52 protein-coding genes and 1 tRNA gene (2 of these 53 cut by a window edge) are annotated in these 54,952 nt (G+C 66.8%); 23 read left to right on the top strand and 30 right to left on the bottom strand.

The genetic code is table 11. From position 1 onward, the window contains the following. Positions 1-418 carry the 5' portion of an Hsp20 family protein gene (locus tag PGP17_RS04450; protein WP_135945263.1) on the bottom strand. Its footprint begins 59 nt before the window's first position, so only the first 418 of its 477 coding nucleotides appear in the window; its start codon is at positions 416-418; its stop codon lies off the left edge, out of view. 191 nt (positions 419-609) lie between these two features. Here PGP17_RS04450 and PGP17_RS04445 point away from each other — a divergent pair, with 191 nt between their 5' ends. Further along, a complete protein-coding gene (locus PGP17_RS04445) occupies positions 610-1,662 on the top strand; it encodes a class I SAM-dependent methyltransferase (protein ID WP_270374390.1) in 1,053 nt (350 codons plus the stop codon). 22 nt (positions 1,663-1,684) lie between these two features. Here PGP17_RS04445 and hisN read toward each other — a convergent pair whose 3' ends face one another. The 3 genes from hisN to PGP17_RS04430 all read right to left on the bottom strand — a co-directional run bounded on the left by hisN (position 1,685) and on the right by PGP17_RS04430 (position 3,973). Further along, a complete protein-coding gene (gene hisN / locus PGP17_RS04440) occupies positions 1,685-2,497 on the bottom strand; it encodes a histidinol-phosphatase (RefSeq protein WP_135945264.1) in 813 nt (270 codons plus the stop codon). 45 nt (positions 2,498-2,542) lie between these two features. Continuing rightward, on the bottom strand, positions 2,543-2,941 hold the full coding sequence (locus tag PGP17_RS04435; protein ID WP_135945265.1) for a helix-turn-helix domain-containing protein: 399 nt from the start codon (positions 2,939-2,941) through the stop codon (positions 2,543-2,545). 162 nt (positions 2,942-3,103) lie between these two features. Next, positions 3,104-3,973: an N-formylglutamate amidohydrolase gene (locus tag PGP17_RS04430; protein WP_270374389.1), complete on the bottom strand. Its 870-nt coding sequence runs from the start codon at positions 3,971-3,973 to the stop codon at positions 3,104-3,106. Between the two features lie 141 nt (positions 3,974-4,114). Here PGP17_RS04430 and cpdR point away from each other — a divergent pair, with 141 nt between their 5' ends. Further along, on the top strand, positions 4,115-4,483 hold the full coding sequence (cpdR, locus tag PGP17_RS04425) for a cell cycle two-component system response regulator CpdR (RefSeq protein WP_135945267.1): 369 nt from the start codon (positions 4,115-4,117) through the stop codon (positions 4,481-4,483). 124 nt (positions 4,484-4,607) lie between these two features. Beyond that, a tRNA-Val gene (locus PGP17_RS04420) sits at positions 4,608-4,684 on the top strand. Between the two features lie 145 nt (positions 4,685-4,829). Here the strand turns inward: PGP17_RS04420 and acs are convergent. After that, positions 4,830-6,806, bottom strand: coding sequence for an acetate--CoA ligase (gene acs / locus PGP17_RS04415; protein ID WP_270374388.1), 1,977 nt, complete (start codon positions 6,804-6,806; stop codon positions 4,830-4,832). Between the two features lie 21 nt (positions 6,807-6,827). Continuing rightward, positions 6,828-8,186 (bottom strand): DcaP family trimeric outer membrane transporter, encoded by a 1,359-nt coding sequence (locus PGP17_RS04410; RefSeq protein ID WP_270374387.1) that lies wholly within the window; start codon positions 8,184-8,186, stop codon positions 6,828-6,830. Positions 8,187-8,365: 179 nt separating this feature from the next. Between PGP17_RS04410 and PGP17_RS04405 the strand changes: the two genes are divergently transcribed. Further along, entirely contained in the window at positions 8,366-8,998 is a 633-nt protein-coding gene (locus PGP17_RS04405) for a LuxR C-terminal-related transcriptional regulator (protein WP_135945270.1), read from the top strand. A 4-nt stretch (positions 8,999-9,002) separates the two neighbouring features. Here PGP17_RS04405 and PGP17_RS04400 read toward each other — a convergent pair whose 3' ends face one another. The 4 genes from PGP17_RS04400 to PGP17_RS04385 form a co-directional block, all read right to left on the bottom strand. Beyond that, a complete protein-coding gene (locus tag PGP17_RS04400; RefSeq protein WP_270374386.1) occupies positions 9,003-12,434 on the bottom strand; it encodes an ATP-binding protein in 3,432 nt (1,143 codons plus the stop codon). Positions 12,435-12,545: 111 nt separating this feature from the next. Further along, a complete protein-coding gene (locus tag PGP17_RS04395; protein ID WP_135945272.1) occupies positions 12,546-14,495 on the bottom strand; it encodes a sodium:solute symporter family protein in 1,950 nt (649 codons plus the stop codon). Positions 14,496-14,506: 11 nt separating this feature from the next. After that, entirely contained in the window at positions 14,507-14,770 is a 264-nt protein-coding gene (locus PGP17_RS04390; protein ID WP_135945694.1) for a DUF4212 domain-containing protein, read from the bottom strand. 178 nt (positions 14,771-14,948) lie between these two features. Next, positions 14,949-15,707: a zinc-ribbon domain-containing protein gene (locus tag PGP17_RS04385; RefSeq protein WP_270374385.1), complete on the bottom strand. Its 759-nt coding sequence runs from the start codon at positions 15,705-15,707 to the stop codon at positions 14,949-14,951. A gap of 78 nt (positions 15,708-15,785) precedes the next feature. Here PGP17_RS04385 and ftsE point away from each other — a divergent pair, with 78 nt between their 5' ends. From ftsE to PGP17_RS04360, 5 genes are all read left to right on the top strand, one after another. Beyond that, a complete protein-coding gene (gene ftsE / locus PGP17_RS04380; protein WP_270374384.1) occupies positions 15,786-16,511 on the top strand; it encodes a cell division ATP-binding protein FtsE in 726 nt (241 codons plus the stop codon). Further along, positions 16,508-17,401: a cell division protein FtsX gene (locus tag PGP17_RS04375; RefSeq protein ID WP_270374383.1), complete on the top strand. Its 894-nt coding sequence runs from the start codon at positions 16,508-16,510 to the stop codon at positions 17,399-17,401. The genes ftsE and PGP17_RS04375 overlap by 4 nt, the downstream gene beginning before the upstream one ends. Before the next feature lie 99 nt (positions 17,402-17,500). Then, positions 17,501-18,070: a YdcF family protein gene (locus tag PGP17_RS04370; protein ID WP_270374382.1), complete on the top strand. Its 570-nt coding sequence runs from the start codon at positions 17,501-17,503 to the stop codon at positions 18,068-18,070. Positions 18,071-18,092: 22 nt separating this feature from the next. Continuing rightward, a complete protein-coding gene (locus PGP17_RS04365; RefSeq protein ID WP_270374381.1) occupies positions 18,093-18,809 on the top strand; it encodes a lysophospholipid acyltransferase family protein in 717 nt (238 codons plus the stop codon). Continuing rightward, positions 18,806-19,855, top strand: coding sequence for a DUF2125 domain-containing protein (locus tag PGP17_RS04360; RefSeq protein ID WP_270374380.1), 1,050 nt, complete (start codon positions 18,806-18,808; stop codon positions 19,853-19,855). The genes PGP17_RS04365 and PGP17_RS04360 overlap by 4 nt, the downstream gene beginning before the upstream one ends. A gap of 10 nt (positions 19,856-19,865) precedes the next feature. Here PGP17_RS04360 and hisC read toward each other — a convergent pair whose 3' ends face one another. Next, entirely contained in the window at positions 19,866-20,951 is a 1,086-nt protein-coding gene (gene hisC, locus PGP17_RS04355; protein ID WP_270374379.1) for a histidinol-phosphate transaminase, read from the bottom strand. Next, positions 20,948-21,739 (bottom strand): class I SAM-dependent methyltransferase, encoded by a 792-nt coding sequence (locus PGP17_RS04350; protein WP_270374378.1) that lies wholly within the window; start codon positions 21,737-21,739, stop codon positions 20,948-20,950. Before PGP17_RS04350 ends, hisC begins: the two co-directional genes overlap by 4 nt. A 108-nt stretch (positions 21,740-21,847) precedes the next feature. On the opposite strand from PGP17_RS04350, the gene gloB reads away from it, so the two are divergent. Beyond that, entirely contained in the window at positions 21,848-22,615 is a 768-nt protein-coding gene (gene gloB, locus PGP17_RS04345) for a hydroxyacylglutathione hydrolase (RefSeq protein ID WP_270374377.1), read from the top strand. Next, positions 22,615-23,058, top strand: a complete 444-nt coding sequence (locus PGP17_RS04340) for a cupin domain-containing protein (protein ID WP_270374376.1) — start codon at positions 22,615-22,617, stop codon at positions 23,056-23,058. Before gloB ends, PGP17_RS04340 begins: the two co-directional genes overlap by 1 nt. A 169-nt stretch (positions 23,059-23,227) precedes the next feature. Here the strand turns inward: PGP17_RS04340 and PGP17_RS04335 are convergent, their stop codons facing one another. After that, positions 23,228-23,956, bottom strand: coding sequence for a DUF4908 domain-containing protein (locus tag PGP17_RS04335; protein ID WP_270374375.1), 729 nt, complete (start codon positions 23,954-23,956; stop codon positions 23,228-23,230). 66 nt (positions 23,957-24,022) lie between these two features. Then, positions 24,023-24,745 (bottom strand): acetoacetyl-CoA reductase, encoded by a 723-nt coding sequence (gene phbB / locus PGP17_RS04330; RefSeq protein WP_270374374.1) that lies wholly within the window; start codon positions 24,743-24,745, stop codon positions 24,023-24,025. A gap of 204 nt (positions 24,746-24,949) precedes the next feature. On the opposite strand from phbB, the gene phaR reads away from it, so the two are divergent. Both phaR and PGP17_RS04320 read left to right on the top strand, forming a co-directional pair. After that, positions 24,950-25,540 carry a polyhydroxyalkanoate synthesis repressor PhaR gene (phaR, locus tag PGP17_RS04325; RefSeq protein ID WP_270374373.1) on the top strand — a complete coding sequence of 197 codons (591 nt, stop codon included), beginning with the start codon at positions 24,950-24,952 and terminating at the stop codon, positions 25,538-25,540. A 116-nt stretch (positions 25,541-25,656) separates the two neighbouring features. Beyond that, positions 25,657-26,007 (top strand): hypothetical protein, encoded by a 351-nt coding sequence (locus tag PGP17_RS04320; RefSeq protein ID WP_270374372.1) that lies wholly within the window; start codon positions 25,657-25,659, stop codon positions 26,005-26,007. 186 nt (positions 26,008-26,193) lie between these two features. Here the strand turns inward: PGP17_RS04320 and PGP17_RS04315 are convergent, their stop codons facing one another. Then, on the bottom strand, positions 26,194-26,694 hold the full coding sequence (locus PGP17_RS04315; RefSeq protein WP_135945287.1) for a hypothetical protein: 501 nt from the start codon (positions 26,692-26,694) through the stop codon (positions 26,194-26,196). A 156-nt stretch (positions 26,695-26,850) separates the two neighbouring features. Next, positions 26,851-27,579 (bottom strand): glycosyltransferase, encoded by a 729-nt coding sequence (locus tag PGP17_RS04310; protein WP_270374371.1) that lies wholly within the window; start codon positions 27,577-27,579, stop codon positions 26,851-26,853. A 100-nt stretch (positions 27,580-27,679) separates the two neighbouring features. Between PGP17_RS04310 and PGP17_RS04305 the strand changes: the two genes are divergently transcribed. The 4 genes from PGP17_RS04305 (at position 27,680) to PGP17_RS04290 (ending at position 32,795) form a co-directional block, all read left to right on the top strand. Further along, positions 27,680-29,377: an ArnT family glycosyltransferase gene (locus PGP17_RS04305; protein WP_270374370.1), complete on the top strand. Its 1,698-nt coding sequence runs from the start codon at positions 27,680-27,682 to the stop codon at positions 29,375-29,377. Continuing rightward, positions 29,374-30,282 (top strand): hydroxymethylglutaryl-CoA lyase, encoded by a 909-nt coding sequence (locus PGP17_RS04300; protein ID WP_270374369.1) that lies wholly within the window; start codon positions 29,374-29,376, stop codon positions 30,280-30,282. The genes PGP17_RS04305 and PGP17_RS04300 overlap by 4 nt, the downstream gene beginning before the upstream one ends. A gap of 327 nt (positions 30,283-30,609) precedes the next feature. Next, positions 30,610-31,428 (top strand): hypothetical protein, encoded by an 819-nt coding sequence (locus PGP17_RS04295; protein ID WP_270374368.1) that lies wholly within the window; start codon positions 30,610-30,612, stop codon positions 31,426-31,428. Between the two features lie 92 nt (positions 31,429-31,520). Next, the gene (locus PGP17_RS04290) at positions 31,521-32,795 is read left to right on the top strand and encodes an MFS transporter (protein WP_270374367.1); all 1,275 of its coding nucleotides are present in this window, start codon (positions 31,521-31,523) and stop codon (positions 32,793-32,795) included. A 57-nt stretch (positions 32,796-32,852) separates the two neighbouring features. Here PGP17_RS04290 and PGP17_RS04285 read toward each other — a convergent pair whose 3' ends face one another. Together PGP17_RS04285 and thiD are read right to left on the bottom strand one after the other, a co-directional pair. Next, complete coding sequence (locus PGP17_RS04285; protein WP_270374366.1) at positions 32,853-34,925, bottom strand: amidohydrolase family protein; 2,073 nt, start codon at positions 34,923-34,925, stop codon at positions 32,853-32,855. 83 nt (positions 34,926-35,008) lie between these two features. Beyond that, on the bottom strand, positions 35,009-35,869 hold the full coding sequence (gene thiD / locus PGP17_RS04280) for a bifunctional hydroxymethylpyrimidine kinase/phosphomethylpyrimidine kinase (protein ID WP_270374365.1): 861 nt from the start codon (positions 35,867-35,869) through the stop codon (positions 35,009-35,011). Positions 35,870-35,931: 62 nt separating this feature from the next. Here thiD and PGP17_RS04275 point away from each other — a divergent pair, with 62 nt between their 5' ends. The 3 genes from PGP17_RS04275 (at position 35,932) to PGP17_RS04265 (ending at position 40,935) form a co-directional block, all read left to right on the top strand. Then, positions 35,932-37,392, top strand: coding sequence for a M20/M25/M40 family metallo-hydrolase (locus PGP17_RS04275; RefSeq protein ID WP_270374364.1), 1,461 nt, complete (start codon positions 35,932-35,934; stop codon positions 37,390-37,392). Positions 37,393-37,415: 23 nt separating this feature from the next. Further along, the gene (gene nhaC, locus PGP17_RS04270; RefSeq protein WP_270374363.1) at positions 37,416-38,870 is read left to right on the top strand and encodes a Na+/H+ antiporter NhaC; all 1,455 of its coding nucleotides are present in this window, start codon (positions 37,416-37,418) and stop codon (positions 38,868-38,870) included. Between the two features lie 271 nt (positions 38,871-39,141). Then, entirely contained in the window at positions 39,142-40,935 is a 1,794-nt protein-coding gene (locus PGP17_RS04265) for an ABC transporter ATP-binding protein (protein WP_270374362.1), read from the top strand. On the opposite strand, the gene PGP17_RS04260 is transcribed toward PGP17_RS04265, so the two are convergent. After that, positions 40,919-41,368: a hypothetical protein gene (locus PGP17_RS04260; protein WP_270374361.1), complete on the bottom strand. Its 450-nt coding sequence runs from the start codon at positions 41,366-41,368 to the stop codon at positions 40,919-40,921. The genes PGP17_RS04265 and PGP17_RS04260 overlap by 17 nt on opposite strands. A gap of 340 nt (positions 41,369-41,708) precedes the next feature. Then, complete coding sequence (folP, locus tag PGP17_RS04255) at positions 41,709-42,551, bottom strand: dihydropteroate synthase (RefSeq protein WP_270374360.1); 843 nt, start codon at positions 42,549-42,551, stop codon at positions 41,709-41,711. Positions 42,552-42,638: 87 nt separating this feature from the next. Here folP and PGP17_RS04250 point away from each other — a divergent pair, with 87 nt between their 5' ends. Both PGP17_RS04250 and PGP17_RS04245 read left to right on the top strand, forming a co-directional pair. Then, positions 42,639-43,457 (top strand): helix-turn-helix domain-containing protein, encoded by an 819-nt coding sequence (locus PGP17_RS04250; protein WP_270374359.1) that lies wholly within the window; start codon positions 42,639-42,641, stop codon positions 43,455-43,457. Positions 43,458-43,516: 59 nt separating this feature from the next. Further along, on the top strand, positions 43,517-44,563 hold the full coding sequence (locus PGP17_RS04245; protein ID WP_270374358.1) for a family 16 glycoside hydrolase: 1,047 nt from the start codon (positions 43,517-43,519) through the stop codon (positions 44,561-44,563). Here PGP17_RS04245 and PGP17_RS04240 read toward each other — a convergent pair. The 10 genes from PGP17_RS04240 to PGP17_RS04195 form a co-directional block, all read right to left on the bottom strand. Next, entirely contained in the window at positions 44,560-44,877 is a 318-nt protein-coding gene (locus PGP17_RS04240; protein ID WP_270374357.1) for a DUF167 domain-containing protein, read from the bottom strand. The two genes, PGP17_RS04245 and PGP17_RS04240, sit on opposite strands and share 4 nt — an antisense overlap. Next, positions 44,870-45,931 carry an NAD-dependent epimerase/dehydratase family protein gene (locus PGP17_RS04235; RefSeq protein WP_270374356.1) on the bottom strand — a complete coding sequence of 354 codons (1,062 nt, stop codon included), beginning with the start codon at positions 45,929-45,931 and terminating at the stop codon, positions 44,870-44,872. Before PGP17_RS04235 ends, PGP17_RS04240 begins: the two co-directional genes overlap by 8 nt. A 119-nt stretch (positions 45,932-46,050) precedes the next feature. After that, positions 46,051-48,000 carry an ATP-dependent zinc metalloprotease FtsH gene (ftsH, locus tag PGP17_RS04230; RefSeq protein ID WP_135945303.1) on the bottom strand — a complete coding sequence of 650 codons (1,950 nt, stop codon included), beginning with the start codon at positions 47,998-48,000 and terminating at the stop codon, positions 46,051-46,053. A 115-nt stretch (positions 48,001-48,115) separates the two neighbouring features. After that, a complete protein-coding gene (gene tilS, locus PGP17_RS04225; RefSeq protein ID WP_270375005.1) occupies positions 48,116-49,330 on the bottom strand; it encodes a tRNA lysidine(34) synthetase TilS in 1,215 nt (404 codons plus the stop codon). Positions 49,331-49,392: 62 nt separating this feature from the next. Then, positions 49,393-50,328 (bottom strand): tol-pal system protein YbgF, encoded by a 936-nt coding sequence (gene ybgF / locus PGP17_RS04220; protein ID WP_158291286.1) that lies wholly within the window; start codon positions 50,326-50,328, stop codon positions 49,393-49,395. A 191-nt stretch (positions 50,329-50,519) separates the two neighbouring features. Further along, positions 50,520-51,035 carry a peptidoglycan-associated lipoprotein Pal gene (gene pal / locus PGP17_RS04215; RefSeq protein ID WP_135945306.1) on the bottom strand — a complete coding sequence of 172 codons (516 nt, stop codon included), beginning with the start codon at positions 51,033-51,035 and terminating at the stop codon, positions 50,520-50,522. Between the two features lie 123 nt (positions 51,036-51,158). Beyond that, positions 51,159-52,502, bottom strand: coding sequence for a Tol-Pal system beta propeller repeat protein TolB (gene tolB / locus PGP17_RS04210; protein ID WP_135945307.1), 1,344 nt, complete (start codon positions 52,500-52,502; stop codon positions 51,159-51,161). A gap of 32 nt (positions 52,503-52,534) precedes the next feature. Next, entirely contained in the window at positions 52,535-53,368 is an 834-nt protein-coding gene (locus PGP17_RS04205; RefSeq protein WP_270374355.1) for a hypothetical protein, read from the bottom strand. 22 nt (positions 53,369-53,390) lie between these two features. Then, complete coding sequence (gene tolR, locus PGP17_RS04200) at positions 53,391-53,807, bottom strand: protein TolR (RefSeq protein WP_135945697.1); 417 nt, start codon at positions 53,805-53,807, stop codon at positions 53,391-53,393. Between the two features lie 21 nt (positions 53,808-53,828). Continuing rightward, positions 53,829-54,482, bottom strand: a complete 654-nt coding sequence (locus PGP17_RS04195; RefSeq protein ID WP_135945309.1) for a MotA/TolQ/ExbB proton channel family protein — start codon at positions 54,480-54,482, stop codon at positions 53,829-53,831. Between the two features lie 306 nt (positions 54,483-54,788). Between PGP17_RS04195 and PGP17_RS04190 the strand changes: the two genes are divergently transcribed. Then, positions 54,789-54,952, top strand: the 5' portion of a protein-coding gene (locus PGP17_RS04190; protein ID WP_270374354.1) for a YceI family protein. It continues 463 nt past the right edge of the window; only the first 164 of its 627 coding nucleotides appear in the window; its start codon is at positions 54,789-54,791; its stop codon lies beyond the right edge, outside the window.

Raw genomic sequence — 54,952 nt, 5'->3', positions numbered from 1 at the left:
TAATGGCAATCTGGCGCGGCTTCTTGGCTTCAGGGACCTCACGCTCAAGGCGCACGGTCAGCATGCCGTGCTTCAGCTCCGCATCGCGGACCTGAACATGGTCGGCGAGATGGAAGCGGCGTTCGAACCCGCGCTCGGCAATGCCGCGATGCAGGAAGGTGCGCGACGTGTCTTCGTCGGCGCGGTCGCGCTTTCCGGCCACGGTCAGCACGTTTTCCTGAACCTCAAGCTCGAGATCGTCTTCGGAGAAACCGGCGACAGCGAGTTCGATGCGGAACTCGTTCTCGTCGGTCTGCTCGATGTTATACGGGGGGTATCCGGACCCGCCTTCCAGCTTGGACGCGGTATCCATCATGTTGGCCAGACGGTCGAAACCGACAATCGTCCGGTAAAGCGGGGAAAAGTCCACAGTACGCATTCTAGATCCTCCAGTGAGCGATCAACGTTGATGTGAAGCCGGCCCGCATGAGGCGGCACCGGCCGGGTGGTAGGCGAAGACCCCATGAGGCGGTCTTCGCCAAAATATTTGGGTAACGATTTCCGCCTGTGCAAGAGGGCCGGGCAAAAACCGGTCAACACCCTTGATTTTTCAGGCAAGGACACGGCTTGATGCGGGTCTTGCTTTCCAGCTCTGGTATGGGATTTTCAATGCGCTATTCAGTTTGCACCCTCGCCCTCTGCACCCTGCTCGCTGCCTGCGGCGGCCAGGACGACACCATGCCCGAAACCTCGGACGAAGAGACGGCTGCGCCCGCCGAGGGTGCGGAAGGCGCCGCCAACGGCGAGGCCGGGGAGGAGACCGAAGCCGAGGCCGGCCTGCTGGAACAGGCCCCCTACGGCTCGCTCGCCTGGGCGGTCGAAGGCGACTGGCGCGGCGATCAGACAGAGCGCGACGAGTGGCGCAATCCTCAGGAAACAATCGAGTTTCTTGACATCGATCCGTCCGGCACCATCGTCGAGATCTGGCCGGGCGCCGGCTGGTACACCCAGGTGCTGGCCCCGTGGATCGCCGCGAACGAGGGACGCTACGTCGCCGCCTACTTCCCGACCGCCGGTGAGGAGCGCCTGATCGCCTTCCGCGACAATTATGTCGAGCGCTTCTCCGACCCGCGCTACGGCGAGGTCGAGATGACCGAGTTCGGCCCGGAAACCGGACCTATCCTGGCGCCCGGCAGCGCCGACGCCGTCCTCACCTTCCGCAACGTGCACAACTGGATGTCGCGGGGCTTTGCGGAGAAGGCCTTTGCCGATTTCTACGAGGTGCTGGCGCCCGGCGGCGTGCTGGGTGTGGTCGAGCACCGCCTGCCCGCGAGCCGCGAGCAGGATCCGCGTGCGGCCAGCGGCTATGTTCAGGAAGACTATGTCGTCGCGCTGGCGCAGGAGGCCGGCTTCGAACTGGTTGAAGCCAGCGAGATCAACGCCAACCCGGCCGATGCCGCCGACCACCCGTTCGGCGTCTGGACCCTGCCTCCGGTCTCGCGCATCGGCGAGGATGCAGGCGAGGATTTCGATCCAGACTATTACACGAGCATCGGGGAATCGGACCGCATGACGCTGCGCTTCGTGAAGCCGGCGGCCGGCGATGAGGCCGCGGACGGGTCGAGCGAGTCGGTCGAAGACGACAGCGACACCGGCGAAAACGGCGAAGACACCGAAGGCTGACGCCCGTGCCCGGCCCCGTCGCCTACCGGGCGGCGGGGCGCAGCACGTCCAGCGCTTCGCGGTGCAGCGCCGCGGTGGCCGCGGCAACGACCTGGCCGGTCTCGAACGTGTCGCGGCCGCGCCAGTCGGTCACGACGCCTCCGGCTCCGCGCACCACCGGCACCAGAGCCGCTATATCCCAGGGCTGCAACTCGCTCTCCACGACCAGGTCCAGACCGCCCGCAGCGATCATCGCATAGGCATAGGCATCCAGGCCGAAGCGCATCAGGCGCACCCGGCCGCGGACCGCCTCGAACGCGTCCGCTTCCGCGCCCTTGAACAGGTACGGATCGGTCGTCGCGGCCAGCGCGTCCTTGAGATGCTTTGTCGAGCGCGTGGTCAGTGCGCGGCGGCGCGCCTCGTGCACCAGCTCGGCCTGAAGATGGCCGTCATGGGCAATCGCGCAGAAACGCTCGCCAATATGGGGCTGGTCGATCACCGACAGCACCGGACCGTGGTCCTGCGTCGTCAGCGAGATCAGCACCGTCCAGGTCGGCACCCCGGCAATGAAGGCGCGCGTGCCATCGATCGGGTCGAGAACCCAGGTCCGCCCGCTCGTGCCTTGCGTGTGGCCGCCCTCCTCGCCCAGCACAGCGTCCATCGGGTAGCGGTTCTCGATCAGGGCCCGAAGCCGGGCCTCGATGGCCCGGTCCGCTTCGGTCACGGGATCGAAGCCGCCCGCATCCTTGTTGTCGGCCTGCAGGCCGGCACGAAAACGAGACCGCGCACAGTCGCGCGCGGCCTCGGCAAGATCTTCGGCAAAGACGAGATCGGCTTTAAGAGAATCCAGGGACATTCAGACCGGCTCTTGCGCGTCCCGGAGATCCGGGATGCGAAGGCCTCACGCCACGTCGCTGTCGGCCGAGCGTTCGCTCGGATCGAGCGAACGGGCCAGATCCAGCAGACGGCGGCGCGGACGCTCCTTGAGACGGTAATAGGCGCGCACCAGGTCGACCGTTTCCTTCTTCGACAGAATGTCAGGCTCCAGCGAGTCCTCCTGCGGCACTGCAGCAGGACCGCGCCCCTCGATGCCTTCATAGAAATACTGCACCGGCACGTCGAGCGCTTCAGCGAGTTCGAACAGGCGGCTGGCGCTGACGCGATTGGCGCCGCACTCGTATTTCTGCACTTGCTGGAATCTGATGCCCACCGCATCGGCAAGTTGGGACTGGGTAAGCCCCAGCAGGCGCCGGCGGCGGCGCAGGCGCTTGCCTACATGATGGTCGATCTCGTTGGTCATAGGCCGGTTTCCCTCACGATTAGACGACTGGCTCTAATTCTGTCTTCCCCCCGGTGCGACAGACGGTCATCAATTGACAATTTACATCAGACATACACGCCCTGCGCGTCTTTTGGAATTGAAATTCCACAGTACGCTGAATCGGAACTTCGTCATCGGCGCCTATTCCGCAGCGGCACGTGTCGCCTCGCCATAGCTCATAATGTCCTGCGCCCACTTGTCCAGCGCCGCGGCCAAACGGGGCCACTTCGCAGATCGCTCGACACGCGATTCGTCCAGATAGAGCGCGCGATTGATCTCGACCTGCAACACGTGAACGCCTGCGTCCGGCCGCCCGTAATATTCGGTCGTATACCCGCCGGCATAGGGCCGGTTTCGCACGACGCCGAGCCCGACCCGGCGGAAGGCCTGCTCGGCGTGTTCGACCAGGCCCGGCGCGCAGGAGACGCCAAACCGGTCTCCCAGCACAATATCGGCGCCGCGCGCACTGCCCGAGGGCATGGAATGGCAATCGATCACAACCGCCTCGCCGAACTGGTCGCGCACGATCGCGATCTCCTGCTTCAGCGCGGCGTGATAGGGATCGTAGTGCCGGCGTACGCGCTCCAGCGCCTCGTCAAGCGAGATACGGCCGGCATAGATGGCCCGCCCGTCCGCTGCCAGGCGAGGCACCACGCCGAGGCCCGCTGCGGCGCGCGCGGTGACAGGTCCGGCCTCGGAGGGCAGCCTGCGGTCGAACATTGCAGGATCGAGCTCCCATCGTGCCCGGTTGGGATCGACGAAGGCGCGCGGAAAGGTCGCGGCCACCAGCGAGGCGCCGTACCGGGGCACCGCCTCGAACAGCTGGTCGAGATAGGCGTCTTCCGAACGGCGCAGCAGGGAGACCGGCAGCGCGGCGCGCGCCAGGAAATCGGCCGTGTAATCGCGTCCCGAATGGGGGGAAGCAAACACGAAGCGCGAGCTGCGCACTCGGGGCCTGTCGATGCGGACCGGGTTGCTGGACGATGACGAAGGGCTGGACGAAGCGCTCATGGCGTTAACTTTCAAGACTCACCCCGCCGGGGTCAAACGATAGTTGAACCGGTTTCATCGGAACTAACAGCGCGTTCAGGGGAATTTTACCTCGCCGGTATATGTTTCCCTCCAAGCAACACGACGCCAAGAGGAACAGGCATGGCCCGCATTCTGCTCGCTGAAGACGACCACTCCATGCGCGACTTTCTGACCAAGGCGCTCAAGCGCGCCGGTCATGAGGTCGAGCCGGTTGGAGACGGGGAAGAAGGCCTCGAGGCCCTTGGCGACCGGGCCGGCGTCTTCGACCTGCTTCTGACCGACATCGTGATGCCCGGCGTGGACGGGATCGAACTGGCGCGCCGCGCCGCCGAAATCGACCCGGGGCTGAAGATCATGTTCATCACCGGCTTCGCCGCCGTGGCCCTCAATGCCGGCTCGAACGCGCCCAAGGATGCCAAGGTTCTGTCCAAACCCTTCCACCTGCGCGACCTGGTCGACGAGGTCGCCCGCGTGATGGAAGCGGCCTGAGCGGTCCCGAACCGTCTTGCCGGACCGGGCGGATGCAACCCGCCGGATGACACACGCCGGGGAAGTTCACATAGCGCCTTGTCAGGGCCAATTGGCCCCGTTATAGGAACGCTCCCTTCGGTTGGGGCGCGTAGCTCAGTTGGTTAGAGCACTACGTTGACATCGTAGGGGTCACAAGTTCGAATCTTGTCGCGCCCACCATCCGAAATTCCCGAAATAACCGGCGAGATGCCGCCCAGGCTGCGATACAGCGCCGTGCGGCGCTGCATGAACGTGTGCCATCGAAGCGGCCGCCCGGTGGCTGGCCCAGTGACTGACATCGCCGTTGCGCGGCTCGCAGGCGTGCTCAGTTCAGCGCGCTGCGCCCCTCGATGAGGCTCTCCACCACGTCGGCATCAGCCAGTGTCGAGGTATCGCCCAGCGTGTCCACCTCGCCCTCCGCGATCTTGCGCAGGATACGCCGCATGATCTTGCCGGACCGGGTCTTGGGCAGAGCGCGCGCGAACTGGATTACGTCCGGGCTCGCCACCGGGCCGATCTCGGTACGCACATGCGATTTAAGCTCGGCGGCGGTGTGGGACGTCGGCTCCAGTCCGGCATTCAGGGTGACATAGCAATACACGCCCTGCCCCTTGATCTCGTGGGGATAGCCGACGACCGCGGCCTCCGCGACGAGGGGGTGAGCCACCAGCGCGCTCTCGATCTCCGCGGTGCCCAGCCTGTGGCCGGACACGTTCAGCACGTCATCGACACGGCCGGTGATCCACCAGTAACCGTCCGCATCGCGGCGCGCGCCGTCGCCGGTGAAATAGAGCCCGCGATAGGCGGTAAAATAGGTTTCCGCGAAGCGTTCGTGATCGCCGTAGACGGTGCGCATCTGGCCGGGCCAGCTCGATTTCAGGACCAGATTGCCGGAAATGTCGCCCTCGCCCTCCACGAAATTACCGTCCGCATCGACCAGGGCCGGCTCGATCCCGAACATGGGAAAGCTCGCCGCGCCCGGCTTCAGATCGTGCGCGCCGGGCAGCGGCGTGATCAGGCAGCCTCCGGTCTCGGTCTGCCACCAGGTGTCGACGATCGGACAGCGCCCCTCGCCGACCACCTCGTGATACCAGCGCCAGGCCTCGGGATTGATCGGTTCGCCCACCGTGCCCAGAAGGCGCAGCGAGGAGCGGTCGTGTCTCTTCACCGGTTCGTCGCCTTCGCGCATCAGGGCGCGCAGCGCGGTCGGCGCGGTATAGAGCACGCTGACCTTGTGTTTCGCCACGATGCGCCAGAAGCGGTCCGGGCCCGGCCAGGTCGGGACGCCTTCGAACATCAGCGTCGTCGCGCCGTTGGCGAGCGGGCCGTAAGCAAGATAGGTGTGGCCGGTGACCCAGCCGATATCGGCGCTGCACCAGAACACCTCCCCGCGCTTCATCTCGAACACGGTATCGAAGGTCAGCGCGGCCCAAAGCAGATAGCCGCCAGTCGTGTGCAGCACGCCCTTGGGCTTTCCGGTCGAACCGGACGTGTAAAGAATGAAGAGCGGGTCTTCGGCCTTCATCGGCTCCGGGTCGCACCGCGCATCGACCTCAAGGGCCAGATCGTGATGCCAGTGATCGCGCCCCGTGACCCAGGGCACACCGGCCCCGGTATGGCGCACGCACAGCACGGCGCGCACCCCCGAAGCGATCTCCAGCGCCTTGTCGACGTTTTCCTTCAGCGCGATCGGCTTGCCCCCGCGCACGCCCTGGTCGGCCGTGACCACGAATTCGCTGCGGCAATCGGTGATCCGGCCGGCCAGCGCCTCGGGCGAGAAGCCGCCGAACACCACGGAGTGGACCGCGCCGATCCGCGTGCAGGCCAGCATGGCATAGAGCGCCTCGGGGATCATCGGCATGTAGAGCGTGACACGGTCGCCCTTGCGCACGCCGATCGCCTTGAGTTCGTTGGCAAACCGGCAGACATGGTTGTGCAGTTGGGCGTAGGTCAACGAATGGTGGAAGCCGGGATTGTCGCCCTCCCAGATCAGCGCGACATCGCTGCCCCGGCTCTCCAGATGCCGGTCAAGGCAGTTGTAGGAGACATTGAGGACACCGTCCTCGAACCATTTGATGGAGAGGCTGTCCGGGTCCCAGTCGACCTCGCTGATTGTCTGCGGCGTTCTGATCCAGTCCAGCCGGCCGAGCTCCTCGCGCCAGAACCCGTCCGGATCCTCGATCGAGCGCCGGTAGCGGGCTTCGTAGACCTCCCGCGTGACACGGGCGTGATCGCGCACATAGATGTCGGACACAGGCACCAGGGAGGGGGCACTGGCCGGCTTCGGACTGGACGCATCCATAAAGCCGCTCTCCTTTAAGAGCTAGAAACTGTATTTGGTCGAGAAGGTGAACCGGGACAGGGAGCCGGACTCGCCGCTCTCCAGCTCGCGTTCGCCGAACAGGACCTCGGCGCCCACCGTGACGCCCGGGGCCAGCGTGACCAGATAGGCGCCGAAGGCCGAATAGACCCGGCGGGTCGCCGACAGGCCGGTCAGCGTCACATCGTTGTCCGCTTCCAGGTGAGAATAGCCCAGCGATACGCGGCGGCCTTCGCCAAGGCTCTGGCGCCAGGCCACCAGCCCGCCATAGGACGGGATGGCGTCCAGCTCGTTGCTCGCCGTCACGACCGCGCCATTGACCGCATTCAGGCCGATATAGCGGCCCATCCCCTCGCCGCCGGCGAGGCTGAAGCGCAGGTCGGAGCCTTCGCCGAGTTCGATCCGGCCCTGGGCGGCCAGGCCCCAGCCGAACGTGTTGGCCTCGACCCCGGGCCCGTCGACCGCGAGGTCGCGTGCCAGGGCGGAAAGCGAGAGATTGCCCCAGTCGCCCCCATGATTGTAGCGCGCCACGAGGTCGGGCATCGCGCCCTGGCCGGCATCGATGCGGCCCCCGCCGCCGAACGGCGTGACGGTGGTATCCGGGTTCTCGACGGAGAACTGGAAATTGCCCGCCGTGTAGCGGATCTGCGCCTGGCGCACGAAGATCATGCCGTCCGAGGCCACGAGGAAGCTCGCGCTTTCGGGAATGGCGCTGGTGTTCTGGAAGGTCGACCAGTCCTGACCGATCCGCCAGTTGCCCACCTGCGCCCAAGCCACGCGCATGCGCGGATTGTAGGAGTTGGATACGCGCTCATCGCCGCCCGGCGAGCCCAGGAAGTCGAACTCGAGCCGGCTCGTGACCGGACCGAAATCGGTCGGCGTTTCGGTGGTGAAGAAGAAGCGCGAGCCCTGCGCGGTAAAATCGGTGAACGCATCGCCCGCATTGCCCGTGCCGACGGGAATCGCGCCGGGGATGTAGAAATCACGCGCAATCGAAGTCGGCGCGATCTGGCCGTCATTCAGATCGGTCGCATGCGCATCCAGATCGATGAAGCCGCCATAGCCCACGCGCGTATTGCCGGCCATGAAGCCGTTCGCGTCCGGACTGGCCGCCGCGGTCGTGGCCACCGGGGCAGTCTCGCGCCGTTCCAGCTCGATGACGCGGTCGCCGGTCTGCTCACTGGTTTCGCGCACTTCGGCAAGATCGTCGCGCAAGGCGCCGATCATGGCTTCGAGTTCTGCGATACGCGCTTCAAGCGCGTCGACATCCTGCGCGACGCCCGCGCCGGCCGAGACCAGACTCAAGGCCGCCGCGCCGGCGCCAGAGTACAAGACCCGCTTGAAAGTCGATCCAAAGGCCATGAGGCCGCCCTCCCTTTTGTGAACGCGCCGTTTTCGGCGTCGCCGCAGGAGTATCGGGAGCGGGAAGCGCGCCCGGTATTGGCCATTGGTATGAAACCGGCGCGGTCGGCCTTAGACTTTAGGCGTATGGCGACGCAGCCCGGTGCAGCGTAAACCTGTCTCTCTTGGAAGGGGCTTGCATGAGCGATCGCATCATTCTGGCCGACGACCACCCGCTGTTTCGCGCAGCCTTGGTTCAGGCGGTTCACCGCGTGCTGCCAGGGGCCGACATTGTGGAAGCGGGCAGCCTGGCCGAGGCGCGTGACGCGCTCGGCGACGGGGCCAGCTTGATCTGCCTCGACCTGCACATGTGCGATTCCACCGGCTTTATCGGCCTGACCGAGCTCCGCCAGGATTTTCCGGCCATCCCCGTCGTCGTGATCTCGGCCAGCGAAGCGCCCGGTATCGGGGCGCGCGCGCTTGAATTTGGCGCGTCCGGCTTCATTCCGAAGACGGCCGGGCTGGACACGCTGGTCGAAGCGCTCAGGGCCGTGCTCGCCGGAGACATCTGGGCGCTCGACGACGCGGACGAGCTCAGCGGGGAAGCCGCCGACGCAACGGCCCGGCTCGCCAGCCTGACCCCCGCCCAGATGCGCGTGCTTCAGGGCGTCGCTGCAGGAAAGCTGAACAAGCAGATCGCGTTCGAGATGGCGATCACCGAAGCCACGGTGAAAGCCCATATCACCGCGGTCTTCCGCAAGCTCGGGGTGATCAACCGGACCCAGGCCACCCTGGTCGCGCGCGCGCTCGATGTGGAGCCGCCTGCGGCCTGAGCGGTCAGGCTCCGCGTCCGGCCCGGCGCTTCATCGCTGCCAGGCTCGCGCGCAGGGCTGCCGGGGCCAGGGGCTTGGACAGCACGTCGAGCGCGCTGCGCGCCGCCGCATCGCGCACCGCAGCGCCGCGCTCTGCGGTCGCCAGCAGGCCGGGCGGGCGGACGCCCCACTGAAGGCAGAGCCGCTCATAGAGTTCCGGGCCGGTCTCGTCCTCCTCCAGCTGGTAGTCGAGCACGGCCACATCCGGCGCATTCCCGCCAAAGGCGTCCATCGCCTCTTTGCCGCCCGGCACGCCCTCCACCTCGCAACCCCAGCGCCGCATCGCGTCCACGCCCGCTTCCAGCACGCCCGGATCGTCCTCCACATAGAGCACCCGCAAGCCGTCCAGCGAGGCCCCGGCGCGGCGCGAGCCCGCGTTGGTGCGCGCGGCCCGCCCGCTGGCGCGGGGAATGACGACCTGGAAACACGTGCCGTGGCCGACTTCGGACTGGACCCGGATCGGGTGGCCGAGCCGCTTCACGATCCGGTCGACGATCGCCAGCCCGAGTCCAAGCCCACGATCCTCGCGCGTGCTGCGCGAGCCGCGCTCGAATTCGCGAAACACGCGCTCGCGCTCGTCCTCGCCAATGCCCGGTCCGGTGTCGTAGACACATAACGTCACCGCGTCCGCGCTGCGCCGCGCCCCGACCAGGACCCGCCCGGTCTCGGTGTAGCGCACCGCGTTCGACACCAGATTCTGCAGCACGCTCGTCATCAGGCCACGATCGGAATAGACGCTCAGCCGGTTGGCTACGCTCGTTAGCTCCACTCCCTTGGCCGCGGCCCGAGGCGCGAACTGGTTCGCGGTATCCTCGATCAGCAATCCAAGAGAGAAGACGCTCAGATTCGGCGTCACCCCGCCCGCATCCAGGCGCGAAATATCCAGAAGCGCGCGCAGCAGCTGGTCGGCATTCTCGATCGCCCGGTCGATCCGGCGCGCGAGATCGCGGGGCCGGTCGGCCGCAGCCTCCATCTCCTGCTCCAGCGCACTGGTCAGCAGGCGGGCGGCCGATAGAGGCTGCAACAAGTCATGGCTCGCCGCGGCCAGGAATCGGGTCTTCGACGCGGTGGCCGCTTCCGCCTCCCGGCGCGCAATCTCCAGGTCGCGCGCCAGTTCCAGCCGCGCCTGGCTTTCCGCGCGCAGCGCGGCGGTACGCGCCTCGACCTTCTCCTCCAGCGTCTCGTAGGCGCGCTTCAGGCCGATTTCGGCTTCCCGGCGCGCCGTCACGTCCTGGTAGACGCCATAGAAACCCAGCACCGTCCCGTTCTCGATGCGCGGCTGGTAGACCAGCTGCCAGATCCGGTCGCGTCCGCGCGCATCGGGATGCGTGACGTCGAATTCCTGACGCTGGCCTTGCAGCGCCGCATCCATGAAGCCCTTGCGCTGGTGAAATTCAGTCTCGCCAAGATAGGCGCTCATCGGCTGACCGATGGCGCTCCTGTCGATGGCGAAGAAGTCCAGATAAGCCTGGTTGGCAAACTGCAGGCGGTAGTCGCGATCGGCATAGGACAGGAGGGCGGGCACGTTGTCGGTGTAGAACCGGACGGAACGTTCGCTCTCTTCCAGCGCATCGCGCGAGGAGCGGATTTTCTCCCCCGTCTCGTCGAGCAGGGCGACGACCTCGTCCGGGCTGATGCGTGCGCCCTGGACCACGCGGGTCATCAGGACCCGGGCCGAGGCCGCGCCGACCGAGCGCGCCAGGCGCGCCTCGGCCAGTCCGGCGAGGGCCGGAGTCAGCGTGTCGCCCGATTTCAACTCACGGCCCAGCGCACTTTCGAAACTGTCCAGGGAGGCGCGCGCCTCCTCCTCGCCCAACACCCGCATCAGGAGCAATTCCAGGTCGGCGACACGCGTGCCGCTCGCGACCGGGTCGCGTTCCTGGGCGGCATTCTCCGCCCGGATGAAGGCGTCGGCCTGGATGTAATCGACCAGCCCGGTGCGCCGGAACGCCACTGCCGCAATGAAGGCGAAGGTGTTCAGCGCAAGCGAGGTGAGCGCGGCGAAGGCGAACGGGTCAACGCCCGCTGGCGCGATGGGCGCCAGACCGGCATAGGCCGGCGCCAGGATCAGCACGACCCAGCACAGCCCGCCCACACCGATGCCGGCCAGCGCGCCGGGCCGGCTCGCTCCGCGCCAGTACAGGCCGAAGATCAGGGCCGGACCGAGCTGGGCCGCGCCCGCAAACGCGATCAGCCCGATGCTGGAGAGCCCGCTGGGCGCCTGCATTCCGCTGTGAAACAGGTAGGCCAGCGCGACCACGCCCACGATGGCGAGCCGCCTGTAGGTCAGGAGGCGCCGCGCCAGGCCTTCCTCGCTCGACCGGTGGCCCTTGCGCAGCAGAAGCGGGCCGAGCACGTCGTTGACGACCATGGTGGACAGGGCCAGCGAGGCGATGGTCACCATCCCCGCCGAAGCCGACAATCCGCCCAGGAAAGACAGGAGGGCCAGCCCGTCGCGCCCGGCATCCACCGGCAGGGCGAGGATCAGCGAGTCCGGGTTCGCTCCCGGCAGGCGCGCCGTCCCGGCCAGCGCGACCGGCAAGGCAACGAGCGCCACGACGCCGAGATAGGCGGGAAAGGCCCAGCGTGCGGTGCGCGTATCTCCGGCGCGTCCGGCCTCGACCACGCTCATGTGAAACTGGCGCGGCAGGCAGAGCGCGGCCAGCGCGGCCAGAAGCGTCAGCGTCCAGAACCGCAGATCCAGGCTGGAGCCGGCCAGCGCAAGAGCCGCCGGGGCCTGCGCGCGCTCGCCCTCCGGCATCTGGGTCCACAACCCCCAGGCAAACAGGCCGATTGCCAGCATCGCGACCAGCTTGACCAGGCTCTCTACCGCCACGGCGAGGGCCAGGCCGCGATTGCCGGTGCCCAGATCGGGCCGGCGCGCGCCGAACAGAAGCGCGAAGGCGGCAAACGCGATCGCGCACGCCAGCGCGGCGTCGAACTCGATCGGCCGCTGCAGCAGGATTTCCAGGCTCGCCGCCGCCGAACGCAATTGCAGCGCGATATAGGGCAGAGAGGCCAATACCAGGAGAGAGCTGGCCAACGCGCCGACCGAGGCCGACTTGCCAAATCGGGCAGACAGGAAATCGGCGATGGAGGCGGTGTTGTGCTCGCGGCCCAGCCGCACCATCCGGTGAACCAGCGGATGGGCGAGGCCAAAGATCAGCGCCGGCCCCAGATAGATCGGCAGATAGTCCCAGCCATTGCGGCTGGCCTCGCCCACTGCGCCATAAAAGGTCCAGCTGGTGCAGTACACGCCGAGCCCGAACGCGTAGATCGCCGGGCGCAGGGCGCGATGCCGGGTGATCGGGGCGGCACGCGCCTCGCCGACCGCCGCGATGGCAAACAGCACCGCGACATAGACCACGCACCATAAAAGCGTCTCAGTCAGGCCCAATCGCGTCGCCTCCCGGCTGCCATCCTATCGTGGCCCGCGCGTATAAAGAAAGGTGGCGGTGTCCGGGCCGGACACCGCCACCAGGTCTCCCCGGGGGGGGGAGGAGGCCCGCTACTCGGCGGGGGCCGGGGCCGGGCCGGTCACGGCAGGTTGATCGACCGAGGGGATGCGGATTTCCTCGACGAGGTCCTGCACGTCTTGGGGCGGTGCCGAAGTCAGGAGGGCGACACCGATCGAGACGACGAAGCTCACGATCATCCCGACAGTGCCGAAGCCTTCCGGCGAGATGCCCAGGAACCACTCGCTTTCCACGCCGGCGCCGAAGCTCGGCATCAGACCGACCAGGCCCAGGAGGCCGATCACCGCCAGGCCGACCCCGCCCGCGGCAAAGCCCATCGAGCCGCGCGTGCCGTCGCCCCGGTCTCTCGTTCCGAAATACAGGACGGCGAAGGCCAGCGCGCCGAGCAGGGCACACGCCCCGATCACGCCCGAACCGAAGCCGATCTTGAAATGGACGATGTAGATGCCCGTCAGGACCAGGCCCGTGGCCATCCCGGCAATGGCGCCTTCCTTGTTCATCCGCTTCCAGAAGATGCCCAGGAAGATGGCCGGGAAGAAGCTGGCCGCCGCCAGGCCGAAGGCGAACGCCACCACGGCCGCCACGAAGCCGGGCGGGTTGATCCCGGCATAGATCGCCACGACGACCGCGCCGACCGCCGCGAGGCGGGCCACCAGCAATTCCTGCGTATCGCTCATGCCCCTGAACAGGACCTTGCGGCAGAGATCGTGACTGACCGCCGAGGAAATGACCATCAGCAGGCCGGCTGCCGTCGACAGGGCGGCCGCAAGCCCGCCGGCCACGACAAGGCCAATCACCCAGCTCGGCAGATTACCGATCTCCGGATTGGCGAGCACGAAGATGTCGCGGTCCAGCGTGGTGACCTCGTTGGCCTCCGCGTCGGCCCGGTACTGGATCCGCCCGTCATCATTCTTGTCGGTGAACCCCAGCAGGCCCGCACGTTCCCAGTTATAGAACCATTGCGGGGTCGCGTCCTCGCCCAGCGAGTCCGCCGTCACTTCACCCCGGCGCACGTCGACCGAGTACTCGGACTCGTTGACCGTTTCGATGAAGTTGGACCGGGCAAACACCGCCACGGCCGGTGCGGTCGTGTACAGGATGGCGATGAAGACCAGTGCCCAGCCGGCCGACTTGCGCGCGTCCGACGCCGTGGGAACGGTGAAGAAGCGGATGATGACGTGGGGCAGACCGGCCGTTCCCACCATCAGAGCCAGCGTGATCGCGAACACGTCGATCATCGCCTTGGCCCCCTCTGTATAGGGCTGGAATCCGAGATCGGTCATCGTCGTATCGAGCTTCTGCAGAAGCGGCGTGCCGTCTTGCGCGTTGCCGATGAAACCCAGCTGGGGGATGGGCGACCCGGTGATCTGCAGCGACAGGAAGATCGCCGGAACCATGAAGGCGAAGATCAGGACGCAGTACTGGGCGACCTGGGTATAGGTGATCCCCTTCATCCCGCCGAGCGTTGCGTAGAACAGCACGATGATCGCGCCGATGATGACGCCCGCCTCGATCGGCACATTGAGGAAGTTGGTGAAGGCGATGCCGACGCCGCGCATCTGCCCGGCGATGTAGGTGAACGAGATGAAGAGCGCACAGATCACGGCGACGATCCGCGCCGCGTGGCTGTAATACCGGTCGCCGACGAAATCGGGCACGGTGAACTTGCCGAACTTGCGCAGATACGGCGCCAGCAGCAAGGCCAGCAGCACGTAGCCGCCGGTCCAGCCCATCAGGAAGACCGATCCGTCATAGCCCATGAAGGCGACCAGACCGGCCATCGACAGGAATGAGGCTGCGCTCATCCAGTCGGCCGCCGTGGCCATGCCGTTGAAGACCGGGTGCACGTCATGACCGGCCACGTAGAAATCGTTGGTGGTACCGGCGCGCGCCCAGACGGCGATGGCGATGTAGAGCCCGAAGCTGGAGATGACGAAGAACGCCGTCCAGAACAGGGTCGGAGAAAGTCCCAGAATATCCATGATCGCCTCCCTCAGCCCTGATCCAGCTCTTTGGCCATACGTTGCTCCATGCGGTGCATGAGGGCGCTGTAGACAAAGATCAGAACGACAAAGACGTAGATGGAGCCTTGCTGGGCGAACCAGAATCCGAGCGGCGCGCCGCCGATGGAAAACTGGTCGAGCACATCGCGGAACAGGATTCCGGCCCCGAAGGACACCGCAAACCAGATCGCGAGCAGAATCGCCATCAATGTCAGATTTTCACGCCAGTAACGCTTGCCGCGCTCTACGCTCATGACCGGGCGGGTCGTCGGCCCGGCCTGATCGGTCTCGTGGACACTCGCCATGATATCTCTCCTCCCGTCTCGGCCGGTTTTCCGGCTCCAAAGGCGAGAGTGGCAAAATCATGGCCCGGTCGCACACCCCGACCTTGGTCTAAGCGCGGGGGCCGAAGCGAACGCTGAGCTGTGTTTTCTAATGCGCGGCGGGGGTCTCGTGGGCCTCGGCGTCCGGGGCGTCATCGCTCGGGGCCGCCGGCGGCTGGCTGGGTGTGCCGCCGGTTGCTTGCGGGGCAAGCTCGACCAGGACTTCCGTGCCGTTTGCGGGCGGATCGGGCAGCACGGTGCGGAAGCGCTCCAGTGCGCCGGCGGCCAGCTCTGGACTCTCCAGAAGCACCGTCCATTCGACCAGAACCGCGCCGTCGGCGTCCAGCACGGCGGCGCGCAGCGGGGTGACCGGGCGTTCGCGCCCCGTCACATTGACCAGCGCGCCCTCGATGGCGAGCGCCGGTGTGCCCCGCGCCTCGATCCGCTCGACGACGAGTTCATGCACTTCCAGCCCGTGCGGATTCACCGTCATGCCCACGCTGGCATACACGTTGGCGGCACGCGGGAAGGCCTGCACCACATCGACGCGGAACAGCCAGGCCCCGGCCATGATGACGACGAACAGGGCCGCGACAGCGGCCCAGCCGGCGCCCTCGGTCGCCAGGCGCGCCTGGCGGCGGCGCGATTCGGCGCGCTCGCGGATGACCTCGTGGGGCTTCTTGGGTTCTTCCGGTACCGGTTCGGGGGCCGGCGCACCGGCCTCGAAGGGCTGCTCGAGCGTCAGCGCGTCGTCATCGACCGTCCACACATGGGAACAGGATGCACAGCGCACGCGCCCGCCCCTGCGGGCCAGGGCCTGCGGGTCGGCGCGATATTTTGCATCGCAGCTCGGGCACGTGACGATCATGGACGACAGCCTCTGTCCTCTTGCATAGTCTGCTTCGCACTCCTGCCGCCACTGCGCAATGACAAGGCCGATCCATCCATGAACGAGGACGGGCGACCCGGCCCCGACATCTCTGGCGAAGCCGGCTCGGCGCCGGCAGTCCGCTTCGACGGCGTAGGCATGCGCTACGGGCGTGGCGCAGAAGTGCTGCGCGATATCAGCTTTGGTTTACCGCGCGGAAGTTTCCAGTTTCTGACCGGACCGTCCGGCGCCGGCAAAACTTCACTGTTAAAACTCATCTATCTCGCCGAACGCCCCAGCTCCGGTTTCGTCTCGCTCTTCGGACGGGACACCGCGCTGCTGGATCGCGATTCGCTGCCCGATCTGCGCAAGCGCATCGGCGTCATCTTCCAGGACTTCCGCCTGCTTGAGCACCTGACCGTGTTCGAGAATGTCGCCCTGCCGCTGCGTGTCGCCGGCCAGGCGCGCAAGAGCTACGCGGAAGATGTGCAGGAATTGCTGCACTGGGTCGGTCTCGGCGAACGCATCGATGCCTTTCCGCCCACATTGTCGGGCGGGGAGAAGCAGCGCGCCGCGATCGCGCGTGCCGTCGTGTCCAAGCCCGATCTGCTGATCGCGGACGAGCCGACCGGAAATGTCGATCCGGCCATGGCAAGGCGCCTGCTGCGCCTGTTCGTGGAGCTCAACAAGCTGGGCACGACCGTCCTGATCGCCAGTCACGACATCTCGCTCGTGCGCTCGCTGGATGTCCCGATCTTCGAACTGCATGACGGCATGCTCAGCGTCAGCGGAGGGACACGATGAGCGAGACCGTCCAGCGTTCCGCCCCGCTCCTGCCGCCCGATGCCGGGCGGGACCGCCCCCTGTTTGCGGTCGCCGCCATCCTGGTTTTCCTGGCCTGCCTGGCCGCGCTGGGCGCGGCCGGAGCCTGGCAGGCCAGCGAGGGGTGGACGCAGCAGCTGACCACCGAAGTCACCGTCCAGATATTCCCCGGCGAGGACCGCGACGCGGACGCGGATGCGCAGAGCGCCGGCGAGCGGCTGGCCACTCTGCCCGGCGTGACCGGCATCGATGTGCGCTCGCGCGACCAGGCCGAGGCGCTGCTCCGTCCCTGGCTCGGCTCGGGAGGCCTGCCCGAGGACCTGCCCGTGCCGCGACTGATCGCGGTGACCATCGATCCTGAGAATCCCCCGGTCGAGGGCGCCTTTGCGGCCCGGCTCGAGGATCAGGGCTATGAATTCGTGGTCGACCGGCACGGCAACTGGGCCGGCGCGGTTGAACGCGCCGCGGCGGCGGTGCGCTATTTCGCCCTCGGCCTCGTCGTCCTGCTGACCCTTGCCGCAGCGGCTGTCGTGGCGTTCGCCGCACGCGCCTCGCTGGCTGCGCGCTGGGATGTGGCGGAGGCCCTTCACCTGGTCGGCGCGCGCGACAGTTTCATCGCCTCGCTGTTCCAGCGCCGCTTCTTCTTCCTGGGGCTCAAGGCCGGGCTGGTCGGTGCGATCGGCGCCGCGCTGTCGGCCTGGGGCCTGGCGCTCGTCGGCGGGACGGCCGGCACGCTCTTCTTTTTGCCCAGCCTGGAGCTGGGCTGGGTCGCGGTCGCCATCCCGCCCTTCGCCGCCCTGGTGTCCGGGCTGATCGCGGCCCTGGCGGCGCGCAGCGCCGTCGATACCGCCCTGAAGGCGCGGTGGTCGTGATGGGTGGTTTTTCGCCTCATCCTCGCCGCAAGCGCGCGTCAGCCTACCTTCCGATCCGGCGATACGAAGGCCGGCACTGCGAAGGGGTGTAAGACCGCCATGCTGTCCGTTCTCAGATTTGTCGCCTTCGTGGTGGTGGTCAGCGCGCTCGTCGGCTTCGCGCTCTTCGTGCGAACCGGCATGGCCAATCCTCCCGGCCCGCCGCCGCAAGCCGATGGCATCGTCGTGCTGACCGGCGGCGAAGGCCGCGTCGTCAGCGCGGTCGAGCTTCTTCAGGCCGGGCATGGCAGCCGCCTGTTGATCTCGGGGGCCAATCCCGATGTCGGTCTGGATGCCGTGCGCGAAGCGTCCGGGGCCACGCGCAGCCTGTTTGCCTGCTGCATCGATGTCGGTCAGGAAGCGGCCAACACGATCGGCAACGCCGAGGAAGCCGCGCGCTGGGCGCGCGGCAATGGATTTTCCTCTCTCATCGTGGTCACCTCCGACTACCACATGCCCCGCGCCATGCTGGAATTGCACGCCGCGATGCCCGCGGTTGCGCTGACCCCGCGTGCGGTGAAAGGCCCGCCGCCCTGGACCGATGCGCGTACCGCACGGCGCTGGGTGGTGGAATTCTTCAAGTACGCTGCGGTATATGCCCGGGAATCGGTGCGTCTGCGGCGCGCCTGAACACCCTGGGGAGGGGAGCTGCATGCATATCGTCGGCTCGGCGATCTTCGTCACCTGGATGTACTTGCTCATGGCGGTGATGGGCCTGGTCTGCGCGCCCGCCCTGCTGGGACCGCGCAGCTGGGCGCTCGCCTGCCTGCGTTTCTATCTGGTGCTGGTGTTCGCCGGGCTGCGCGTCCTGTGCGGGGTCAGCTATGAGGTCCGCGGCCGCGAGCACCTGCCGCGCGGCGGCGCGCTGATCGCCTCCAAGCACCAGTCCATGTTCGAGACGCTCGCCTTCTGGTGCATCCTGGACGACCCGGCCATTATTCTGAAGAAGGAGCTCAAGCACCTGCCCGTCTTCGGCTGGTATGCGATGAAGCTGAAGAATGTCGCGGTGGACCGCTCGGCCGGCTCGAAGGCCCTGCGCGATATGCTGAAGCAGGCGCGCGAGCGGGCGGCGCAAGGCCGTCAGATCGTCATCTTCCCCCAGGGCACCCGCGTGGCCCCCGGCGGGATCGAGAGCTACAAGCCTGGCATTGCCGGGCTCTACAGTGCGATGAAGGTGGCGTGCGTGCCCGTGGCCCTCAATTCCGGACAGCACTGGCCCGGTTCGGGCTTCGTGCGCACGCCGGGCCGCATCGTGATCGAATTCCTGCCCGCCATCGAGCCGGGCCTGCCCAAGGAGGCCTTCATGCGCGAGCTTGAAACCCGCATCGAAACGGCGTCCGCGCGCCTGCTGCAGGCCGGCCGCTCATGATGGGATTTCTCAGACCCGCCGGTGACACCGCCCCCTCGCGTGCCCGCATGATCGCACCGTTCGCGATCCTCCTCGTCGTCCTCGCCATCTACACCGTCTACTGGATGTATGCCGCCGGTCAGGTGCGCGGCTGGACCGAGCGCTGGATCGAGAGCCAGGAAGCGGTCGGCTACGATATCGATCACGCCCGCATTCGCGTCGGCGGTTACCCGCTGCGCTTTACCCTGGATGTCGCCGCGCCCGAGATCGCTGCACCGCAGGGCGAAGGCGGCTGGCAGGCCCGCTTCGACCGCCTCAGCGCCAGCGCCATGCCGTGGAATTTCAATCACTGGATCGTCACGCTGGGCGGCCCGATGACGCTGGCCGTGGAAGCGGACGGGGCGCCTGCCCTCTACCGCGCCGATGCGGCCGATGCCCGGCTTTCCATCAATTCGAGCGGCGAAGGCACGCAGCGTATCGGCATCGAGCTGGAAAACCTCGTCATCGATACGATTGACGGTCCGGTCTCTCCGGTCATGGCGATGCAGCGCCTCGACCTGACCGGCATCCTCAACGATGCCGACGAGCTGAGCACCCGCTTCGAGGCGCAGAATGTCCGATTCTCGGCCGGAACGCTCGAGCCTGAACTCGCCGCCGCCTTCGGCCCGACCGCGTCGCTGGTCCGGTTCGACGGTGCCGTGACCGCCTGGAGCGCGCTGGCCACCGAAGGCGATGCGCGCGACTGGGCGCGCTCGGGCGGCGAGCTGCGCATCGGCGCGGCCCAGCTGGTCTGGGGTCCGGCCTCGCTTGGCGGCACCGGGGAGATCCAGCTCGACACGATGCTGCGCCCGGCCGGGCGCCTGTCGGTCGTGATCTCCGACCCGGAGAGCCTGGTGGAAGCCATGGTGGAGGCGCGCCTGGTCCAGTCCGGCCAGGGCGACGCCCTGCGCCTGGCGGCCATGATGGCGCCGCGCCGCGATGGCGGGGTCGCGCTGCCGCTGCGCTTTCAGGACGGCGGTATCTTCCTCGGTCCGGCCCGCATCGGCAGCGTCGGCGCGATCGACTAGGCGGAGCCGCTTAGGCCGCCTGCGCCTTGAACGCTTCCAGCGCCTCGACCACACGGCGGTTGGCATCGGCCTCGCCGATGGAGATGCGCAGCGCATTGGCCAGCTTGTAGGGGGCCAGCCCGCGCACGACGAGACCGCGCTCGGCCAGGAAGCGCTCGGCGTCCTGGGCGGTCTGGCCCGGCGTGTCGGAGAAGTGGACGAGCACGAAATTGCACACGGACGGCGTCACGTCATAGCCCAGCCCGCCCAGCTGCTGGTGGAAATAGGCCAGCCACTCGTCGTTATGCGTCTTCGACAGCTTGAGAAACTCGCGATCGCCCATCGCCGCCGTACCCGCCTCGATGGCCGGCAGGTTCACGTTGAACGGTCCGCGCACGCGGTGGATCACGTCGACGATCTCACTCGGCCCGTACATCCAGCCCAGGCGGATACCGGCTAGGCCGTGAATCTTGGAGAAGGTCCGCGTCACGACCGTGTTGGCGTATTCGTCCACCATCGCCATGCCCGAGGCATAGTCGGACGCATCGACGAACTCGGTATAGGCCGAATCCAGCACCAGCAGCGTGTCTTCAGGCAGGCCCTCGCGCAGGCGGCGCACTTCGGATTCGGGAATATAGGTGCCGGTCGGATTGTTCGGGTTGGCCAGGAAGACGATCTTCGCATCCTCGCCCGCTGCTTCCAGCAGCGTGTCCACATCGGCGCGGTAGGCGTTTTCCTTCGCGCTGACGAGCTCGGCTCCGCACTGCTTGGCCACCAGCGAATAGACCAGGAAGCCGTACTCGTTCTGCACCACCTTGTTGCCCGGGTTCAGATAGCCGCGTCCGATCAGCTGCAGCAGCTCGTCGGAGCCGGCCCCGCACACGATGCGCGCCGCATCGAGGCCCTCGGCCTCGGCAATGGCCTCGCGCAGCTTCGTCGCGCCGCCGTCGGGATAGAGGTGCAGCGACTGGGTTGCCATGCGGTAGGCCTCGGCCGCTTTCGGGCTGCATCCCAGCGCGTTCTCGTTCGAGGACAGCTTGACGGCACCGTCCGGCGCGCTGGCGCCCGGCTTGTACGGCGTGATGTCCAGAAGACCGGGGCGGGGCTGCAGGCTCATGGCGCGTCTCTTTCTTGCATCGGTGGCACGGACCGGCCCAGCGGCCGGCGTCGGGCTGGAGATAGACCGGCCGCCGCCCGGCCTTCAAGCGCTTTGCTGCGCACGCGCTCGGCCTGGCCCGGACGCACCGCTCCGACATGCTTGACCGCCTCCACCAGAATGAGGCCGCCAAAGGCCGGGAAGATCTTTTCCCCGATCGCCTCCAGGCTCTCCGACAGGCGCGGACCGCAGGTCCAGCCCCAGGGCGGGGTGTAGAGCGCGTTGGCCCAGGCCACCGGCTCGAACAGCGCCCCGGTCAGAAGCTCGGAGAGCTGGGAGCGCGAGAAGGGCCGGCCATGACCGAACGGCGTGGAATCGGCGCGCGACCAGATTCCGGCCCGGTGCGCGCACACGATCACCATGCGCCCTTCCGGTGCCATCACGCGCCACAGCTCGCGCAGCAATTTTCGCGGATCGGCGGATTCCTCCAGCGCATGGGCCAGCAGCATCCGGTCGAACACCGCTTCGGCAAAGGGCAGGCGCGCCTCGCCGCCGAGCACCGTCAGGGACGGGCCGTCCGGGCGCTCCGGCCAGCGCACCGCGCCCTGGGCTTCGGGCATGTGAACCACCGTGCGCCGCGCCTGCTCGCGCCAGGCATCCATGAAGGGCAGCGGATAGCCATAGGCTCCCACGTCCAGCCCGGTCAGATCCGGCCACAGCGCGCCCAGCCGGCGCCGGACCATGGCGCGGGCCGCATGGCCGCGCTTGGTGCGGTAGAACCGTTCGATCCACAGCGCATCGGTACGCATCGCCGCCTGCCTCCCTGAATTGGGGTCAACACAACACGGTCTAGATGATAAATACGCCCGGACAAAAGGCCCGCGCCAAGCTGATCGCCGCACTGCAAGGAAAGCCTCATGCTGCTCGACGTCCACATCATCGAATGTCTCGAAGACAATTACGCCTATCTGCTGCGATGCGCGAATTCGGGACGCACGGTGATCGTCGACACGCCCGATCCCGACAAGATCCTGGAAGAAGCCGGCAAGATCGGCTGGGACATCGACGAGATCTGGAACACCCACCATCACTGGGACCATGCCGGCGGCAATGACAAGATCCGCGAAGCGACCGGCGCCAAGGTCGTGGCCGCCGCCTCCGAGGCCGACAAGATCGGCCATGTCGACCGGATGGTGAGCCATGGCGATTATCTTCGGGTGGGCGAGAACGAGGCCGAAGTACTCGATGTCGGCGGCCACACCAGCGGGCATGTCGCCTTCTATTTCGGCGGCGCCGACACGGTCTTCACCGGCGACACCCTGTTCAACTTAGGCTGCGGGCGGATGTTTGAGGGCGATCCCGAGCAATTCCTGGCGAGCCTGCAGCGCCTCAAGCACCTGCCGGGCGCGACCTCGGTCTATTGCGGCCACGAATACACGGTGAAGAACGGCGAATTCGCCCTCACCGTCGATCCCGACAACACGCTGCTTCAGGCCTATGTCCAGATGGCAAAGGAAAAGCGCGCGCGTAACGAGCCCACCGTGCCCAGCACGATTCGCGCTGAACGCGGCGCCAACCCCTTCCTGCGCTGGGATGATCCGGTGCTGCGCGGCCGGTTGAACATGGACGAGGCGCGCGACGCCGAGGTCTTTGCCGAACTGCGCCGACGCAAGGATGCATTCTGATGGTGTCAGCCCTCTCCGGCGATCTTGGCGTCAACGAGATCGTGCGCCTGCTCGACATGTCCCCTCATCCCGAAGGCGGATATTATGTGGAGACGTTCCGTGATGCGCCCGGCCCGGACGGGCGCGCGCGCTCGACCGCGATCTATTTCCTGCTGCCCGCCGGCGAGGTCAGCGCCTGGCACCGGGTCGACGCCGCGGAAATCTGGCTGTGGCACGCCGGCGGCCCGCTCTCCATGACGCGCTCGGACGACGGCGTGAGCGCGCAGTCCTTCCATCTCGGCCCGGACCTGCGCGCCGGCCAGCGGCCCCAGGCCGTCATTCCGGCCCATAGCTGGCAGACGGCCGAAACTCTCGGCGCCTGGACGCTCGTGAGCTGCGTCGTCGCCCCGGGCTTCGAGTTTTCAGGTTTCGAAATGGCCCCGGAGGATTGGCGTCCGGGGTAAACCCTCGTCAGAGTCCGCACGCCCTCTTTCCTGACGAAAGTCAGGAGCCAGGGGAGGACACGATGCCGGCACCGAATGACGGCGCGTCATGATCTCTGGATCCCGGCCTGCGCCGGGAAGCGCTTGTTTTATAATATATCCTTGTAGTTATGGGACTCTGCGCCGCGCCCTACGCGCCCTGCTCCAGCTCCTGCAGGATGCGGCCCGAGGAGGGGCGTCCGCCGTAGCCGCGGCCGGGATTGACCGAAATGTCCAGCACCCCGCCCGAATAGTCCGCACGCGGCACCTCGCCGACGCCGATGCGCACCACGTCGAGCTGGCGCAGCGTGCGGCGCGGCGTCTGCTCGGCGGCCAGAACGACCATGTGCATGGCGTCGATGATGAAGGCATTCGCCTCCGGACCGACATCGGTCAACTCGGCGGAAATCTCGCGCCGCGCGCGTCCGGCGAGTTCGTTGATCATGTTGCGCGCGGCCTCCTGCAGGTCGCGGCCCGAGGCCGGCTCGGCGAGGATGGCCGGCGCTTCGCCCACGGGATCGGCGATGACGCCATCCCGGTTGTCGGGCGGAAAGAAGGTCACGCCGCCCAGATTGGAAAAGCGCAGCAGGACCCGGTCGGTATCGGTCAGCCAGACCTCGCCTCCGCCCGAGGCGCGCGCAGGCCAGACGGGGATGACTTCGCGTCCGTTCTCCATCAGGACCAGCGCGGGCCGGCCCGACCGGTCGAACACGAACCGGCCCCTTCCGTCGGCGCGCTCATACCACAGCGATCGCGCCTGCGGCTCGGCCTCGCGACCGAGCAGTCTCTGGAACGGGTCTGATTGCGCGCGCGCTTCGCCGGCGGGCACCCCGAGCAGAAGGGCAGCCACGACGACGAGGCTGAATAGAGCCTGTGTCATGGGCAAGGAGTTAGGCCGCCAGTAGGGCAAAATCGGGGCGCTGACTGCAAGTCACCGGCTCCGCTTTCAGGACGTGTACTGACCGCCATTGATGCTGAACGTCGATCCGGTAATGAAACCGGCTTCGTCCGCGGCCAGGAACAGCACTGTACGCGCGATCTCCTCGGGCAGGCCCAGCCGCCCCACCGGGATTTGCGCCTTCACCTGCTGGAGGCGTTCGGCCGGCATGGCGCGCACCATCTCGGTTTCCACATAGCCTGGACAGATCGCGTTCACCGTGATGCCCCGGCCCGCGCCCTCCTCGGCCAGCGCGCGCGTGATGCCGAGATCGCCGGCCTTGGCCGCCGCATAGTTGGCCTGGCCGAACTGGCCTTTCTGGGCATTGACCGAGGAAATCGTGATGACCCGGCCGAAGCCGCGCTCGCGCATGCCCGGCCAGACCGGCCGCGTCATGTTGAACACCCCGTTCAGATTGGTGTCGATCACCTCGCGCCAGGCCTGCGGCGTCATCTTGTGAAAGGCCATGTCGCGCGTGATCCCGGCATTGTTGACCAGGATCTCGACCGGGCCGAGCTCGGCCTCCACGCGCGCCACGCCGGCCGCGCACTCATCGTAATCGGCGACAGACCACGCATAGGTCGCGATCCCGGCCTCCTCGCGCAGGCGCGCCGCCGCCGCCTCGTCGCGCGCGTAGTTGGCGGCCACCGTGTAGCCGGCCGCGTTCAGCGCCAGGCTGATCGCCCGGCCGATCCCGCGTGTCCCTCCGGTCACCAGAGCGATGCGTGACATGACGTTTTCTCCCCTGTTCCCCGCTGACTTGCAAGGTTATGCTGCGCCGCAAAGCTCGCTATATTGCGCAGCAAAACCGGTCTCCTCACACGCCGCGCCATTCCGGTGCGCCAGAGGAGGGCCAGACATGAAACCCGCGCCCCGAACCGGCTATGGTAGGGCGCACAGCCTGAACAAGGCAATCACTGCGGGGGAGAAGACGCCATGGCTCAGACCGGCGACGTCATCATCATCAAGAAGTATGCGAACCGGCGGCTCTACGACACGTCGGCCAGCCGCTATGTCACGCTGGAGCATCTGCGCGACCTGGTCCGTGCCGGCAAGGATTTCCAGGTTGTCGATGCCAAATCCGGCGACGACCTGACGCGCAGCGTGCTCGGCCAGATCATCTTCGAGCAGGAGAGCAAGGGCGAGAACCTGCTTCCCGTCGAGTTCCTGCGCCAGGTCATCGGGTTTTACGGCGACTCCATGCAGAGTTTCGTGCCCGAATATCTGCGCCTGACCATGGAGACGCTGGCCCGCCAGCAGGACGCGATCAAGGACAAGCTCTCCGGCACATCCGGCAACAACGCGCCCGCCCTGACGCTGCTCGAGGAGCAGGCGCGCCGCAACATGGCGATGTTCGAGCAGGCGATGAGCATGTTCACGCCCTTCACGACGCGCTCCTCCGCCACGCCGGCCAATGGCTCGGCCGAGACGGCCCAGCCTGCGTCGGGAGACAAGGACGAGGTCAAGGCGCTGCGCCAGGAACTCGATGCCATGCGCGCCAAGCTGGACCGGCTCGCGGGCGAATGAACCGGCCCGTTTCGGCACACAAAAGGGTGCAAACCCGCCGGTGCGAACTGTTAACGGCTCATTTACAGACATTGATACCGGGTTAAGGCTGGCCCATCTCTTGCGATCAGATGCTTATGATCGCACCAACCGGATCCAACCTGCCCGTCCCGACCCGCCGCCGCCATGAGCGCGTCGAGCACACGGCCCGCAGCGAAAGCCAGACCGGCCACGGCCGGCGGCGCGGCCCTGCGCCCGCTCCCGCCGCGGCGCAGACCCGCATGTCAGGCGCGCCCGAAACCGCGTTCAAGGCTCCGGCCGGCGCGATCGCGAACACCTCCACCCTGGTTCAGTTGCAGACCTATCCGCGCGTGCGCGGCCTGCGCGCCGACGAGACCGAGCGCCGGCGCTACCGTGAGGCCTATGCCCGTGCGGGCTCGTCCGAGACCGGCCCGGCCCTTGCCCCGCGCCTGGAGCGTTCGGCATGAGCGGCGTTAGCGAACGCACTCTTGCCCGGCTGGGCGACGGCGCCTTGATGCTGGCCGTGATCTTCCTTCTGGTCTGAGCGCCGGGGCCCGGCCCGGACTCACCGCGCACGAAAAAGGCCGCTGCATGCAGCGGCCTTTTTGCTTGTGGGCTCGTCCGCTTGCGGCGGGGTGTCGCCCGCCGTGCGGTCAGCCTTCGCCGCCGACCGCGAGGTCGCGGCGTGAAGCGATCACCGTGATGAACCAGCCGGCTGCGGTATCGACCAGCGTCATCAGCATGATGATGAAGAAGGTCGAAGTTGCGAAGAGCGGCTGAAGCACGAAGAGCAGGATGGCGACGATGAAGACGCCGGTCGACAGAAGATTGTTGTAGACCGTGACATTGCCCGTACCCGGCGCCTTGAGCATCTCCAGGAAGAGCATGACGAGGGCCAGCGTGATGAGCAGGTCCGACAGCGACAGCGCCCATTGCGTGCCGGCCGTGGGAACGGTGAACAGCGTGGCGTGAAGCGCGCCTTCGGCGCATTCCACCGCTTCGGGCCCGGCATCGACCATGCCCACGCAATTACCTGACCGGAATTCCTGCATGTTGCCGATGAAGGCCTCTTCGCCCCCGGCAATACCGGTCGTGAACGCGATCGCGGCGTAGACCACGATGGCGATAATCATCTTGGGAAACAGCTCGTACATTCCACCCCCTTGTTTTTGTTGCCCACCCTTGCGGCGCCGTTGTGCCGCTGACAAGCCGAGGTAAAGCCCCGCTCCATCGGTACTGGCCATGCCTCTGCACCCCCCAGGCGATGGCGAGCCGGCCAGTGACTGCGTCTTCACGACAGCCGGACGCCGCTAGGACTCATCCCAGCCGCCGGTCTTCCGGAACCGGCTGTTGAGCCACATGACTCCTAGCATATCACTGAAAGAGGCGAAAAGCCGACCCAGATTACTATATTTCGACTTCCCGGCGAGGCGTGGCCGATGGCCCACATCGACGAACTCTATTTTGAACCCTTCGCGCTTGACCAGGGCGGGCAGGAAGCGGTGCTGGTGATCGAAATAGGGAAGGCGCAGATAGGCGTCACGTTTGAAGGCTTTAAGCCCGCAGCCCGTATCGTCCGCATCGTCGTTGAGCAGGCGCTTGCGGATGCCGTTGCCGAGACGCGAGGCAAAGCGCTTCGCCGCGGTATCCTTGCGGCCCACGCGCCGTCCCGCCACCATGGCCAGATCGGCGGGCGCATCGGCGCGGGTCAACGCCTGAAACACCGCCGGGATATCGGCCGGCGGGTTCTGGCCGTCGCCGTCCAGCGTGCAGATGACGGGCGCGGTCGCCGCCATCACGCCGCTGCGGATGGCCCGCGACTGGCCGGCATTGCTGCGATGGCTGATCACGCGCAGACTGGGTATCTCCGCCTTGGCCGCGACCAGCTCGTCCAGCGTGGAGTCGGTACTGGCATCGTTGACGAACACGATTTCATGGGGAATGTCGCGCAGCACGTCATAGACCTCGGCGGCCAGACGCGCGGCATTTCCAGCCTCGTTGTGCATGGGGGCGACGACGCAGATCTGAGGAGCGGGCATGAGCGGCCTTGTCTTGACTTGTCCTCGGCTTCGCGCCGTTTCATAGCGATAATCGCAAGCGAAGCACGGACTTTTTTCGGTTCCGGGTAAGAGACCAGGTATGAGACAGGCCCTCACAGCGCTGCCCGGTTGGCTCAGGGATACCGGCCTTATCACGCTTCTGGCGGTGGCCGCCATCCTGCCTGGCCTTCTGACGATGCCCGTGCTCGACCGCGACGAGGCGCGCTACGCCCAGTCCAGCGCCCAGATGCTGGAATCCAACAATCCGATCGAGATCCGCTTTCAGGACGCGCCGCGACATCGCAAGCCCGTGGGCATTTACTGGCTTCAGGCGGCCAGCACCGGCCTGATTTCCAGCGCGGAGGCCCGCGAGATTGCCAGCTACCGCCTGCCGTCTCTGGCGGCGGCGATCGTGGCGGCGCTGGCGACCTGGGGCGCGGGCTGCGCGCTCGCCGGCCGGCGCACCGGCCTGATCGCGGGCGCTTTGCTGGCGGTCAGCGTCCTGCTGGCCAGCGAAGGCGCGATCGCCAAGACCGATGCCGCGCTCGCAGCGGCGTGCGCGCTCGCCTTCCTCTCTCTGGTCAAGGTGCGCCTTGCCGCGGACACGCCCGAAGACGCGGGCGCACGCCCCGGCTTCTGGGCCGTTACGGGTTGGGCCGCGATTGCCGCCGGCATTCTCATCAAGGGCCCGGTCGCGCCACTCGCCATGGGCAGCGCAGTGCTGGTTCTGACCCTTTGGGAGCGGCGCTGGGACTGGTGGCGGCATTTTCTCGGCTGGCGCGGCCCCGCGCTTGCCGCCGCCATCGTTCTGCCCTGGCTCGTCGCCATCCAGATCGCCACCGGGGGCGAGTTCCTCGCCAGCTGGTTCGGCAACGATCTCGCGCCCAAGCTGGTGTCCGGGCATGAGGGCCACGGCGCACCGCCGGGCAGTCACACCCTGCTTCTCGGCCTCCTGCTCTTCCCCGCCAGCCTGGCGCTTCCGGCGGGCCTGTACCGGGCCGGCGCGGCCCTGGCGGGGCGCAGCGGCGACGCGCTGCCCGCCCGCCTCCTTCTGGTCTGGACCGTTCCGCTCCTGATCTTCTTCGAACTCTTGCCGACCAAGCTGCCTCACTACCCGCTGCCGCTCTATCCCGCCCTGGCGGTGCTGGCCGCCTGGGGCGCGGTCTCGCTGCTCGCGCAGCCAGTCTGGACCCGGTTTGCCGGCGCCGCGCTGGCTCTGGTCGGCGCCGCCGTGCTCTCCCTTCTCATGGGCGCTCTGGCGATCGGGTTTGATGGGCCGGTCTCGGCCGCCCTCCTCTTCGCGCTGACCGTGATGGCGCTGGCCGCCGGCGCGACGACCTTGTGGATCAACACTCACGCGATTTCCGCTGTTGCCGTGCTCATCGCCGCGGCCCTGGTCTGGCACACGGGCGCGCGCGCGATCGTCGCCCCGCAAAGCGAGGGTCTCTTCCTCACCCAGGCGGTCGAGCGGGAGCTGGAAGCTCACGCCCTCCTCGGCCCGGACACGGTCATTCTCTCCACCTATACCGAGCCCAGCCTGGTCTTCGCGCTGGAAGGCAGGCCGCAGCTTCTGGACACGGCCGGGCTGCAGGCCGCGCTCGCCAGGCCCGCCCCCGACCGCGTCGTCCTGTTCGATACCAGCCGCGCCGGGCCGGAGGCGGACGCTGTGCTGGCCACGCTGGACGCGCGCGCCTGTGCGCGTCATGGCGTGGAGGGGTTCAATTATAGCCGCGGCACACACACTTCAGTATTCATCTTCCGACTGGGCAGCTGCCCGCCGAGCGAGGACACGCCATGAGCCGCCAGATCGAAATCGTCGAAGTCGGGCCGCGCGACGGTCTGCAGAATGACCCGGTTCTTCTGCCCACCGAGGTGAAGCTGGAATTCATCGACCGGCTGATCGGGGCCGGCGTGACCCGCATGGAGGCGGCGAGCTTCGTTCACCCCAAGCTGGTCCCGGCGATGGCGGATTCCGATGAGATCATGGCCCGCGTGCCTCGCGGCAAGAGCGTGAAGTATATCGGTCTGGCGCTGAACGAGCGCGGCATGCGCCGGGCGATCGAGTGTGAATGCGACGAGATCAACTTCGTCATGGTCGCGTCGCAAGGCTTCGGCAAGCGCAACCAGAATGCCACGCCGGAAGAGACCGCCGACCTGCTCGACCGCATCGCCATCCTGGCCCATGACGCGCAGATCCCGCTTTCGGCCACCATCTCGGTCGCGTTTGGCGATCCGTTCGACGGCGAGGTGGACATCGCGGTCGTTGCCGAGCTGGCCCGGCGCGCCGAGGCGGCCGGCGCCGTCGAGATCGCCCTCGGCGACACGATCGGCGTGGCCTCGCCCTGGGATGTGCGCGCCCGCATCGAGGCCGTGCGCGAAGCCGCGCCCAGATCCCGCCTGCGTCTGCACTTTCACAACACGCGCAATACTGCCCTGGCCAATGTCTATGCGGCGGTCGAAGCGGGCGTGGACGTGATCGACGCCTCGGCCGGCGGCATTGGCGGCTGCCCCTTCGCGCCACGCGCCACCGGCAATGTCGCGACCGAAGACGTGGTCTACATGCTCCATCGCGGCGGCTACGAGACCGGGATCGATCTCGACAAGATGATCGAGACCGCACAATGGCTCGAGACCGACGCCCTCAAGCACAATATCGAATCCATGCTCTCCAAGGCCGGTCCGTTTCCCGGTCGGCTGGCGTAGTAGACGGCCTCTCCCGGTTCCGGCTTCCGTCAGGAAAGAGGGAGACGAAGCAGAGAGATACTCCCACCCGGTCCGCAGGCCCTAACCTCGCGAGGCTCAGTATCAGCCGCGTGAAGACGCGCGCCCCGAAAAAGAAGCGCCGTGATAGTCGTAGTAGTAGGAGGAGTCGCCGCCCGCCGACTGTCACCAAACACTCCCGGCCCCGTCTTCGCAGGTGCACAAAAGACACGCCGCGCCCGCCTCCCACCCGCGCTCGCTGCAACCGCCTTGCCAGCCGGACGCCCGAGGGGTGACACTTCTGCCTGTACCAACCGGAGAGGGACGGCGATGCGATCAGCGACTTCGAAACGCCATCCGGCCCGGCGCCGCGCCATCCGGACGCGCGCCGGATGGGAAGCCGCCGTCATCGATCCGGCCCGGGCGGCGCCTGAACAGATCCTGCGGACCGGTCCGGTGCGCACGAGCTGTCTTTGCGCGCGCGAGCGCGGCGGCTTCGAACTCGTTCACGCCTTCCTCGCCAAGCGGTCCGAGCGCTCGGACACGGCGATCTTCACCGGACCCAAAGTCCCCCTCGGCCCCGCGCACAGACCGGAAGTCCTGCGCCGTTCGCGCCCGGCCCAAGGCGTCCGCTCCCGCCCCGCGCAGGCTGGACCCCGCCTCTCCGCGCCGGTTTCCGGCCCGGCGATTGCCGCCGATCCTGCCGCGACCGCCGGGGATCATGCCCGGACGGGCGGGGTCGTTCTGGGCCTGGCGCTCGTCACGGGCACGCTCGCGCTTCTCGCCTCGCGCGATGCCGGGACGGGGATCGAAACCGGGCTTGTGCTTTCCAGCGCCGCGCTCGCCGGCTCGGCCCGTCTGGGAGGAGCAAGGCTGGCCCCGGCCGCCTTCGACGCGCCGAGCCGCGGTCACGCGCCGCGCAAGATGCTCCAGATCGCGCTGATCTTCTGCCTCGCCTTCGCAGGCCTCCTATGGCTGGCCCATCCCGGACCCGGACCGCAGGAGCTTGCCGCCTTTACGCGATCCGTCACCCCGGCCTCCGCCCTCCTTCTGGCGCTCAGCGCCGCCCTGCTGGTCAGCGTGCCGCGCGCCCTCTTCGCCACCGCCCTCTGCATTGCGGTCCTCGGCGTCCTCACCCGCTTCTTCTAGCGGCACCTTCTCCCTGAAGTCTTCGCGCTGGCCGTGCTCAAGGCGCTGGTCTATGCACGCCTGGCTGGTGGTTTGATCGACTGGAACGGCGCATGCGCGAACCCTCCTCCTCTGCCGCCGAAACGGCAGAGGCGCTCACCGACACCCCGAAGAAGGCGCAGCGGCCTGCGGCTGCCGTCTTCATCGTCGCGACCGTGCTCATCGACGCGCTCGCCTTCGCGCTCATCATTCCGGTCCTGCCCACCCTGCTGATGGAGCTGACCGGCGGCGGTGTGGCCGATGCGGCCCTGTGGGGCGGGCTGGCCACCTTCCTCTTCGCGGTGATGCAGTTCTTCTTCTCGCCGGTCCTCGGCGGCTTTTCGGACCGGTTCGGCCGCCGCCCGGTGCTGCTGCTCTCGCTCGGCGCGCTGGCGATCGACTTCCTTCTGATGGGCCTCGCCCACGCGCTGATCGTCTTTTTCGCGGCGCGGCTGGTGTCCGGCATCTTTGCGGCCACCCATTCAACTGCCAACGCCTATATCGCCGACGTCACCCCGCCGGCCCAGCGCTCGGCGCGCTTTGGCTGGCTCGGCGCGGCCATGGGTGTCGGCTTCATCCTCGGTCCGGCGCTGGGCGGGCTTCTGGGCGAGCTGACACCGCGGGCGCCCTTCTTCGCGGCTGCCCTGCTGGCCGGCGCCAACGCCGTCTACGGCTGGTTCGTCGTGCCCGAGAGCCTGGCCGCGGACAAGCGCCGCCCCTTCTCGCTGGCGCGCTCCAACGTGTTCGGCACGCTTCTTCGCCTGCGCAAGGCCGAAGGGCTGGGCGTGATGGTGTGGGTCTATTTCCTCTCCCACCTGTCCGGCTTCGTCTATCCCGCGGTCTGGGCCTATGTGGCGATTGCCAAGTTCGACTGGAGCGAAGCCCAGATCGGGGCGTCGCTGGCTTATTTCGGTGTCCTGTTCGCGCTGTGCCAGATGGTCGTCGTCCCGGTCCTGATGCCGCGCATCGGGGAGCGGCGCGCGATCTGGATCGCGATGGCGGTCGAGGCCGCCGCGCTCGCCGGGATTGCCTTCGCGCCCAACGGGGCGGTGCTCTATGCGTGGCTACTGACCGCGCTCGTGACCGGAATGGAGGGGCCGGCCCTGCAGAAGATCATGACGGAACGCGTCGGAGAAGATGCCCAGGGCGAGCTGCAGGGCGGGCTATCCGCGCTCGGCGGGGTCATCCTGATCATCTCGCCCCTGCTCTACACCCAGCTCTTCTTTCTCTTCCAGCGCGGCGTGGCGGGCGTGGTCTTCCCCGGCGCGCCCTTCCTGGCCGCCTCCGCACTCTGCCTGGTCGCACTGGCGCTGTTTCTCGGACGCACGAAAAGAACCCACGCCCCATGAAGAAAAGCCCCCGCACCGGGATCGGGCGGGGGCTCGCATTTCACAGACGCACCGGACTTACGGCAGCGTCACCTGAGGCATTTCGGCAAACGGGACGATGCCGAATTCGGGATAGATTTCGGCCGGGTAGTAGACCGTGCCGTCGGCCATCACCATCGAGATGGTCTTGATGGCCTTGAAGTCCTCGACCGGATTGCCCGGCACGAGGAAGAAGTCGGCAAGCTTGCCTTCCTCGATCGTGCCGAGCTCGTCACCGACGCCGAGATATTCGGCCATGCCCAGACTGGCCCAGCTGACGATCTCGGCCGGGCTCATGCCGATCGACTGATACAGCTCCAGCTCGCGGTGATAGGCAAACGACCCGCCAAGATCGGTACCCGGCACCATCTCGATCCCGCGCTCGCGCATCAGCGCAAGGGCCTCGGTGATCGTCTCGAACGCGCCGCGATAGGCGGCGTCGTCCTCCGGCGTCGCGATATCGGCCCAGGCACTGCGCGCGCTGCGCTGGATATCGGCCGGCATGTGGTCGATATAGTCGGCCGCGCCGGGCGACAATTCACCGTTGCGCGACAGCAGAAGCGCTTCGTGAATCGCGAAGGTCGGGTCGATCGCGATGTCGTTCTCGACAATGGCATCAAGCGTCGACTGGACGGCCTCGCTCTGCAGGTCGAGCTCGGGCAGGCGCTTGAGCGCCGTCAGACGCAGCAGCGTGCGCGTGTCCTCACCCTCTTCCAGCACCCAGCCCAGCATGAGCTGGTTGATATGGGTGAGCTCGTCATAACCGGCCTCGATCATCGCGTCGGCGTCGGTGAAGGCGGGCACATGACCCATCACATGCATGTCGCGCGCATGGGCCGCCTCAATCACGGCCGGGATCCAGTCCGGCTGCATCGAGTTGTAGATCTTGATCATCGTAAAGCCGTTATCGGCATACGTATTGACCGCCGCGACCGCCTCGGCCTCGGTTTCGACCACGATCCCGTTATTGGAATTATAGGGGCTGCGGCCCTCGATGAAGCCTGCGCGGAAGACGCGCGGACCGGCCATCTCGCCGGCTTCGATATGGCCGATCAGCTCGGAGAGGACCTCGTTATTATTGCCCATGTCGCGCACGCTGGTCGTCCCGGCCGCGACGCCCAGCATGGCGCTGGTGTCGCCCAGATGGGCATGCATCTCGAACAGGCCGGGAACGAGCGTGCCGCCCGCCCCGTCAATGACCACTTCGCCGTCCTGGGACGCATCCGGTCCTTCGATCGCCGTGATACGATTGTCTTCTACCAGGACCGAAGCCGGCTCGCCCAGACGGCCCGTGCGGGCATCGAAAATGCGCACATTGGCGATCCTCACCGGAGCGTCGAAATCGTGCGCGACCCGCGCGGTGATCTCGGCATAGCGCTCCGAACCGAAGCGTGAGGCGAGCGCACGCAGGCGCTCGTCCTCGCCGTCATACCCCTCTTCCAGGATGGAGAAACCGGGCGTCACCATGCCGAAGAAGGCCGTGCCCTCCATCAGGAAATAGGTCGGGTCCAGGCTGGTGCCCGACAGCGCATAGGCGGTCAGCTCCCGGCTCTCCCCGTCGGGGCCGGACACGGTCACGTTCTCCATCTCGGTGAGGCGCAGCTCGCCGCCCGGCAGCGCCGTGATCGTGCGGTCCTCGTCGGCGATCAGCGCACGTCCGGCCAGCGCCAGGAAATAGGGGGTCGAATTTTGAGGCACGTAGAAGACCGGCTCGGCCGCGTCCGCCTCGCCCTCTCCCGTGGAATCGCTCCAGCGCGCCCGGTCGCCGGTGCGCTCGTAGGACTCGTCCACCGTATTGCCGAAGGTTTCCGCCCCCTCGATGGCCCAGCTGACCGGATAGCCCTGCTCATCAAGCGTGACCGTCTCGGCCAGCGTGGGTCCGCGGCCATTGTTTCGATACTCGAAATCGACCTCGAACCCGGCCTCGGCAGGCTCTACCTCCATCGCCCCGATCGGCGTGCCATCGACCAGCACCGTAAAGGTGCGCGCCTCGGCGCGCTGGGCGGCGGATCCGGTTTCGACCGTCTGCGTCTCGCCGTCCGCGCCCTGCTCGGGCGAGCACGCGCACAGTGCGAAAGCGGAGACCAGCCCCGCCAGCATGTAGGATTTCATCACTCTCTCCCCGTATGACTATGCGGGGAGATTTAGCATCGCGCCCGGCCGGTGTCGCGCGAATCCTCAGACAACAAACCGGTTTAGCTTGAAAGCTTGGCCAGATTTGCCTCGGCCAGCGGCCAGATGTGATTGACCGGTCCGTGGCCGACACCGAAGCCGGGCGCCCGCGCGATCGCCTCGTGCAGATAGTCGCAGGCCTGTTCCACGCTCTGCTCGACCGGCAGGCCCTGCGCCATCAGCGCGGCGATAGCCGAGGCGAGCGTACAGCCCGTCCCGTGCGTATTCTGGCTCTTCAGTCGCGGACGCGTGAACAGGCGTACCCCGTTGCGCGTCACCAGCACGTCGATGATCTGGCTTCCCTCGATATGACCGCCCTTGACGAGCACGGCGCGCGCGCCCTCCTTCAGCAGGGCCTCGCCCGCCGCACGCTGCCCATCCACATCCTCGACCTCCAGGCCGGTCAGCTTCGCGGCCTCCGGCGCATTCGGCGTGAGCAGATAGGCCAGCGGGACCAGGCGCTCGCGCACGGTATCGATGGCATCTTTATCCATCAGCGTGTCGCCCGAGGTCGTCACCATCACCGGGTCCACGATCAGCGGGATCTCGGCCAGCCGGTCGCCCAGCGTGTCCACCACGGTATCGATGACCGATTTGGTCGCCAACATGCCGGTCTTGATCGCATCGGCCCCGATATCGCTCAGCACCGCCTCGATCTGGGCCGCGATGATGGCCTCGGGCACGTGGTGGACATCGGTCACGCCTTGAGTGTTCTGCACCGTGAGGGCCGTGATCGCCGTAGCCGCGTAGCCGCCAAACGCAGAAACCGCCTTGATGTCGGCCTGGATACCCGCGCCGCCGGAGGGGTCCGACCCCGCGATCGACAGCACGCGGCCCTTCGGTTCGGGCGGGGTGATCTCGTCAGATGCCATATCGTCTGCCATTGTCCGCTTCGAGCAAGTAGTCTTGCTTCTTCATAACGCCGTACGGGGAGGTTCGGCCATCCATGAAACGCTGTCTCATCAGCCTGTTTGCGCCCATCGCGCTGGCCGCCTGCGGGGCGCCTGATTATCAGGCCCCCGCGCCCGTGGAGGCCAATGCCACCTCGATCGGCGAGGAGGTTCTGGCCAACCGTCTGGCAGAGGCGATCCGCATCCCCACAGTCTCGCGCAAGGACGTTCCCGATCACAACGCCGAAGCCTTCGCAACGTTTCGTGCCTGGATGGAGACGACCTATCCGCGCACCTTCGCAACGCTGGAAGCGACGGAGATGGGCCATGGCAGTGTCTGGCTGACCCTGCCGGGACGCGATACCGCGCTGGCTCCGGCCGTATTTCTCGCCCACCAGGATGTCGTGCCGGTCGAGCCCGGCACGGAAGACGGCTGGACCTATCCCGCCTTCGACGGAACGATCGCGGACGGCTATGTCTGGGGCCGCGGCGCGATCGACATGAAAGGCCACCTCGTCACGCTTCTGACCGCGATGGAGACATTGCTGGAGGAAGGCTACGAACCGGTGCGCACTCTCCATCTGGGTCTCACCCATGACGAGGAAGTCGGCGGGCTCGGGGCGCAGGCCATGGCGGCCTGGCTGGAGGCACGCGGCGAACGCGCCTGGTTCGTGCTGGACGAAGGCGGGTCCATGGTGCTCGACATGCCGCTGACCGATGCGCCGGCAGCCCTTGTCGGCGTTGCGGAGAAGGGCTTCCTCACCGTCGAAGTGACCGCCCGGGCGCGCGGAGGCCATTCCTCCAGCCCGCCCGACCGGACTGCGGTCGGCCTGCTCGGCCGGGCCATCGTGCAGATCGAAGAGCATCCTTTCGAGATGAGCCTGGAAGGCGGCCCGGTCGGCGAGATGCTGATGGCCCTGTCCGGCGACATGGACGGGATGCAGGGCGTGGCCGCCTCCCACCCGGGCATTTTCGGCGGGCTGATCGTGAACGCGATGAAGGAGGACGACGCGCCACGCGCCATGCTGGGCACGACGATTGCCCCGACCGTGATTACCGGCGGCGTGGTCGAAAACGTCCTGCCCCAGGAAGCTCGGGCGCTGATCAATCTTCGCCTCCATCCTCGCACCGACGCCGATGCCGCTCTCGATCATCTGCGCAGTGCCGTCGCCGACCTGGAGGGTGTCACGGTCGAGCCCTGGTCGGCCTGGTCGGATGCGCCGCCCGTGGCCGCCACGCAAGGTCCAGCCTGGGATCTCATCGCCGGCGCGGCCGCCAGCCATGCGCCGGAGGGAACGCCGGTCGCCCCCATGCTGCTCGTCGCCACCACCGACTCCCGGGCGTTTGCCGGCGTCGCCGAAAATCTCTACCGCTACTCGCCCGCCCGCATCGAGATGGACGATCTTTCGCGCATCCACGGCACGGACGAGCGGATGCGCACGTCCAACCTACCCCTGATGGTCAGCTATTTCCGCACGGTTCTGGCCGGGGCGGGCGACACGGACGCGCCAAACTAACCGCTCATCCGACTGGAGTTTTCATGACCGACAAGCGCGATCCTCGCCCGGCCGGCGTCTTCCTTTCGATCACGCCGCTGGTCACGCTGGCTGTCTTCCTGATCGCCTCGATCGCGGCCTTCGGAGACGCGACCACGGGAGGCCCCGCCCAGCTTGGCCTGATGATGGCCGGGCTGGTCGCCGGGCTGATCGGTCTGTGGCGCGGCTATGACTGGAAGGAGCTCGAGGAGCAGACCTATGAAGTCGTCGCCCGGGCCATGCCGATTGTCTTCATCCTGCTCGCCATCGGCCTGCTGATCGGACTGTGGATCGCGACCGGGGTAATACCGGCCCTGATCTTTTACAGCCTGGAGCTGATCAGTCCCTCTCTCTTCTACCTGGCCACGCTCATCTTGTGCGCCCTGGTGTCGATCTCGATCGGCTCCAGCTGGACCACAGCTGGCACGATCGGCCTGGCTCTGGTCTCGGCTGCCCAGATTGCCGGGCTACCGGCAGGGATCGTGGCGGGCGCGGTGATATCGGGGGCGTATTTCGGAGACAAGCTGTCGCCCCTGTCCGATACCACCAACCTGGCCGCCGGCCTGACCGGGACCGACCTGTTCGATCATATCCGGTTTCTGCTCTGGACTACGCTACCCGCCTTCGGCGTGGCTCTGATCGGCTTCGCGATCCTGTCTTTCGCGGGCAGCGCGGAGGTCGACGTGACGCGCATCACGCAAGTGTCCGGAGCACTCGACGAGAGTTTTTCGGTCTCTCCGGTCCTGCTTCTACCCCTGGTCATCACGCTGGGCCTCGCCGCCTTCAGGGTCTCCGCTTTCGCCGCGCTGATCATCGGCGCCCTCGTGGGTGGCGGCTTCGGCCTCGCCTTTCAGCCGGCTCTGACCGCCGACGGTCTGGGTTCCGGCCTGGCCATGCTCGCCAGCGCGGGCGCCAACGGCTTTGTCGCGGAGACGGGCGTGGACCAGCTGGACTCCCTGCTCTCGCGCGGCGGCATGGAGAGCTTCCTGACGACGATCTGGCTCATTCTTTCGGCGATGTTCTTTGGCGGGATGATGGAGAAGTCAGGCTCGCTCGACGTCATCGTCCGGCTGATGATCACCGGAGTGAAGACCGGCGGCGGCTTGATGCAGCGTGCCGGCCTCACCGCGCTTCTGGCCAACATCATCACTCCCGACCAGTTCCTGGCCATTGCCGCGCCCAGCCAGATGTATCGCAAGAGCTTCGAGGAGGCGGGCCTGGAGACCAAGTCCCTGTCTCGCGTGCTGGAGGATTTCGGCACCGTGACCTCGCCGCTCATTCCCTGGAATACGTGTGGAGCCTACATGGCGGCGACGCTCGGCGTGGCGACGTTCGCCTATGCGCCCTTCGCCTTCTTCAACCTGGCCAGCCCGGTGATTTCCTTCCTTTTCGCCGGACTGGGATTTCAGGTCGCGCGCCGCGTGGGCGTGACCGGCACGCCACACTCCCAGACGCTTTGATCTGACACGCCGGATTTGCGGCTTTCCAACCGCAACCGCCGGGCGTAGACAACCCGCCCCGCTTGCTACCCCGTGAGGGTAGCGTCTGAGGAGGTGTGACCGGACCCATGCGATCTGAATTGAAACAGCGGCGCTGACACGGCCGGCGCCCGGCCCGTCCGACAACTGCGTCACCACGCACGACCCGGACCGGAACATTCCCCCGCGCCGCCTCGCCCTGATTCAATTTGCTGCGGTGACCTGAAGTCCCGCTTTCGCCGAAGGTCCAGTCATGACCGATACCGATACCCGAACTGAGCGCGGTGACGCGACCAGCGCCCCCCTTCCAACACTCGCGGTTCTCGCTTTCCTGTGGCGCCAGTGGCGCCGCCGCCCGCTTCTGTTTGCTGCACTCGCAGGCTTCACCGCCATCGCGACGGTGACCGACATCTTCGTGCCGGTTGCCGCCGGCGCTCTGATCGACTCCCTGTCGAACGGACCCGATAGCGAGGCTGGGCGTCACTGGGCCGCGTTCGCGGTCTTCGTGGGCCTCGCCGTATGCGTGAACCTCGCACGGCAGGGCGCGGTCCGCTTCGAGATCCGGTTCTCCAGCGCGAACATGGCCGACATGACCACCCAATCCTTCGCCCAGGTTCAGCGCTTTGCGCTGGACTGGCATGCCAACACCTTCGCCGGCTCGGTGGTGCGCAAGATCACGCGGGGCATGTGGGCCTATGACACGATCACCGCGACCCTGTGGTTCAGCCTGATCCCTTCGGTCACGGTCATGATCGGCCTCGGCGTCTACATGCTGTTCAGCTGGCCTCTGGTGGGGCTATTTGCGCTGACCGTGATCGCCCTCTTCATCATCGCCTCCGTGCTGCTGGCGACCCGCTATATCCGGCCGCAGAACCTGCGCTCGAACGCACTGGACTCAGAGCTCGGCGGCGCGGTGGCCGATGCCATCGGCGGGGTGGCAACGGTAAAGAGCTTCGGCGCGGAGTCCCGTGAGGACGCGCGGTTTCACGAGCTCGCCTGGCGCTGGCGGGCCCAGGTCAAGCGCACCTGGCTGCGCTTTGCCAATACCTGGGTGGTGCAGATGATCGCCGTTCTGACCCTGCAGAGCGGGCTGACCGGCTTGCTCATCTGGATGTGGGAACGCGGCGAGGCGACGCCGGGATCGGTCGTGTTCGCGATCACCGCCTTTCTCATGATGGCCGGCTATATGCGCCGCTTCGGCGAAGATGTGCAGAACATCCAGCGCGCGCTCGACGAGATTCACGACATTGCCGAGTTCGACCGCATGACTCCTCAGATCCTCGACGCACCGGAGGCGAGCGAGTTCGAACCGGGCGAAGGCGAGATCGTGTTCGACCGCGTGACCTTCCGCTACGCGGGCCAGGATGAACCGCTCTACGAGGACTTTTCCCTGCGCATCGCACCGGGCGAACAGGTCGCGCTCGTCGGTCCGACGGGCGCTGGCAAGTCGACCTTCGTGAAGCTGGTCCAGCGTCTCTACGACATCGATGCCGGAGCCATAAGGATTGACGGTCAGGACATAACCGGGGTGACGCAGGCCAGCCTGCGCCAGGCCATTGCGCTCGTGCCCCAGGACCCGGCGCTGTTCCACCGCACGATCGCGCAGAACATCGCCTACGCCCGGCCCGGCGCCAGCCATGACGAAATCGTGGAGGCCGCCCGGCGCGCCCGGGCAAACGACTTCATCGAAGCGCTGCCAAAGGGCTATGACACGCTGGTCGGAGAACGCGGAGTAAAGCTCTCCGGCGGGGAACGTCAGCGCATTGCGATTGCCCGCGCCGTCCTCGCCGATGCCCCGATCCTGATCTTCGACGAAGCTACATCCAGCCTCGACAACGAGACCGAGCGCCTCGTTCAGGAAGCCATGGCCGACGTTGCGGCGACACGAACCGCGATCGTGATTGCCCACCGCCTGTCGACAATCCGCGATGCCGACCGGATTCTCGTGTTCGACGCGGGACGCATCGTGGAGCAGGGCACACACGAGGAATTGAGACAGTTGAAAGGCGGGGTGTATGCGCGCCTTTCCGCTATCGCGACCGGATAAACCAGGGCCGGGGCGACAAGCCGGGGGTGATGAGACGACCGATCGGGCGGCGGGCATAGACGCCGCGTGTGGTCAGCCAGGTGGCCGCGCGCCGGCTGCATTCAAAGCGCTTGGCGCGCATATCCACCGCGCGCAGCGACGGGACGATATAGCGCCACCACGCCCGGCTGCCGCGCGACTCGACCACGGCCAGGAAGTGCAAGGGACAGCCCCGCATTTCCTGGGCGATATGCAGGGCCGTATGCCGGGAAATGCGAGAAAACGGGACCGGCTCGCATTCGGAGAAATCGATCAGCGCGCTGACGAGATTATTTTCCTTCGACATCTGGATGAGCGCGAAGAAGGCATTCACCTGTTCGTACACCTGCGATGACGCATCCACTTTGAGCTTGATCGTGTTCGCCGCGATCATGTTCCAGTCGGTGAACGTCATTTCAGCCCCTCTGCGCCTGCGCGTTCTTCAACGGCGCAGGCCTTGCCTTCACCTGCCCCCTCGGCAGGCGGGTTGGCTCGCCGGTCTCTACTCCAGAGCCGGTCGCGTGCGCGGCGCGCGACACCGCGGCCAGTCGATTCTCGAGCAAGAAAAATTCACGTCAGCACAGCGCACGATATCGAAACCTTCAGTTGACTGTCCGCAGCCGCGCCCGCGCGATCGAAGCGACCGATGCAACCAGTCTCCATCACCAACATGATTTCAATGACTCGAGTTAATGCAACATCTGGGTACAGCGAGCCCGGCTGTGGATGGCCAGGAGACAGAGCCGATTCCGGCATCATGCAGGCGGTCCGCCCCTACCTATGGCGGCCTGAATCTTGAGCGCCTGTACGGTTTCCTTCACATCGTGCACACGCACGATGTCGCACCCGGCCCGGGCCGCGTGCAAGGCTGCGGCAAGGCTGCCGCCGAGCCGGTCGGCCGAATCGGGTGACGTCTCGTCGATGGCAGAGATGAAACGCTTGCGCGACGCGCCGAACAGGATCGGAAATCCGAAGGCACACAAATTCTCCATCGCGGCGATCAAGGCCAGATTATGCGCCACCGTCTTGCCGAACCCGATCCCTGGATCGAGCCAGATCGCCTCGCGGGCCACCCCGCTGGCGATCGCCGCGCCGGCGCGCTGGCCGAGATAGCGCGCGACGTCGGTGACGACCTCGTCGTATTCGGGCGCGGCCTGCATCGTCCCCGGCCTGCCCTGCATGTGCATCAGGCAGACCACGCAGCCCAGCCTGGCGGCCATGTCCAGCGCGCCCGGCGCGTTCAGCGCATTGACGTCATTCCACATCCAGGCCCCCGCCTCGATGGCGGCCGCCGCGACGCCCGGCTTCATCGTGTCTATCGAAATCACGCAGTCAGGCCGGGCCGCCTTGATGCGCTTGATGACCGGAAGGACCCGGTCCAGCTCTTCGCCTTCCCCGACCGGTTCGGCACCGGGCCTGGTGCTCTCTCCACCGATATCGAGAATATCCGCCCCGTCCGCGAGCAGGCGAAGCGCGTGGTCGAGCGCGGCGTCCGCGCTTGCAAACCGCCCCCCGTCCGAGAAGCTGTCCGGCGTGACGTTGACGATGCCCATCACCAGCGGCCGGCCATCGTCGGGGGTTTTGGGGCCTTCGGTCATTCGTGCGAGAATGCGGCACTCCGCCCCGGCGTCAAGCGCGCGAGGATGTGAGTCCCGGGCATCCTGGTATCGTGATAAGATTGCGCGATGGAAGACCGGTCCCGACGCCCCGACTATCAGGAGTGGCGCCTGCACGCCTCGCAGGCGCCCGGTCTGGATGCATTATGGATGCACGGCGTGGGCGTGACCGCGCGCCCGCACCGCATGCCGCCTCACTGGCAGATCAGCCTCGGGGTCGAACGCAAGCGCGACCGCCATGGCGCGCTGGCTTCGGTCCACGTCCTTGCCATCGGCCCGATCGAGAACAGCTATGTCTACGCCCCGCAGGCCGGCACGGAGCTGATCGCGCTGCGTGTTGAGCTCGAGCGGGCAACAGATGTGCTGGGGCTTCATCCGCGCGAACATCGCAACCTGATATCGCAACTTGCCCCGTCGTCGCTGGTGGACCCGATCCGGCGGCTCGCCGAAGCCGATGCAGCGCCTCACCTCGTCGGTGGGGCCTTGCTCAACGCGCTTCGCCCGCGCCTTCATGAGATCGCCACAGCCCGGCATGCCGCTCATCTGGCCGCGAGCTGGCTGCGCGAGAGCGAAGGACAGATGCGCGTCGACAGCCTCGCCGCCCGGCTTGGCGTCGCCGAACGTACGCTGCGCCGCCAGTTCGTCGACACGCTGGGCGTCTCTCCAAAGATGTATGCCGGAATGGTGCGCCTCAACGCGCTGCTTCATGCGGCCGATGGCCAGGACGATCCCGACTGGGCCGACCTCGCGGTCCGGTTCGGGTTCGCCGATCAGGCCCACATGGTGCGAAGCGTCGCGCAGCTGATCGGGCTCACACCCTCGCGGCTTCATCGCGAACGGCGCGGCGTGGCCGAAATCTTCAATACGCCGCCAGGCTCACTGGGCTAGCACATCCGGGCAGAACGGTCGCAAGCGACCCCATCCCTCAGTCCAGCCCGGAGCCCGCCATGATCCTCACCGCCCTGCTTGCCGTCCTCGTGTCCGGCCCGGCCCTCACCCCGGCGCCTGACGCACAGATCGAACGTCACGGCGACCATCTGACCCTTAAAGGCGGCATTGTCTGGATAAACACGGACGCCTTCACAGACGGGGTTGTCTCCGCCGAGCTCCGTCTCCCGGCGACGCGGGGCTTTACCGGCCTTCTCTTCCGAGCCCGCGATGGCCTGGATGGCGAGCTGATCTATCTGCGTCACCACCAGCGCGGCAATCCGGACGCCTGGCAATACCATCCACGCCATAATGGCCACCAGGCCTACCAGATCTACCAGGGGGAGGGTTTTGCGGGCACGGCGAGCTGGCGCGTGGACGAATGGATCCGCGTCGAGCTGCACGTGGCCGGAGATCGCGCGGAGCTCTTCGTCGACGGGGAGTCGATTGCTCGTGTCGATGACCTGCAGACCGGCCGCACATCCGGGCGTATCGGCTTTTGGGGGTTGCTGGGCGAGCGGGACATCCGCCAGGTCGAAATTGCCCGCACCGTCCCCCGGCTCACGCAGCGTCAGGTCGATGCGCCGGCCGAAATCGAGGGCGCGCTGATCGAGAGCTGGGACGTGTCCGCGCCTTTGCCCGAATCCGCCGTGGCACAAGCCATGACAATCGCGGACATCACGGCGTCAGCCGGAGACTGGACAACCGTACCGGCCACGCATCGCGGCATCGCCGACCTCAACACGGTCGCTCCGCTCGGACCGGAGTCAGATACCGTCCTCGCCCGCCACACGATCGAGGCGGCCGAGGCCGTGCCGGTCCTTTTCGACTTCGGATTCTCGGACCGGGCGCGGGTCTTCCTGAACGGGAGGCTGCTGTATACGGGAGCCGACGAGTTTCGCAGCCGCGACTATCGCTTTCTTGGAACGGTCGGGCGCTACGATACGCTGGTGCTCCCGCTTCAAGAGGGCACGAACGAGCTGATTGTCGCCGTGAGCGAGACCGAAGGCGGCTGGGCCCTGACCGGCGCCTTGCGGACACCCGGCCCGGCCTCGGGGCATTTCTAGCCGGCGAGGCGGGCGTGCACCTCTGCCGGCGTCACGCCGTCGAGCCGGATCGTCTTGATCCGGCTCGTGGCGCCGGCGACAAGCTGAAGCGCGCTCTTGGGGTGGCGCAGGGTCCTGGACAGAAGCGCAAGCACCGCCGCGTTGGCCTGCCCCTTGTCGGGCACGGCACGCACCTTCACGCGAAGGTATTCCACGCCATCGGCGCCTGCCTCAATCCCCTCAAACGTGTCTTTCGAAGCTTTCGGCGTGACGCGCACGCGGATCAGGACGCCGCCCGCACGCGCGCTGATCGCCGCACGCCGGTCTTCAGACACGGCCGGCCTCGACCATCTGGGCGAACATGTCCTGGATCGAGCTTGCGGTCGGACGATACTCGAGCCCCAGCTTCCGCTTCGACTTGGAATTGTCGGCGCGGAACGGCTTGTTCATGTTTCGCGACACGGTCTTGCGCGTGAGATTGGCATTGACCATCGGACCAATGATCCAGACCAGCCATTTGGGCATTTCCGATTTGGGGAACGGGTAGTCGTCACCGAACCGGGCACGCAGATCTTCGCCCATCTGCAGCAGGGTCTTGGTCTCGGCCGATACGATATGGCGGCCTTTCGCCTCGGCAATGAAGGCCGCGCGAATATGCGCCTCGGCCACGTCGCGCACGTCCACCGTGCCGATTTCCATCGGCGGCGCGCCGAACCGCATCGCGCCCTTCCCGATCTGTCTGACGACCGAAAAGCTTTCCGAGCGGGTATCGGGGCGGGTGCCCGGCCCCAGAATGAAGGAGGGATTGATCGTCACCAGGCGCCACCGGTTCTGGGCTTTTGCCATCTCCCAGGCCGCCTTCTCCGCCAGCGTCTTGGAATAGGCATAGGCGCCGTCTTTCAGCGACGAGCTGTGGTTCCAGACATCCTCGGTCAGCCGCTTGTCCGGCATGCCCTGGATATCGGCGTTATAGCCATAGATCGCCGCGCAGGAGCTCGTCAGCACGACGCGTTCCACCGTGCCGGCGCGCGTCGCGCTGTCCAGCACGGTTCGCGTTCCCTTGACCGCGGGGTCGACGAGATCGCGCTGCGGGTCGGAAACCTTGCTGGTGAAGGGCGAGGCCGTGTGAAAGACGATCGAGCACCCGGCCGCGGCATCGTCATAGCTGCCCGGCTCCAGCAGGTTGGCGCGGAAATATTTCAGGCTACCCGGCGACTCCGCCGCCATGGCATCGAGGTGGGCACGCTTGGCTTCATCCTGCGGATCACGAACGGCGGCATGGACATCGAAGCCCAGCTCAAGCAATCGCCCGACGACCCAGCCCGCGAGATATCCCGTGGCGCCGGTGACCAGAACGGGACGTGACCGGTCGAACACCGGATCGGACATGACATGTCTCCTGTTAGCAGGGTCCTCACCCTATCCTCGCGGGGTATCCGCGTCATCGTCCGAAACGAAAAGCCCGCGCCGGTGAGCGCGGGCTTTCCTCATTCATCAACCCGGACCGGTCAGGCACCGCCGGGTTTGGGCTCCAGCGGACCTTGCGGACCTTGGGCCGTGCCGCGTGCGGAGTCCTCGTCCTCGTCGACGACCGGCACCGCGCCGCCGCCGGACTCGCCGCCGTCATTCTTGTCGGGAACCTCGGCATCGCGGTATGGCTTGATGCCCTTGAGAAGCTCCTTGATCTCGTCTCCCGAAAGCGTCTCGTATTCGAGCAGGCCTTCGGACAGCGTGACCCAGTCCTCTTTCTTGTCGGTCAGGATCTGGCGCGCATGGGCCAGACCGCCTTCGACCAGGGCCTTGACCTCCTTCTCGATCTTGGCCGCGGTTTCCGCACTGATCGAGGAGGACTGGACCAGTTGCTGGCCCAGGAAGACCTCGCCCTGATCGTCCCCGTAATCGATCGGACCGATCTCTTCGGAGAAGCCCCACTGCGTGACCATGGCCCGCGCAAGCCGGGTGGCCTGCTTGATGTCCGAGGCTGCGCCGGAGGTCACGTTTTCCTTGCCGAATTTCAGCTCTTCCGCGACACGGCCGCCCATCATGATGGCCAGCCGGCTGGTCATCTCCTGATGGGTCATGCTCATCTTGTCGCCTTCGGGCAGCTGCATCACCATGCCCAGCGCGCGGCCGCGCGGAATGATGGTCGCCTTGTGGACCGGGTCCGCGCTCGGCACGTTCAGCGCCACGATCGCATGGCCGGACTCGTGATAGGCGGTGAGTTCCTTCTCCTTCTGGGTCATCACCATGGAGCGCCGCTCGGGGCCCATCATCACCTTGTCCTTGGCATCCTCGAACTCGGCCATCGTGACCACGCGCTTGTTGCGCCGGGCGGCCATCAGGGCCGCCTCGTTCACGAGATTGGCCAGATCCGCGCCGGAGAAGCCCGGCGTGCCGCGCGCGATCGTTTTCGGGTCGACATCGCTCGCCAGCGGGACTTCGCGCATGTGCACCTTCAAGATGCGCTCGCGCCCCGTCACGTCCGGGTTGGGGACCACGACCTGACGGTCGAAGCGGCCCGGACGAAGCAGGGCCGGATCCAGCACGTCAGGACGGTTGGTGGCCGCGATGAGGATGATGCCCTCATTGGCTTCGAACCCGTCCATCTCGACGAGGAGCTGGTTCAGCGTCTGCTCGCGTTCGTCATTGCCGCCGCCCAGACCGGCGCCGCGGGACCGGCCCACCGCGTCGATCTCGTCGATGAAGATGATGCAGGGCGCATTCTTCTTGGCCTGCTCGAACATGTCGCGGACGCGGCTGGCGCCGACGCCGACGAACATCTCGACGAAATCCGAGCCGGAAATCGTGAAGAAGGGCACGCCCGCCTCGCCTGCGACGGCGCGCGCGATCAGTGTCTTACCGGTCCCCGGAGGGCCGACCAGCAGGGCGCCCTTGGGGATCTTGCCGCCCAGACGCTGGAATTTCGACGGATCCTTGAGAAACTCGACGACTTCCTGAAGCTCTTCCTTGGCCTCGTCCACACCGGCCACGTCGTCAAACGTGACCCGGCCGGTCTTCTCGGTGAGCAGCTTGGCCTTGGACTTGCCGAAGCCCATCGCGCCTTTGCCCCCGCCCTGCATCTGGCGCATGAAGAAGATCCAGACGCCGATGAGCAGCAGCATCGGGAACCAGGACAGCAGGATGGACAGGAGATTGATGCCCTCCTCCTGCGGCTCGCGGGCGGTGATGCTCACATCGTTCTGGCGCAGCTGTTCGGTGACGCGCGCGTCTTCAGGGATCTGGACGGTGAAATTCTGGCCCGTATTGGACTGGCCGGTAATACGCCGGCCCTCGATTGTCACTGCGTCCACCTCGCCGGATTCAACCCGCTCCATGAAGTTGGAGAAGTTGATCTCGGTTCCGGAACTGCTTTGCTGGACCGGCCCCTGGAGCATGTTGAACAGCGCCAGGAGGAGAACCAGCAGAATCGCCCAGACGAGGATATTGCGCATATTCATCGTTTCGTCCTTTCACGGCCGGGCGATGACATCCCGGTCGTCATGTCGGTCTATTGTCACCCGATATTGGGCTTCGGGGCTTGTTTCGCCAGTGCCTGAGGGAAAAAGCCGCAGCTTATTGCCCATCAAACCATGACAAGGCCGTGAAGGGAAACGCGAGATGCTCCACACGCTCACCGCCCAGAAAGCGCAGCGTGCCGAAACCGGCCGCTTCGCAGGCGCTGGCTGCAAGTCTGTTGCCATCGGCGAGCTCGACCAGGGGCGTACCGGACCGGAAGGCAGAAGGCACATCGGACAATATGGGGCCGTCGCGCCCGGCAGCCCTCACCCTGAGAGGATATCGGGCCGTTACCAGAAAGCGTCCGTCGAACACGCCGGTTTCGCCGGCACCCAGCACGAGAGGCCGCGCAGCCTGTACTCCGTCGGCGCGCCCGCTGGCGGCACCGGGGTCGCGTCCAAGAGTGCCGCTCGTTTCCATCATCGCGCCAGCCGCCGTCGTTGAGGCTCCTGCGCGCAGCGCCGCCAGAAGCATGCGGACCCGTGCAGGACCTGGCAGATCGCGCTCGCCGGAGACCGCCAGCATGGCAAGCTCCATTCCCCGCCGCCGGACCAGGCTGTAAGCGCTCAGGAACAGGTCCCGGTCGAAGACGATTCCGCCCCACGCCGTCATCTGTGCGCTGTGATGGAGATGCCGGGCGGCATTGCGCGACAGCATCGTCTCGAAGCGGCCGGTGGTCCGGGCCATCGCCTCGGCCTCGGCAAACAGGACCGGATCCTCGATCTGGCCCGACTGGCGCAGGCGCACGCGTTCATAGCGGCGGTCCAGATTGGTCGGATCGTCGACCCACGCCACGTCTCGCTCCTGCAGATAGTGGCGAAGTACGCGCCGGGGCGTGTCGAGGAGCGGACGCAGAATGCGCTGTCCGCGCCCCTCCGGCCAGACCGGCGAGGCATCGTCCATCGACATGGAGGTGAGCGAGCGGCCCCGGCTGCGCCGCGCGAGGCGCATGGCCAGAGTCTCGAGATAATCGTCCCGCGTATGGCCGAGGAATATCCGGTCTGAACCGAGTTCGCGCGCGGTCTCTGCCAACGCCCGATGGCGAGCCAGCCGGGCGGCCTGCTGGGATTTGCGCGGTTCGCCCCATCGCAGGATGCGGACCTCCGCGCCCAGCGCCGCGGCGCGCCGGGAGGCCTGGCCGGCCTCGGCTGCGCTTTCAGGCCGCAGGGCATGATCGAAGATCACCGCATGAAACGGGCGCCCGTCCTGCTCGGCCAGGCGTCCCAGCAGGCAGGCGAGCGCCATGGAATCGCCGCCACCGGACAGGCCCATCACGATCGGACCGTCCGGCGCGAGCGTGCGGCATTGCCCGATCAGCGCGGCTTCGTCGAGTGTCAGCAGCCTGCCCGCGCCGCTTCACGGCTCGCCTTGCGGCGCGATTCTTCGTCTGCATTGGGGAACTCGGCGTCGAACCCGGCCAGCACACCACACGCTTCGGCGACCTGATCCATCGCCGCGAGGGAGGCGGCCAGACGCACCAGAGCGTCGGGCGCGCGCGGGCCCTGGCGTTGGGCTTGCAGCGAGGAGAGATAGGAGTCGGCGGCGTTCTGAAAATCGCCCTGGACGAAATGGGTCTCGCCCAGCCAGTACCAGGCTTGGCCGGCCAGCTCGTGATCGCCATAGGCGTTCGTGAATTGGGCAAACTGCTCCTGCGCGCCGCCAAAATCGCCATCGAGAAGCCGGTTACGGCCGTTCTGGAACAGCGTCGCGGGTTCCGGGAGCGTTGCGTTCGATGCCCCCGCAAGCGAGGCCGGTCCGCGCCCGCCGGCGGTCTCGGACCTGCGCGGTGCGCCGTTGTCGTTAGCCGGTCCGGCGCCACTGCCGGGAAGCGATAACTGGCCTGTCGCGGCGGCGCGTTCCTGGGCAAAGGGATCGTCCGGGTTCACGACCGCCAGATCCTCACCGGCATAGCTATCGCTATCCGGCTCCAGCTGGGCCGGCCCGCCGGACTGAGACGTCTGTGACCCGCCGAACGGCTGGGACGCGCTGTTGCGCAGGCGCTCGACCTCGTTGCGAAGCTGACGGTTCTGGTAAGTGAGCGTTTCCACTTCGCCGGTCAGCACGCGTTGTTCGCGCTCCAGCGCATCGACACGCTGCATCAATCGCTCGGCCACCGGGTCGCCGGCCAGCGCGCTGTCATCCAGCTCCGCCATCCGGGCTTCCAGCCGGTCGATGCGCTGGGCCAGCTCGCGGCGCGATTGCGCCTCGGCCGGCGCGGCGAAAACCGCCAGAGTGGCAAAACAGGCAAGCAGGGCGGCAAGGCGGGTCATGGGCATCCTCGTCGAAGCGGATAGCGCTACAGGCAGAAAACAAACGGTCCGGCCTAGGGCTAGCCCCCCGGAAGGGCGAAATTTAGGCGCGCGCCGCCGGGGCCTTCAAGGCCCGGCGTCACCGCCAGAATGAAAACGCCCGCCAGACGCATGCCTGGCGGGCGAAATCGTGTCTCCGGCGGGCCGTCCTCTTACGAGGTCGTGCCACCCTGGATGACGGTCGTCGCATTCCGGTTCAGGGCCCAGCACGACTCGGTCGACTGGTTACAGACCGGGCGCTCTTTGCCGTAGGAAACGGTCGAGATGCGCGACGCGTCGACGCCCTGGCTGATCAGGAAGTCGCGCGCGGCATTCGCGCGACGGGCACCAAGCGCGAGGTTGTATTCGCGCGTACCGCGTTCGTCGGCATTGCCGGCAACGAGGATGCGCACTTGCGGGTAGCTGGCAAGCCATGCGGCCTGGCGGCGAAGCGTTTCGCGCGCTTCGGCAGTCAGGTCATAGCGGTCATAACCGTAGAAAACACGGTCACCGGCCGTCACTTCGAAGTGCTCGGCAGTCCCGGGGACGGGACCGGTGTCTTCTTCAACAACACGGTCTTCGACCGGTTGCGCCGGGCCGGTGTCCATGTCGTTGGGCTCAGGTTGGCTGGCGCAGGCCGATAGTGCGAGGCCAAGCGCCGCGGCCGCGGCGAAGTAAGCAAATTTCATAACGGCGTAGTCCCTCTTCATGTCCGCGAGACTAACCTGCGGACGCGCACGATATACCCCACTCTATCTGCACTTGCGAGAAAAATTCACGCGACTGCATAGGGGACCCTAGACTGAGGTTGCTCAATCAATCAAGGGCGACCAGGCCGGATCGGACGATTGTCCCTGGATCGGCATCCGGCGCAGATTGATCCCGGCCAGATCGATGCTCCAGATCGAATACTGCGTCCCCTCGCGCGACCGCTCGCCGCGCGTGAACAGGATGACGCGGCCGTTGGGCGACCAGGTCGGGGTGTCCACGTAATAGCCTTCATAGAGGATGCGCTCCTCGCCCGAACCGTCCGCATCCAGCACGCCCAGGGCGAACATGCCGCCCTGCTGTTTCACAAAGGCGACCAGATCGCCGCGCGGGGACCAGACCGGGGCCGTGTAGCGCCCGCCGCCGAAGGAGATCCGGGTCGGCTCGCCGCCATTGGCGTCCATCACGTAGAGCTGGGAACTCCCGCCGCGCGAGGATGAAAAGACGATCCGGTCGCCTTCCGGCGAATAGGAGGGTTCGACATCGTCCGCCGGGTGGCTGGTGAGCTGGCGCAGCGTGCGCATGCGCAGGTCGAACCCGAAAATATCGTGCCCGCCGCGGCGCATGGCCGACACGGCCAGCTGGCGCCCGTTCGGGTGGAAGCGCGCCGACAGCGATTGCCCGCCTTCAGCCAGCGACGGGCCCGCATCGAACAGTGCTTCCTGGCGGCCGGTTTCGAGATCGTAGAGATAGCTCGTCGCCTGCCCGTCGCGGAAGGACACATAGGTGATCTGCTGCGCGCTCGGCGAGAAGTTGGGCAGCAGCGCCATGTAGGACCGGTCGGTCAGGAAAGAGGGGTTGGCCCCGTCCTGGTCCATAATGGCCAGCCGGCGGACCGATTGGCCATCCCCGTCCGTGCCTTCGGCCACGTAGACGATGCGGGTATCGAAATAGCCTTCCTCGCCGGTCAGCTCCTCGTAGACCGCATCGGCCACCTTGTGGGCCACCCGGCGCCAGTTCTCCGGCACCGAGACGAACTGCAGGCCGAGAAGCTGGGTCTCGGTCACCGTATCCCAGAGCCGGAACGCCACCAGCAGACGCCCGTCCTCGGCGACCGTCACCCGCCCGACCAGAAGCGCATTCGCATTGATCACGCGCCAGTCGGAGAAGCGCGGTCGCAGATCGATATTCCCGATCTCCTCGATGAAGGCATCCTGCGAAACCGGGGCGAAGAGCCCGGTGCTCTCGAGATCGCTGGTCACGACCCGGGCAATGTCCGCACCTGCTTCGCCGGCCAGGCCGGGCTCGCCGACAAAATCGACCACCGCGATGGGCAGGGGATCGAGATGGCCGGAGGTCACGTCGACGCGAAGTGGGGCCTGCGCGGCCGCGGCACCGGCGAAAATCACGCTGACCATGAAGGCCAGGACAAGTCGGACAGCAGTCATGAGCGGGCTCCGGTTGGTTGTCTCAATTCGGACTAGCGGCCAGCTTGCGTGTCAACATTGACCTCAAGAAGGCGCCATTGCTGGTAGTTCTCGGCGGGCATGCGGTAGGGCGCGCAGTCGATCACGGCGCGCAGCGCGCGCTGCCCGGCCACGCGCAGATACGGGTTGGGCGAGCCGAGCACGCGCGCCTCGTTGGTCAAACGCGGCGCATCGGAAAGTGTGCCGTCGCGGTTGAGCCGCACGCTGACCTGCACGCCCAGTTCCATGTCGGAGGGCGCATCGGCCGAGCTGCGCACGCAGCGCGCGATCTGCGAACTCATCATGTCAGACAGGGTTGCCGTCATGGCCGTGCCCGACCCGGCGGCGCTGCGCGCCTCTCCGGTCTCGGCATTGCGCGACGCGCTGGTTTCCCGCGACCGGTCGACCAGGCTGCTGAGCCGGTCCAGATCGAGCCCTTGCTGGCGTTGCGGCTCGGGTTCGGGCTCAGGTTCCGGCTCGGGCTCCACCGGCTCGGGTTCGGCTTCAGGCTCGTCCGGGATGGGTTCGGGCTCCGGCTCGGACTCTGTCTCAGGTTCCGGTGCGATCGGCTCGGGCTCCGGCTCGGGCTGGGCCGGTTCAGGTTCCGGCTCGACCGGCTCCGGCTCTGGCTCGGGCGTTTCCGGCTCCGGCTCAGGCTCGGGTTCGACCGGTTCCGGTTCGGGCCGGGCCGCGCGCACATTGGTCGTCGGACCCAACGAGACCAGCTCGACCGGCACGATACGCGTCTGCTCGAGCGAGGACATCGTGCGCGGAAAATAGATAAAGGCCGAGGCCACCAGCGCGATATGCAGGCCGGCCGACAACAGGGCAGCAAAAAGCGATCGCATCAGGCGCCGGCCCTCTCGCTTCCTAGTCCCGCTCAGGATCGGTCACGAGTCCCAGATCGCCGTAACCGGCGGCCGAGACCCGGGCGAGCACGCGCATCACGTCGCCATACGATGCGCCTTCGTCGGCGCGGATATAGACGCGCGCGTCCGATCCCGTACCCGAAATGGCGCGCAGGCGCGGGATCAGCTCCTCGAAGCTGACCTCGGTTTCCTGCAGATAGATATTGCCGTCAGCCTGGACGGTCAGGGTGAGCGGCTCTTCCGATGTGGTCATCGCCTGGGCTTCGGTGTCGGGTAGATCGACCTCGACGCCGACCGTCAGCAGCGGCGCGGTGACCATGAAGACGATGAGCAGGACCAGCATCACGTCCACGAAGGGTGTGACGTTGATCTCCGCCTTCGGCTTCCAGCCGCGCCGTCCGCCGGAGCGTCCGCCCATGTCGAGATTGCTCGCCACGGCTCAGCGCTCCCGGCTGGCAAGCGCAGCCAGATCGTCGACGAAACCTTCCAGGCGGGACGCATACTTGGCGAGGTTGGAGGACAGGGCGTTGAAGAACATCACCGCCGGCACGGCCGCCAGCAGGCCCAGCGCGGTCGCGAACAGCGCCTCGGCAATACCGGGCGCCACGACGGCCAGATTGGTGTCCTGGCTTGCGGCGATGGAGCGGAAGGAGTTCATGATCCCCCACACCGTGCCGAACAGGCCGACGAAGGGGGCCGTCGAGCCGATGATGGCCAGGATGCCGAGCCCGCTTTCCAGCTTGGTCAGCTCCCGGTTGGCTTCGGCGCCGCCGGCCTTGGCCACGGAGAAGCCGTCCCAGTCGCGCATGGCTGCCGACAGCACGCGTCCGAACGGATCCTTGGGATCGCGGCCATAGCGCGCCTCGAGCTCTTCCAGCTTCGCGCCGCTCCAGAATTCGGATTCCAGCCGCCGCGCCCGGGCATGAACGCCGCGCAGCTGCATGGCTTTTTCGATCGCGACTGCCCACGACCAGACCGACATCAGGGCAAGAATGCCCATCACCGTCTTCACGACGATGTCCGCCCGCATGAACAGATAGACGACGCTGAGTTCCTGGGCCGGTGCGGCCAGATCGACAGCTACGCTTTCCATGATTGCTCGTATGCTCCCCTCATATGACCGGGACGTACCGCCCGGCACAGGGTGTCGTGATTACTAGATTGTGCGCTCTGCGCAAAGACCGCAGCCGAACGCGTTCCGATTGCCAACCGAATGCGGCGATTTGAAGGATCGCGCCAGCCTGCCCGCAGCGCCGGCTGAAGAAAGTTTCCTGCGGGGAAACAGAATTTTGATCGCGCCACGGTGGAACCGGGCCCGTGTCCTCCCTACTTGAAGTCCCTGCGGCAGCGCGCCGCACGCCAACGCTGCCTTTTTTGCTTCTTCGGGGAGATATCACCCATGAAAACCGCTTTCGCCGCCGCCTCGCTTGCCGCCCTTCTCACCGCGCCGCTCACTGTGGCCGATGCCTTTGCCGAACCGGCCGAATACGAGTTCGACAAGAGCCACACGACGATCCGCGCGAGCTGGAACCATCTGGGCTATTCCGAGCAGTCCATCCATTT

It is taken from the genome of Marinicauda sp. Alg238-R41 (assembly GCF_947331485.1).
GTDB classification, from domain to species: domain Bacteria; phylum Pseudomonadota; class Alphaproteobacteria; order Caulobacterales; family Maricaulaceae; genus Marinicauda; species Marinicauda pacifica.
This window is presented reverse-complemented; position numbering and strand designations above follow the sequence as displayed.

What these genes read in the sequence shown, in the direction of transcription:
- PGP17_RS04275 (WP_270374364.1), top strand. Translation starts at nt 35,932, where the DNA reads ATGAAACGCTGTCTCATCAGCCTGTTTGCGCCCATCGCGCTGGCCGCC.
- tolR (WP_135945697.1), bottom strand. Translation starts at nt 53,807, where the DNA reads ATGGGCGGACGCTCCGGCGGACGGCGCGGCTGGAAGCCGAAGGCGGAG.
- PGP17_RS04435 (WP_135945265.1), bottom strand. Translation starts at nt 2,941, where the DNA reads ATGACCAACGAGATCGACCATCATGTAGGCAAGCGCCTGCGCCGCCGC.
- PGP17_RS04395 (WP_135945272.1), bottom strand. Translation starts at nt 14,495, where the DNA reads ATGGATATTCTGGGACTTTCTCCGACCCTGTTCTGGACGGCGTTCTTC.
- PGP17_RS04360 (WP_270374380.1), top strand. Translation starts at nt 18,806, where the DNA reads ATGATGGGATTTCTCAGACCCGCCGGTGACACCGCCCCCTCGCGTGCC.
- PGP17_RS04235 (WP_270374356.1), bottom strand. Translation starts at nt 45,931, where the DNA reads ATGTCCGATCCGGTGTTCGACCGGTCACGTCCCGTTCTGGTCACCGGC.
- PGP17_RS04305 (WP_270374370.1), top strand. Translation starts at nt 27,680, where the DNA reads ATGAGACAGGCCCTCACAGCGCTGCCCGGTTGGCTCAGGGATACCGGC.
- folP (WP_270374360.1), bottom strand. Translation starts at nt 42,551, where the DNA reads ATGACCGAAGGCCCCAAAACCCCCGACGATGGCCGGCCGCTGGTGATG.
- PGP17_RS04430 (WP_270374389.1), bottom strand. Translation starts at nt 3,973, where the DNA reads ATGAGCGCTTCGTCCAGCCCTTCGTCATCGTCCAGCAACCCGGTCCGC.
- phbB (WP_270374374.1), bottom strand. Translation starts at nt 24,745, where the DNA reads ATGTCACGCATCGCTCTGGTGACCGGAGGGACACGCGGGATCGGCCGG.
- PGP17_RS04445 (WP_270374390.1), top strand. Translation starts at nt 610, where the DNA reads ATGCGGGTCTTGCTTTCCAGCTCTGGTATGGGATTTTCAATGCGCTAT.
- cpdR (WP_135945267.1), top strand. Translation starts at nt 4,115, where the DNA reads ATGGCCCGCATTCTGCTCGCTGAAGACGACCACTCCATGCGCGACTTT.
- thiD (WP_270374365.1), bottom strand. Translation starts at nt 35,869, where the DNA reads ATGGCAGACGATATGGCATCTGACGAGATCACCCCGCCCGAACCGAAG.
- PGP17_RS04410 (WP_270374387.1), bottom strand. Translation starts at nt 8,186, where the DNA reads ATGGCCTTTGGATCGACTTTCAAGCGGGTCTTGTACTCTGGCGCCGGC.
- nhaC (WP_270374363.1), top strand. Translation starts at nt 37,416, where the DNA reads ATGACCGACAAGCGCGATCCTCGCCCGGCCGGCGTCTTCCTTTCGATC.
- PGP17_RS04405 (WP_135945270.1), top strand. Translation starts at nt 8,366, where the DNA reads ATGAGCGATCGCATCATTCTGGCCGACGACCACCCGCTGTTTCGCGCA.
- PGP17_RS04265 (WP_270374362.1), top strand. Translation starts at nt 39,142, where the DNA reads ATGACCGATACCGATACCCGAACTGAGCGCGGTGACGCGACCAGCGCC.
- ftsH (WP_135945303.1), bottom strand. Translation starts at nt 48,000, where the DNA reads ATGAATATGCGCAATATCCTCGTCTGGGCGATTCTGCTGGTTCTCCTC.
- tilS (WP_270375005.1), bottom strand. Translation starts at nt 49,330, where the DNA reads ATGGGCCTGTCCGGTGGCGGCGATTCCATGGCGCTCGCCTGCCTGCTG.
- PGP17_RS04370 (WP_270374382.1), top strand. Translation starts at nt 17,501, where the DNA reads ATGCTGTCCGTTCTCAGATTTGTCGCCTTCGTGGTGGTGGTCAGCGCG.
- PGP17_RS04335 (WP_270374375.1), bottom strand. Translation starts at nt 23,956, where the DNA reads ATGACACAGGCTCTATTCAGCCTCGTCGTCGTGGCTGCCCTTCTGCTC.
- PGP17_RS04320 (WP_270374372.1), top strand. Translation starts at nt 25,657, where the DNA reads ATGATCGCACCAACCGGATCCAACCTGCCCGTCCCGACCCGCCGCCGC.
- PGP17_RS04250 (WP_270374359.1), top strand. Translation starts at nt 42,639, where the DNA reads ATGGAAGACCGGTCCCGACGCCCCGACTATCAGGAGTGGCGCCTGCAC.
- PGP17_RS04295 (WP_270374368.1), top strand. Translation starts at nt 30,610, where the DNA reads ATGCGATCAGCGACTTCGAAACGCCATCCGGCCCGGCGCCGCGCCATC.
- phaR (WP_270374373.1), top strand. Translation starts at nt 24,950, where the DNA reads ATGGCTCAGACCGGCGACGTCATCATCATCAAGAAGTATGCGAACCGG.
- PGP17_RS04365 (WP_270374381.1), top strand. Translation starts at nt 18,093, where the DNA reads ATGCATATCGTCGGCTCGGCGATCTTCGTCACCTGGATGTACTTGCTC.
- ftsE (WP_270374384.1), top strand. Translation starts at nt 15,786, where the DNA reads ATGAACGAGGACGGGCGACCCGGCCCCGACATCTCTGGCGAAGCCGGC.
- PGP17_RS04205 (WP_270374355.1), bottom strand. Translation starts at nt 53,368, where the DNA reads ATGCGATCGCTTTTTGCTGCCCTGTTGTCGGCCGGCCTGCATATCGCG.
- PGP17_RS04245 (WP_270374358.1), top strand. Translation starts at nt 43,517, where the DNA reads ATGATCCTCACCGCCCTGCTTGCCGTCCTCGTGTCCGGCCCGGCCCTC.
- ybgF (WP_158291286.1), bottom strand. Translation starts at nt 50,328, where the DNA reads ATGACCCGCCTTGCCGCCCTGCTTGCCTGTTTTGCCACTCTGGCGGTT.
- PGP17_RS04310 (WP_270374371.1), bottom strand. Translation starts at nt 27,579, where the DNA reads ATGCCCGCTCCTCAGATCTGCGTCGTCGCCCCCATGCACAACGAGGCT.
- PGP17_RS04375 (WP_270374383.1), top strand. Translation starts at nt 16,508, where the DNA reads ATGAGCGAGACCGTCCAGCGTTCCGCCCCGCTCCTGCCGCCCGATGCC.
- PGP17_RS04290 (WP_270374367.1), top strand. Translation starts at nt 31,521, where the DNA reads ATGCGCGAACCCTCCTCCTCTGCCGCCGAAACGGCAGAGGCGCTCACC.
- pal (WP_135945306.1), bottom strand. Translation starts at nt 51,035, where the DNA reads ATGAAATTTGCTTACTTCGCCGCGGCCGCGGCGCTTGGCCTCGCACTA.
- hisN (WP_135945264.1), bottom strand. Translation starts at nt 2,497, where the DNA reads ATGTCCCTGGATTCTCTTAAAGCCGATCTCGTCTTTGCCGAAGATCTT.
- PGP17_RS04385 (WP_270374385.1), bottom strand. Translation starts at nt 15,707, where the DNA reads ATGATCGTCACGTGCCCGAGCTGCGATGCAAAATATCGCGCCGACCCG.
- PGP17_RS04350 (WP_270374378.1), bottom strand. Translation starts at nt 21,739, where the DNA reads ATGCGTACCGATGCGCTGTGGATCGAACGGTTCTACCGCACCAAGCGC.
- acs (WP_270374388.1), bottom strand. Translation starts at nt 6,806, where the DNA reads ATGGATGCGTCCAGTCCGAAGCCGGCCAGTGCCCCCTCCCTGGTGCCT.
- PGP17_RS04285 (WP_270374366.1), bottom strand. Translation starts at nt 34,925, where the DNA reads ATGAAATCCTACATGCTGGCGGGGCTGGTCTCCGCTTTCGCACTGTGC.
- PGP17_RS04390 (WP_135945694.1), bottom strand. Translation starts at nt 14,770, where the DNA reads ATGAGCGTAGAGCGCGGCAAGCGTTACTGGCGTGAAAATCTGACATTG.
- PGP17_RS04300 (WP_270374369.1), top strand. Translation starts at nt 29,374, where the DNA reads ATGAGCCGCCAGATCGAAATCGTCGAAGTCGGGCCGCGCGACGGTCTG.
- PGP17_RS04340 (WP_270374376.1), top strand. Translation starts at nt 22,615, where the DNA reads ATGGTGTCAGCCCTCTCCGGCGATCTTGGCGTCAACGAGATCGTGCGC.
- hisC (WP_270374379.1), bottom strand. Translation starts at nt 20,951, where the DNA reads ATGAGCCTGCAGCCCCGCCCCGGTCTTCTGGACATCACGCCGTACAAG.
- gloB (WP_270374377.1), top strand. Translation starts at nt 21,848, where the DNA reads ATGCTGCTCGACGTCCACATCATCGAATGTCTCGAAGACAATTACGCC.
- PGP17_RS04195 (WP_135945309.1), bottom strand. Translation starts at nt 54,482, where the DNA reads ATGGAAAGCGTAGCTGTCGATCTGGCCGCACCGGCCCAGGAACTCAGC.
- PGP17_RS04260 (WP_270374361.1), bottom strand. Translation starts at nt 41,368, where the DNA reads ATGACGTTCACCGACTGGAACATGATCGCGGCGAACACGATCAAGCTC.
- tolB (WP_135945307.1), bottom strand. Translation starts at nt 52,502, where the DNA reads ATGACTGCTGTCCGACTTGTCCTGGCCTTCATGGTCAGCGTGATTTTC.
- PGP17_RS04315 (WP_135945287.1), bottom strand. Translation starts at nt 26,694, where the DNA reads ATGTACGAGCTGTTTCCCAAGATGATTATCGCCATCGTGGTCTACGCC.